The organism is Kribbella sp. NPDC023972, from assembly GCF_040639075.1.
Taxonomy (GTDB): Bacteria; Actinomycetota; Actinomycetes; order Propionibacteriales; family Kribbellaceae; genus Kribbella.
Genome location: NZ_JBEZZH010000001.1, coordinates 912520 through 968387 on the forward strand (window position 1 = coordinate 912520; position 55868 = coordinate 968387).

The 55868-nt window shown below is 68.2% G+C and carries 58 protein-coding genes (1 of these 58 running past the window's edge); 19 read left to right on the forward strand and 39 right to left on the reverse strand.

The features are described 5' to 3' along the window. Nucleotides 1-274: 274 nt before the first annotated feature. On the reverse strand, nucleotides 275-1552 hold the full coding sequence (locus tag AB0F43_RS04080) for a serine hydrolase domain-containing protein (RefSeq protein ID WP_360470314.1): 1278 nt from the start codon (nucleotides 1550-1552) through the stop codon (nucleotides 275-277). A gap of 114 nt (nucleotides 1553-1666) precedes the next feature. Between AB0F43_RS04080 and mug the strand changes: the two genes are divergently transcribed. Further along, nucleotides 1667-2167: a G/U mismatch-specific DNA glycosylase gene (mug, locus tag AB0F43_RS04085; protein WP_360470317.1), complete on the forward strand. Its 501-nt coding sequence runs from the start codon at nucleotides 1667-1669 to the stop codon at nucleotides 2165-2167. Here the strand turns inward: mug and AB0F43_RS04090 are convergent. Continuing rightward, nucleotides 2160-3089 carry an alpha/beta hydrolase gene (locus tag AB0F43_RS04090; protein ID WP_360470319.1) on the reverse strand — a complete coding sequence of 310 codons (930 nt, stop codon included), beginning with the start codon at nucleotides 3087-3089 and terminating at the stop codon, nucleotides 2160-2162. The two genes, mug and AB0F43_RS04090, sit on opposite strands and share 8 nt — an antisense overlap. A gap of 121 nt (nucleotides 3090-3210) precedes the next feature. On the opposite strand from AB0F43_RS04090, the gene AB0F43_RS04095 reads away from it, so the two are divergent. Further along, nucleotides 3211-3783, forward strand: a complete 573-nt coding sequence (locus AB0F43_RS04095; RefSeq protein WP_360470322.1) for a TetR/AcrR family transcriptional regulator — start codon at nucleotides 3211-3213, stop codon at nucleotides 3781-3783. A gap of 29 nt (nucleotides 3784-3812) precedes the next feature. Further along, nucleotides 3813-7124 (forward strand): hypothetical protein, encoded by a 3312-nt coding sequence (locus tag AB0F43_RS04100; RefSeq protein WP_360470325.1) that lies wholly within the window; start codon nucleotides 3813-3815, stop codon nucleotides 7122-7124. 29 nt (nucleotides 7125-7153) lie between these two features. Here AB0F43_RS04100 and ligD read toward each other — a convergent pair whose 3' ends face one another. The 7 genes from ligD to AB0F43_RS04135 form a co-directional block, all read right to left on the reverse strand. Beyond that, nucleotides 7154-8134, reverse strand: coding sequence for a non-homologous end-joining DNA ligase (gene ligD / locus AB0F43_RS04105; protein WP_360470328.1), 981 nt, complete (start codon nucleotides 8132-8134; stop codon nucleotides 7154-7156). A 148-nt stretch (nucleotides 8135-8282) separates the two neighbouring features. Beyond that, nucleotides 8283-9404 (reverse strand): tRNA dihydrouridine synthase DusB, encoded by a 1122-nt coding sequence (gene dusB, locus AB0F43_RS04110; RefSeq protein WP_360470330.1) that lies wholly within the window; start codon nucleotides 9402-9404, stop codon nucleotides 8283-8285. Nucleotides 9405-9408: 4 nt separating this feature from the next. After that, a complete protein-coding gene (locus AB0F43_RS04115; RefSeq protein WP_360470332.1) occupies nucleotides 9409-10095 on the reverse strand; it encodes a hypothetical protein in 687 nt (228 codons plus the stop codon). A gap of 2 nt (nucleotides 10096-10097) precedes the next feature. Then, a complete protein-coding gene (locus AB0F43_RS04120) occupies nucleotides 10098-11483 on the reverse strand; it encodes a glycine--tRNA ligase (RefSeq protein WP_360470334.1) in 1386 nt (461 codons plus the stop codon). Between the two features lie 112 nt (nucleotides 11484-11595). Then, entirely contained in the window at nucleotides 11596-11886 is a 291-nt protein-coding gene (locus AB0F43_RS04125; RefSeq protein ID WP_360470337.1) for an antibiotic biosynthesis monooxygenase, read from the reverse strand. A 92-nt stretch (nucleotides 11887-11978) separates the two neighbouring features. Further along, nucleotides 11979-12656 (reverse strand): hypothetical protein, encoded by a 678-nt coding sequence (locus tag AB0F43_RS04130; protein WP_360470340.1) that lies wholly within the window; start codon nucleotides 12654-12656, stop codon nucleotides 11979-11981. Further along, nucleotides 12653-13150, reverse strand: coding sequence for a hypothetical protein (locus AB0F43_RS04135; protein ID WP_360470343.1), 498 nt, complete (start codon nucleotides 13148-13150; stop codon nucleotides 12653-12655). The genes AB0F43_RS04130 and AB0F43_RS04135 overlap by 4 nt, the downstream gene beginning before the upstream one ends. A 76-nt stretch (nucleotides 13151-13226) precedes the next feature. Here AB0F43_RS04135 and AB0F43_RS04140 point away from each other — a divergent pair, with 76 nt between their 5' ends. Next, nucleotides 13227-13535 carry a DUF6703 family protein gene (locus tag AB0F43_RS04140; protein ID WP_360470346.1) on the forward strand — a complete coding sequence of 103 codons (309 nt, stop codon included), beginning with the start codon at nucleotides 13227-13229 and terminating at the stop codon, nucleotides 13533-13535. A 44-nt stretch (nucleotides 13536-13579) separates the two neighbouring features. Here AB0F43_RS04140 and eboE read toward each other — a convergent pair whose 3' ends face one another. After that, nucleotides 13580-14734, reverse strand: coding sequence for a metabolite traffic protein EboE (gene eboE, locus AB0F43_RS04145; RefSeq protein ID WP_360470349.1), 1155 nt, complete (start codon nucleotides 14732-14734; stop codon nucleotides 13580-13582). A gap of 126 nt (nucleotides 14735-14860) precedes the next feature. Further along, complete coding sequence (locus AB0F43_RS04150; protein WP_360470352.1) at nucleotides 14861-16153, reverse strand: YibE/F family protein; 1293 nt, start codon at nucleotides 16151-16153, stop codon at nucleotides 14861-14863. A gap of 52 nt (nucleotides 16154-16205) precedes the next feature. Between AB0F43_RS04150 and AB0F43_RS04155 the strand changes: the two genes are divergently transcribed. From AB0F43_RS04155 to AB0F43_RS04185, 7 genes are all read left to right on the forward strand, one after another. Continuing rightward, on the forward strand, nucleotides 16206-17204 hold the full coding sequence (locus AB0F43_RS04155; protein WP_360470355.1) for a metal ABC transporter substrate-binding protein: 999 nt from the start codon (nucleotides 16206-16208) through the stop codon (nucleotides 17202-17204). Beyond that, a complete protein-coding gene (locus AB0F43_RS04160; RefSeq protein ID WP_360470358.1) occupies nucleotides 17201-17956 on the forward strand; it encodes an ABC transporter ATP-binding protein in 756 nt (251 codons plus the stop codon). The genes AB0F43_RS04155 and AB0F43_RS04160 overlap by 4 nt, the downstream gene beginning before the upstream one ends. Continuing rightward, the gene (locus AB0F43_RS04165) at nucleotides 17953-18957 is read left to right on the forward strand and encodes a metal ABC transporter permease (protein ID WP_360470361.1); all 1005 of its coding nucleotides are present in this window, start codon (nucleotides 17953-17955) and stop codon (nucleotides 18955-18957) included. Before AB0F43_RS04160 ends, AB0F43_RS04165 begins: the two co-directional genes overlap by 4 nt. A 70-nt stretch (nucleotides 18958-19027) precedes the next feature. Next, the gene (locus tag AB0F43_RS04170; protein WP_360470364.1) at nucleotides 19028-19420 is read left to right on the forward strand and encodes a Fur family transcriptional regulator; all 393 of its coding nucleotides are present in this window, start codon (nucleotides 19028-19030) and stop codon (nucleotides 19418-19420) included. 56 nt (nucleotides 19421-19476) lie between these two features. Further along, nucleotides 19477-19965: a MerR family transcriptional regulator gene (locus AB0F43_RS04175; protein ID WP_360470367.1), complete on the forward strand. Its 489-nt coding sequence runs from the start codon at nucleotides 19477-19479 to the stop codon at nucleotides 19963-19965. Between the two features lie 77 nt (nucleotides 19966-20042). Then, nucleotides 20043-21014 (forward strand): aldo/keto reductase, encoded by a 972-nt coding sequence (locus AB0F43_RS04180; protein ID WP_360470370.1) that lies wholly within the window; start codon nucleotides 20043-20045, stop codon nucleotides 21012-21014. Nucleotides 21015-21092: 78 nt separating this feature from the next. Further along, entirely contained in the window at nucleotides 21093-21581 is a 489-nt protein-coding gene (locus tag AB0F43_RS04185; RefSeq protein WP_360470373.1) for a GNAT family N-acetyltransferase, read from the forward strand. Nucleotides 21582-21590: 9 nt separating this feature from the next. Here the strand turns inward: AB0F43_RS04185 and AB0F43_RS04190 are convergent, their stop codons facing one another. After that, the gene (locus AB0F43_RS04190) at nucleotides 21591-22685 is read right to left on the reverse strand and encodes an S-(hydroxymethyl)mycothiol dehydrogenase (RefSeq protein WP_360470376.1); all 1095 of its coding nucleotides are present in this window, start codon (nucleotides 22683-22685) and stop codon (nucleotides 21591-21593) included. Nucleotides 22686-22908: 223 nt separating this feature from the next. Here AB0F43_RS04190 and AB0F43_RS04195 point away from each other — a divergent pair, with 223 nt between their 5' ends. The 4 genes from AB0F43_RS04195 to AB0F43_RS04210 all read left to right on the forward strand — a co-directional run bounded on the left by AB0F43_RS04195 (nucleotide 22909) and on the right by AB0F43_RS04210 (nucleotide 26602). Further along, nucleotides 22909-23790 (forward strand): ABC transporter ATP-binding protein, encoded by an 882-nt coding sequence (locus AB0F43_RS04195; protein ID WP_360470379.1) that lies wholly within the window; start codon nucleotides 22909-22911, stop codon nucleotides 23788-23790. Continuing rightward, the gene (locus tag AB0F43_RS04200) at nucleotides 23787-24623 is read left to right on the forward strand and encodes an ABC transporter permease (RefSeq protein WP_360470382.1); all 837 of its coding nucleotides are present in this window, start codon (nucleotides 23787-23789) and stop codon (nucleotides 24621-24623) included. The genes AB0F43_RS04195 and AB0F43_RS04200 overlap by 4 nt, the downstream gene beginning before the upstream one ends. Nucleotides 24624-24752: 129 nt before the next feature. Next, nucleotides 24753-25964: a sensor histidine kinase gene (locus tag AB0F43_RS04205; protein WP_360470385.1), complete on the forward strand. Its 1212-nt coding sequence runs from the start codon at nucleotides 24753-24755 to the stop codon at nucleotides 25962-25964. Beyond that, nucleotides 25961-26602, forward strand: a complete 642-nt coding sequence (locus AB0F43_RS04210; protein WP_360470388.1) for a response regulator transcription factor — start codon at nucleotides 25961-25963, stop codon at nucleotides 26600-26602. The genes AB0F43_RS04205 and AB0F43_RS04210 overlap by 4 nt, the downstream gene beginning before the upstream one ends. A 67-nt stretch (nucleotides 26603-26669) precedes the next feature. Here AB0F43_RS04210 and AB0F43_RS04215 read toward each other — a convergent pair whose 3' ends face one another. The 18 genes from AB0F43_RS04215 to leuA form a co-directional block, all read right to left on the reverse strand. Beyond that, a complete protein-coding gene (locus tag AB0F43_RS04215; protein ID WP_360470391.1) occupies nucleotides 26670-27521 on the reverse strand; it encodes a hypothetical protein in 852 nt (283 codons plus the stop codon). Beyond that, on the reverse strand, nucleotides 27518-27673 hold the full coding sequence (locus tag AB0F43_RS04220) for a hypothetical protein (RefSeq protein WP_360470393.1): 156 nt from the start codon (nucleotides 27671-27673) through the stop codon (nucleotides 27518-27520). Before AB0F43_RS04220 ends, AB0F43_RS04215 begins: the two co-directional genes overlap by 4 nt. A 256-nt stretch (nucleotides 27674-27929) precedes the next feature. Further along, a complete protein-coding gene (locus tag AB0F43_RS04225) occupies nucleotides 27930-28853 on the reverse strand; it encodes a hypothetical protein (RefSeq protein WP_360470396.1) in 924 nt (307 codons plus the stop codon). Beyond that, complete coding sequence (locus AB0F43_RS04230; RefSeq protein WP_360470399.1) at nucleotides 28853-29008, reverse strand: hypothetical protein; 156 nt, start codon at nucleotides 29006-29008, stop codon at nucleotides 28853-28855. Before AB0F43_RS04230 ends, AB0F43_RS04225 begins: the two co-directional genes overlap by 1 nt. Before the next feature lie 151 nt (nucleotides 29009-29159). Next, complete coding sequence (locus AB0F43_RS04235) at nucleotides 29160-30002, reverse strand: isoprenyl transferase (protein WP_360470401.1); 843 nt, start codon at nucleotides 30000-30002, stop codon at nucleotides 29160-29162. 349 nt (nucleotides 30003-30351) lie between these two features. Beyond that, complete coding sequence (locus tag AB0F43_RS04240) at nucleotides 30352-31365, reverse strand: hypothetical protein (protein ID WP_360470403.1); 1014 nt, start codon at nucleotides 31363-31365, stop codon at nucleotides 30352-30354. Then, nucleotides 31359-31919: a hypothetical protein gene (locus AB0F43_RS04245; protein WP_360470406.1), complete on the reverse strand. Its 561-nt coding sequence runs from the start codon at nucleotides 31917-31919 to the stop codon at nucleotides 31359-31361. The genes AB0F43_RS04240 and AB0F43_RS04245 overlap by 7 nt, the downstream gene beginning before the upstream one ends. 85 nt (nucleotides 31920-32004) lie before the next feature. Further along, nucleotides 32005-32739 (reverse strand): DNA repair protein RecO, encoded by a 735-nt coding sequence (recO, locus tag AB0F43_RS04250; protein ID WP_360470408.1) that lies wholly within the window; start codon nucleotides 32737-32739, stop codon nucleotides 32005-32007. A gap of 12 nt (nucleotides 32740-32751) precedes the next feature. Then, on the reverse strand, nucleotides 32752-33576 hold the full coding sequence (locus tag AB0F43_RS04255) for an SDR family oxidoreductase (protein ID WP_360470411.1): 825 nt from the start codon (nucleotides 33574-33576) through the stop codon (nucleotides 32752-32754). Beyond that, nucleotides 33573-34562, reverse strand: a complete 990-nt coding sequence (locus AB0F43_RS04260) for an aldo/keto reductase (protein ID WP_360470412.1) — start codon at nucleotides 34560-34562, stop codon at nucleotides 33573-33575. The genes AB0F43_RS04255 and AB0F43_RS04260 overlap by 4 nt, the downstream gene beginning before the upstream one ends. 69 nt (nucleotides 34563-34631) lie before the next feature. Beyond that, entirely contained in the window at nucleotides 34632-36089 is a 1458-nt protein-coding gene (locus AB0F43_RS04265) for a GNAT family N-acetyltransferase (protein WP_360470415.1), read from the reverse strand. A 102-nt stretch (nucleotides 36090-36191) separates the two neighbouring features. Beyond that, the gene (locus AB0F43_RS04270; RefSeq protein WP_360470418.1) at nucleotides 36192-38054 is read right to left on the reverse strand and encodes an ABC transporter substrate-binding protein; all 1863 of its coding nucleotides are present in this window, start codon (nucleotides 38052-38054) and stop codon (nucleotides 36192-36194) included. Between the two features lie 64 nt (nucleotides 38055-38118). Then, complete coding sequence (locus tag AB0F43_RS04275) at nucleotides 38119-38322, reverse strand: hypothetical protein (protein WP_360470420.1); 204 nt, start codon at nucleotides 38320-38322, stop codon at nucleotides 38119-38121. Continuing rightward, nucleotides 38322-39377 carry an ABC transporter ATP-binding protein gene (locus tag AB0F43_RS04280; RefSeq protein WP_360470422.1) on the reverse strand — a complete coding sequence of 352 codons (1056 nt, stop codon included), beginning with the start codon at nucleotides 39375-39377 and terminating at the stop codon, nucleotides 38322-38324. The genes AB0F43_RS04275 and AB0F43_RS04280 overlap by 1 nt, the downstream gene beginning before the upstream one ends. Beyond that, nucleotides 39374-40462, reverse strand: coding sequence for an ABC transporter ATP-binding protein (locus AB0F43_RS04285; RefSeq protein WP_360470423.1), 1089 nt, complete (start codon nucleotides 40460-40462; stop codon nucleotides 39374-39376). Before AB0F43_RS04285 ends, AB0F43_RS04280 begins: the two co-directional genes overlap by 4 nt. A gap of 2 nt (nucleotides 40463-40464) precedes the next feature. Next, a complete protein-coding gene (locus AB0F43_RS04290) occupies nucleotides 40465-41370 on the reverse strand; it encodes an ABC transporter permease (RefSeq protein ID WP_360470425.1) in 906 nt (301 codons plus the stop codon). A 4-nt stretch (nucleotides 41371-41374) separates the two neighbouring features. Continuing rightward, nucleotides 41375-42475, reverse strand: a complete 1101-nt coding sequence (locus AB0F43_RS04295) for an ABC transporter permease (protein ID WP_360470427.1) — start codon at nucleotides 42473-42475, stop codon at nucleotides 41375-41377. A gap of 226 nt (nucleotides 42476-42701) precedes the next feature. Then, entirely contained in the window at nucleotides 42702-44375 is a 1674-nt protein-coding gene (leuA, locus tag AB0F43_RS04300; RefSeq protein WP_360473006.1) for a 2-isopropylmalate synthase, read from the reverse strand. Nucleotides 44376-44664: 289 nt separating this feature from the next. Between leuA and AB0F43_RS04305 the strand changes: the two genes are divergently transcribed. Next, complete coding sequence (locus AB0F43_RS04305; protein ID WP_360470430.1) at nucleotides 44665-45084, forward strand: PPOX class F420-dependent oxidoreductase; 420 nt, start codon at nucleotides 44665-44667, stop codon at nucleotides 45082-45084. A gap of 37 nt (nucleotides 45085-45121) precedes the next feature. Here AB0F43_RS04305 and katG read toward each other — a convergent pair whose 3' ends face one another. Further along, the gene (gene katG, locus AB0F43_RS04310) at nucleotides 45122-47323 is read right to left on the reverse strand and encodes a catalase/peroxidase HPI (RefSeq protein ID WP_360470433.1); all 2202 of its coding nucleotides are present in this window, start codon (nucleotides 47321-47323) and stop codon (nucleotides 45122-45124) included. A 2-nt stretch (nucleotides 47324-47325) separates the two neighbouring features. After that, nucleotides 47326-47751, reverse strand: coding sequence for a Fur family transcriptional regulator (locus tag AB0F43_RS04315; RefSeq protein WP_360473009.1), 426 nt, complete (start codon nucleotides 47749-47751; stop codon nucleotides 47326-47328). Nucleotides 47752-47876: 125 nt separating this feature from the next. Between AB0F43_RS04315 and AB0F43_RS04320 the strand changes: the two genes are divergently transcribed. Further along, entirely contained in the window at nucleotides 47877-48866 is a 990-nt protein-coding gene (locus AB0F43_RS04320) for a GNAT family N-acetyltransferase (protein ID WP_360470436.1), read from the forward strand. Here AB0F43_RS04320 and AB0F43_RS04325 read toward each other — a convergent pair. Genes AB0F43_RS04325 through AB0F43_RS04350 form a run of 6 tightly spaced genes read right to left on the reverse strand, consistent with a single transcriptional unit; the run spans nucleotide 48863 to nucleotide 53632 of the window. Next, entirely contained in the window at nucleotides 48863-49537 is a 675-nt protein-coding gene (locus tag AB0F43_RS04325) for a GNAT family N-acetyltransferase (protein WP_360470438.1), read from the reverse strand. The genes AB0F43_RS04320 and AB0F43_RS04325 overlap by 4 nt on opposite strands. Next, complete coding sequence (gene era, locus AB0F43_RS04330) at nucleotides 49538-50530, reverse strand: GTPase Era (protein ID WP_360470440.1); 993 nt, start codon at nucleotides 50528-50530, stop codon at nucleotides 49538-49540. Next, nucleotides 50514-50849 (reverse strand): cytidine deaminase, encoded by a 336-nt coding sequence (locus AB0F43_RS04335; RefSeq protein WP_360470443.1) that lies wholly within the window; start codon nucleotides 50847-50849, stop codon nucleotides 50514-50516. Before AB0F43_RS04335 ends, era begins: the two co-directional genes overlap by 17 nt. A 39-nt stretch (nucleotides 50850-50888) precedes the next feature. Then, nucleotides 50889-52193: a hemolysin family protein gene (locus tag AB0F43_RS04340; RefSeq protein WP_360470445.1), complete on the reverse strand. Its 1305-nt coding sequence runs from the start codon at nucleotides 52191-52193 to the stop codon at nucleotides 50889-50891. Nucleotides 52194-52226: 33 nt separating this feature from the next. Next, nucleotides 52227-52709 (reverse strand): rRNA maturation RNase YbeY, encoded by a 483-nt coding sequence (gene ybeY / locus AB0F43_RS04345; RefSeq protein ID WP_360470447.1) that lies wholly within the window; start codon nucleotides 52707-52709, stop codon nucleotides 52227-52229. Continuing rightward, entirely contained in the window at nucleotides 52706-53632 is a 927-nt protein-coding gene (locus AB0F43_RS04350; protein ID WP_360473011.1) for a PhoH family protein, read from the reverse strand. Before AB0F43_RS04350 ends, ybeY begins: the two co-directional genes overlap by 4 nt. 338 nt (nucleotides 53633-53970) lie before the next feature. Between AB0F43_RS04350 and AB0F43_RS04355 the strand changes: the two genes are divergently transcribed. Beyond that, a complete protein-coding gene (locus AB0F43_RS04355) occupies nucleotides 53971-54480 on the forward strand; it encodes a SigE family RNA polymerase sigma factor (RefSeq protein WP_360470449.1) in 510 nt (169 codons plus the stop codon). Nucleotides 54481-54553: 73 nt separating this feature from the next. After that, on the forward strand, nucleotides 54554-55699 hold the full coding sequence (locus tag AB0F43_RS04360) for a Gmad2 immunoglobulin-like domain-containing protein (protein ID WP_360470452.1): 1146 nt from the start codon (nucleotides 54554-54556) through the stop codon (nucleotides 55697-55699). Between the two features lie 53 nt (nucleotides 55700-55752). Here the strand turns inward: AB0F43_RS04360 and AB0F43_RS04365 are convergent, their stop codons facing one another. Further along, on the reverse strand, nucleotides 55753-55868 hold the 3' portion of the coding sequence (locus AB0F43_RS04365; protein WP_360473014.1) for a helix-turn-helix domain-containing protein. The gene runs 223 nt beyond the window's last position; only the last 116 of its 339 coding nucleotides appear in the window; its start codon lies beyond the right edge, outside the window; its stop codon occupies nucleotides 55753-55755.

Below are 55868 nucleotides of genomic sequence, written 5' to 3' on the forward strand. Positions count from 1 at the left end.
AACTTGTTCGATCCGCGCAGCGGACGCCGAAGGCCCCCTTGACGCACGCCACCACGACCAGCACCATCAAGCAGCCCGGAGCCGCGCCCCACAGTTGTCCAGAGACTCGGCCCCAATCCCCACCGGCTCCGGGTGCTGACGTCGCCGTTATGGCGGTTCGGGAGCGGGAGCGGGAGCGGTACGGCGGGTTCGGGAGTGGGGCGAGAGGTGTGGCGCGTGGGTCGTCGAGTTCGTGGTGCCGGCCGGGCCTGTGGGCGGTGGGCGGTGGGGCCGCTCAGACCCGAGGTGTGACGCGACCCGACGTGAACAAATACGTCGGCGTGAAGTGAACCGGCACCCAAGGATGCGTCTCGGACTCCCGCGTGACGAAGTGATCGCCGTCGGCCGGGAGGGTCGGCCGGAGCTCGTACTCGTGGACCGGCTCCTCCGCGAATGCCAGCCGCTCACCCGTGGCCTGGTAGTTCATCACCAACCGGTCGTCCCGCCGTACGACGTCCAGCCGTACGCTCGCCCGCTCGTATCGCCCGACGTGACGGTCATCGAGCGGAAGATCGACCGGTTGCGGTGGCGCCGGGTGGGCGACGCCGACGTACTGCGTGAAGACCTCGGAGGCTAGCGGTTCGAACAGCTTCGTGCCGTTGCCGGAGTTGGTGAGCAGGCACATGACGAGGCGCGCCTCCGGATCGACGCGCAGGAACGCGAGCTGCGAGATGGTCGTGCCGTCATGCCCGAAGAGCCGTCGGCCGCCCCAGCCGTAGATGCGCCACGCCAGCCCGAGCTCGGTGAAGCCGCCGATACCGCCGGCGTACGGGACTTGCGGCTCCTGCATCGCCGCGTATCGCTCGTCGGTCAGATGCATCCGGGCGAACTCCAGCAGGTCGCCCGCACTCTGCGTGATCAGCCCTGCCGGCCCGATACTGCGCGGGAGCTGCCAGGTCTTGACCGGCGAACCATCGGTCAGGAGATGCCCAAGCGCTGCCCGATGCAGGATCGCTTCCTCCGGCAGCGTCACCGTCTTCGTCAGCCCGAGCGGTTCGATCAGCCTGGCCTTGAGTGACGCGTCCCAGGTCCGACCGTCGAGTACTTCGATGATCCGCCCGAGCAGCACGAATCCGGCGTTGCAATAGGAGTACGCCGTACCAGGCTCGAACAAGCTGTCCACATCGCCCAGCAGCCCGACGTACTTCTCGACGCAGTCGTCCCCGCGGCCGGTGTCGGTGAAGACGTCGCCGTCGATACCGCTGGTGTGGGTGAGCAGGTGACGGACCGTGATCCGCGGACCGATCGGTGCCTCGGGCAACAGTTTGACCACCGGATCGTCCAGCCGCAGCCGGCTCTCGGCGGCCAGCTGCACGATCATCGTCGCGGTCCACGGCTTGCTGATCGACCCGATCTGGAAGAGCGAGTCGGCAGTCGTCTCCACCCCGGTTGCCGCGTTGAGGACGCCGTACGGCGCGATCGTCGTCTCGCCGTCGTACCAGATCCCGAGCACCGCCCCGGGCACCTTCGCCGCCGCCGCCAACTCACTCAACCGCGCAGACCACTCACCCATGCGCCAAACCTACTTCGCCGCCGCCTCACATCCCCGTGCCGACCGTTGACTCACGGATTGAGTACGGCGTGGCGCCCAAAACACTCGCTTGGTGCACAAAGTTAGGGTGGCGCCGTGCAGGCGTTGGCGGATGTGATCAGCTCGGGGTTGCGGGTGTTGTTCTGTGGGATCAACCCGGGGCTGATGTCCGCGGCGACCGGGCATCACTTCGCCCGGCCCGGCAACAGGTTCTGGCCGGCCTTGCACCTGAGTGGTTTCACGCCGCGGCAGCTGCGGCCGGACGAGCAGGCCGAGCTGCTCACCTACCGGCTCGGGATCACGAACGTCGTCGATCGTCCGTCCGCGCGGGCCGACGAGCTGACCCGCGCGGAGTACGTCGCCGGCGGGGCGAACCTGGTGCAGAAGGTTCTCCATTACCAGCCGGAATGGCTCGCCGTCGTCGGCGTCACGGCGTACCGGGATGCGTTCGGCGAACGTACGGCGCACATCGGCAAACAGGACCGGCTCATCGGCGACACCCGCGTCTGGGTCCTGCCGAACCCGAGCGGCCTCAACGCGCATTACACACTGCCCAAACTCGCTGACGCGTTCGCCGAGCTCGAGCGGGTCAGTTGAGCGCGGTCCGCAGCGTCGAGATCGCCAGGTTGATGGCGGCGTTGGCGGCGTACGTGTCGCGCAGCGCGTCCAGCATGACGAAGTCGTGGATGATCGCGGCGAACCGTACGGCGGTCGTCGGCACACCGGCCTCGAGGAGCTTGGCGGCGTACGCCTCACCCTCGTCGCGGAGGACGTCAGCCTCGCCGGTGATGACCAGGGCCGGCGGCAGCCCGGCCAACTGCTCGGTGGTGGCGCGCAGCGGTGACGCGGTGATCTGGTTCCGCTCGTTCTCGTCGGTCGTGTACTGGTCCCAGAACCACTTCATGCCCTCGCGCTGGAGGAAGTAGCCCTCCGCGAACTGCTGGTACGACGCGGTGTCGAACGATGCGTCCGTGACCGGGTAGAACAGCACCTGCCGGACGAACTTCACATCGCCGCGCTCCTTGGCCAGCAGCGTCACCGCGGCGGTCATGTTGCCGCCGACCGAGTCGCCGGCGATCGCGAGCCGAGCCGCATCCAGTCCATGGTCTTTGCCTGAAGCAACGATCCAGCGGGCTACCGCGTAGTTCTGCTCGAGTGCGTGCGGGTAGCGAACCTCGGGCGACAGGTCGTACTCCGGGAACACGACGGCCGCACCGGCGCCGACGGCCAGCTCGCGGACCAGCCGGTCGTGGGTGTGCGCGTTGCCGAAGACCCAGCCGGCGCCGTGAATGTAGAGGATGACCGGCAGCACGCCGGTGGCGCCGGCCGGCTTGACGATGCGGGCCTTCGTACCGTCGGCCGCGGTCACCCATTCCTCGTCGACGTCGAGCTTCGGATAGTCGGTGGTCTGCACCTCGTCGACGAGTTTGCGACCGTCGGCCGGTGGCAGCTGGAACAGGAAGGGCGGCTGCGCGGTCGCGTCGGCGAAGGCCTGGGCAGCGGGCTCGAGCACGGTCATGAGAATCTCCTCCTGGCACTGGGAGAACGTTCGTTCTCACCGATGTCAGGTACTCTAGGAGAACGATGGTTCTCCGCGCAAGTATGGTGGCGCGGATCACTCGGGCCTCGGAGGAGGAGTGATGGCGATCGACACGGCGACCGCGCAGCGACAGGTGCTGGACGCGGCGGACGAGTTGTTCTACGAGCGCGGCGTACAGGCGGTCGGGATGGACGCGATCCGCGCGGCGTCCGGGGTGTCGCTGAAGCGGCTGTACCAGCTGTTCCCGTCGAAGGACGCGCTGATCGAGGCGTACCTGGACCGCCGCGACGCCCTGTGGAAGTCGATGCTCGCCGAGCACGTCGACGCGGCCAAGAATCCGCGTGACCGCATCCTGGCTGTGTTCGACTTCCTGCACGACTGGTTCCAGCAGCGGGACTACCGCGGCTGCGCGTTCATCAACTCCTTCGGTGAGCTCGGCACCGTCTCACCCCGTGTCGCCGAGCTGGCCCTGCAGCACAAGGAGGGCTTCCGCCAGGCGCTGACCCAACTCGCGAAGTCCGCCGGCGCCCCCGACCCCGAGCGCCTCGCCGACCACCTCATCCTGCTCAGCGAAGGCGCCATCACCCGCTCCGCCATCTCCGGCTCCCCCGACCCCGCGATCCGCGCCCGCGAGGCCGCCGTACTCCTCCTCGACGCAACCCTGCCAAGCTGACTGACACCCGCGCTGGGCAGGATTGGCGCATGCGTGCGAGTGAGCTACTACGGTCGATCGACGGACTCTCGTACGGACAGCGGGTGCGGTTCCTGGCAGACCGGGCGCGGGAACTGACCGGACTTCTCGCTGAGCTCGGGCGGGGTGACGCGTTCGAGCGGACGCTCGGGATCCAGATCGCCGAGGTCGCACGCGAGACGTCGTACATCACCCGCGTTCTCCACGACCCAGAGCCAGCGGTGCGGACGCGCGCGCTGGCGGCGGTTGCCCGCGGTGTGCCTGTCTCGGACGACGACCTACGGATCCTGTACGACGACGCACCCGCGGCACTGCGGTCGAAGCTCGTCTCCCTGGTGCGACGGACGCGCCGCGAGCATCTCGCCACTCGACTGATCGACGAGCACCGGGCTCGCTGGGGTGACGTGGCCGCGACCGGTCTGCTCGAGGCCACCGATCGCGCGACGTTCGCACGACTTCTGCCTGATTTGGCGTACTGCGTGACACCCGGCGGCTGGCGTCGTCTCGCCAAACATCATCCCGCCGAGGTGGTCGACTTCGCGACGCGGACGCTTCCGACCGGCGAGGACCGGGACGAGTGGTGGCAAGGCGTCGGGCACGGAGTCACCGCGGCGCTCGGCCATGACCCGGATGCGGTTCTGGCGTTGATCAAGCAGGCGATCCCTGCGCACGATCTATCGGTCGCGGTGCTGGACATCATCGGGCCGCTCGCCGATCGCGACCCGGCCGGGGTCCTGGAACTCGTGCTGGCTCCCGACCGGCGAGCCGTCGTACCACAAGCACTCACTCCGGCGTTCCGCCGCCGGCTGCACAGGTACTCGGACGAGGAGCTGATCGCTCTCGGCCGGATCCTCTGGCCGGACCTGACCGGCCTTCTGCACGACCTCGCCCCGTCCCGCCGGGCAACGATCTTCGAAGCGGTCACCGGGTCGGTCGATCTGAGCCAGGCCGTCCTGTCGGAGGAGCTGCTCGACGTTCTCCCGCGCACGACCCGTCACGAGCAGGCCAGGCGGATGATCGCCCTCCCGGTGGTCACCGAGAACACGCTCTACCGGTGGCGGGTCCTGGCGCAGCTTCCGTACGAGGAGGCCTTCGCGGAACTCGAGTCGGAGGTACGACGCCCGGACGAGAACCACCGGGCCGGTGTCTACCGGGCGGTGCTGCGTGCGGCCGGGCGGTCGCGGCGACCGTCGGTGCTGGCCGACGCGCTGCGCTGGGCCGCCGAGCGGGTGCGCAACGATCGGGACCATGTCCGTTCCACGGTTCTCTTCGCGCTGACCGCCATACCTCCGTCGCTGCTCGGTGACGAGCACGTGGATCAGTTGGAGACGCTGCTCACCGACGCCCTCAACGCCCGCGACACTTCGTGGGCCACGCGCCGGGCGCTGACGAAGCTGGCCGAGCGGGGCGTCGTACAAGGGGCCCTAGGCAACAGACCTGGGCTGCTGGATTGGGGTTTGCAGGCGCATGCCCGATTGACGGAGAACGGTGGCTCGATCAACCTGTACGGCCTGATCGACGGCCTTCCACGTGGCCGCGAGGTCGACGTGTACGACGTACTCCGGCCGTCGATCGAGGCTGCCGCGAAGCGGAACGAGTTCGGGCTCGCGTTCGCCGTGGCGGCAGCTCTCGGTCGTCGGGCCTGGTCGCTCGATCAGCTGCAGGACGTGCTCGAGCAGGCGGTCTGGTCGAATCAGGAGAACACTGTCCAGCAGGCCTGCCGGTACTGGCTGGACGCGCCGTGGACGCGCCTGGACAGGTGCCAGCGGATCATCGACCGCGATGTGCGGATGGCTCGCTGGCACCCGGTGTGGTGGGTGGTGACCGAGTTCCGCACCGACCTGCTCGATCCGGTGTTCGCCGCGGCGGACCAGATCCGTCGCTTCGACCGCAACAGCCCGGCTTGGGAGGTGCCGGACTACGCGATACGACTGTGGCTGCCCCGCCAGCAGGCCAGGTACGCCGAACTCCTCGTCGGCGCTGCACGTGACGCGCGGATGCCTCAGTGGTACCGGGCGTCGGCGGTGAAAATGCTCGGGCACGTGCCGGGCGCTGCACTGGATCAGTTCCTCCGTAGCGACGACGTACTGCTGCAGGAGGCCGCGCTCAGTGGTTTGGCGTGGACGAATCGGCCTGACGTTGCCCTGCCGTTGCTGCTCGCACATGCCAGTGACGATCGGGCCCGGGTGGCCATGTACGCCGCGTCGCGTGCTGCGCGGTATGTCCGGCCGAGTCTGCTCCCGGGTTTGCTGCAGCCGGTGTTGGCTGGCTTGGGTGCCAAGATCACTTCTCGGAAGGAGGCGGTGCGGCTGCTCGGCGAACTACGTGCGCCTGGCGCGGGCGCCGTACTGACCGAGGCTTGGCCGAGTGCGCATCGGGATGTGCGGGCTGCCATCGCCAGCACGGTGTCGCAGTACCTGCTGTACGACCCGGCCGCGTGGGCGGTGCTGGAGCAGGCAGTGCACGACTCTGCGGCGACTGCTGTGGTGTTGACCGAGCGGCGGGCGTACGCCGTACCCGTCGTCTACCGGTCACGGTATGCGGATCTGCTGATCGCGGTGACAACCAGGACCGAGCCGGAGGTCGTGGGGCACGCACTGGCGGCGCTGCAGGGCTGGGCTCGCCACAACCGCGCTGCGGCTCGGGTCTGTGCGGACTTCATCATTGATCTGACTCGTCGCAACGGCCTCTGGGGTACGGCGGTCGCGTCGCTGGTCGGGATCGTGGCGACGAACCCGGACGACGGACTGGACGAACTGGTCGACGTCGTACGGCTCCTGGTCCGGTTGGAGAGCGATCCCGACCTGCCGAACGCGGCCGCGGACCGGGATCACCCGGCGCGGCAACGGCTGAGTTACCTGGTGAAGCAGTTGACGGAACAGCTGAGCGGGCGCTCGGCGAAAGTCCGGCAGCTACTCAAGCAGGTCGCGGCCGAGCTGACCGGGCCTGACTTCCTCCACCTTCACCTTCAACTACTGGTCACCTCGCTGCAAGGCTCGCAACTCGCCGAGGAGCTCGCCGCGGTGCGTCGTACTGTTGTCGACAATCCGATTGCAGCCCACTTCGCAGCCGACCTCCTGCGCCATCGCCTGACCGCCACCGAGTCGACCTGGACCCCTTCCTCACTGCTAGAGGTCACCACCAACCTGGTCCACTCCGACGACCTCACCTCGGGCCTGTTCGCCCACACCCTCCTAGCCACCGCCGCCCCCCGCGCCGGCTGGGCCTCCGAATGGCGCACCCTCCTCCAGACCCTCCGCACCCACCCTTCCCCACCCATCCGCCACCAAGCCCTGGACCTGACAACCTCCCCAGAGACCTAACCCCGCGGCTCCCCAATCCCCCGCCGCCCCTAGGCGTCTGGGGTGGGGTTCTCGGCGGCTTGCTGGGCTCGTTTGCGGCGTTTGCCTTCGTGCATGGCTGCTACTCGGGCGACGGGAATGCCGCGGCCCTCCTCCAGGAGGTCTTCGGGGAGGGTTTGCGGGGCGGGGAGTTGCTCGGCCCAGCGGTCGGCGTTGTTCAGCAGGTCTGGGGCGGTGCGGATGGTGAAGTCGCGTGGGGTGACCCGGTCGAGGTCGTCCCAGCCGACCGGAAAGGACACCGGCGTACCAGGGCGGACGCGCGGGCTGTAGGCCGCGACAACCGTCGCCCCACCTGAGCGGGTCGAGTCGACGAAGACCTTCCCCTGCCGGTCCTCCTTGATGTACGCCGTCGTCGCGACCTCCGGGTCGATGCGCTCGGCCCGCGCGGCGATCGCCCGGGTCGCGGCCGCCGCGTCCTCGATCGACACCGAATCGTCGATCGGCACGAAGACGTGCACACCTTTGGCACCGCTCGTCTTGACCGCTCCCGACAGCCCGGCATCGGTCAGCGCCTGCCGGACGAGGAGCGCAGCCTGGACCGCCATCGAGAACGTCTCGCCCTCCGGCGGGTCGAGGTCGAGCACGAGGTGGGTGACGCGGTCCCAGCGGTCGGCGCGCATCAGGGTCGGGTGGTACTCGACAGCGCGCTGGTTCGCGAACCACAGCAGGGTCGGGCGATCATCACACAGCGCGTACGACACCTCCCGCTTGGACGCCTCCGCCCACAGCGACACCGTCTTCACCCAGTCGGGCGTGTACTTCGGAACGTTCTTCTGCATGAACGCCGGCTGGCCCGGCCGGATCCGGATCACCGACAGCGGCCGGTTCCGCAGCTCCGGCAGGATCCGCTCGTGCACCGCGTCCAGATAGTCGACCAGATCCCGCTTGGTCGCATCGGCACCATCGAACAACGGCTGATCCAGGTTGGTCAGCGCTACCCCGTCACGCGTCTCATCCGGCTTACTCGCCATTCCCAGAGCTTAGAAGATCCCCAGCCCGCGAACCCGTCGCCGACCCGAAAGCCCCGCCCGCAGCAGACCCCCACCCCCGGCCGATCCCCGGGTCAGCCGACCCCACCCCGCCCATCCCCACCCTCGGCGGCCGCCGCAGTGGGCCTGGTCAGCCGCCGGAGATGCCTAGTTCGGCGGCGGTTAGGTCGGCGGTGAGGCCGTCGGTGTCGTTGAGCCAGCCTTCGGGGAGGACTACGTGGTCGCGGGGACTGCCTTGGCGGCCTCGGGGGGCGCCCAGTTCGGCGACGGGGAAGGGTACGTCGGGGTCCAGCTGCGCGAGGAGTTCGTCCAGTTGGGCTAGGGACTCGACCATGCCCAGGGCGGCTCGGAGTTCGCCGCCGGCCGGGAAACCCTTGAGGTACCAGGGGACGTGTTTGCGGAAGTCGCGGAGGCCGCGCTGCTCCCCCATCAGGTCGGCCAGGAGTTCGCCGTGGCGGCGCATCACTCGGGCGACCTCGCCCAGGGTCGGCAGGTTCAGAGCCTCGCCACCGGCGAAGGCGACGGCGAGATCGCGGAACAGCCACGGGCGGCCGAGGCAGCCGCGGCCGACGATCACGCCGGCGCAGCCGGTTTCGGCGACCATCCGCAGCGCGTCGCCGGCTTCCCAGATGTCACCGTTGCCGAGCACCGGGATGTTCACCCGCTCAACGAGCTCGGCGATCGTGGTCCAGTCCGCCTGGCCCGAGTACGCCTGCGCCGCCGTCCGTCCGTGCAGTCCGATGGCCGCGGCGCCCGACTCCTCGGCGATCCGGCCGGCGTCGAGATACGTCTGGTGCGCCTGGTCGATACCGATCCGCGTCTTCATCGTCACGGGTACGCCGTACGGCGCGGCGGCCCGGACGGCGGACTGCAGGATCGCGCCGAGCAGGTTGCGCTTCCACGGCAGCGCGGCACCACCGCCCTTGCGGGTCACCTTCGGCACCGGGCAGCCGAAGTTCAGATCGATGTGCGCGACGCCGTACCGGTCACACAGGATCTGGACCGCGCGGCCGATGTACACCGGGTCGACGCCGTACAGCTGGACCGAGCGGACCGTCTCGCGCTCGTCGAACGTGAGCATGTCCAGCGACTTCTGGTCACCCTCGACGATGCCGCGCGAGGTGATCATCTCGCACACGTACAGCCCGGCGCCCTGCTCCGCGCACAGCCGCCGGTACGCCGCGTTCGTGATGCCGGCCATCGGCGCCAGCACCACCGGCGTCTCGATCGTGAGGTTGCCCAGCTTCAGCATGCGTTCAGGCCTTCGCCACCAGCACTTGACCGTTGCCGGACACCTGCGCCCGGTAGGGCTCGACCGCGTTCGCCGTGGTGGTGACGTCGCAGGTGATCGGCTCCCCGGAATGCTTGACCACGGCAACATCATCCATCGTGCAGGTCACCTTGGCCGCGTCGGGGGCCTGCCGGAGTACGGCGTCGACCACCTTCGGCTTCACGATCGGGACCGAGTCGGAGGTGAACTTGTACGACGCCGAGTACGTCTTCGCGTCGACGATCAACGTGCCGCTGTACGGCTTCCCGGCGTACGTGACCGTGCAGGTCAGCTCGTGGTTGCCGGGCTTCTCGGCGTCCTCGATCCCCGGGCACTTCACCGTCGTGGCGGCCGCCTTGCCGGCCGCGATCTGCGCCTGCTTGGCGATCGCGAACTGGATCCGCTCGGCCAGCGGAGCGTCGTTCTCAGGCGCTCCGGTGACCTTCGGCGCCGGCCACGGCTTCGACGGTGTCGGCAGTGGCGTGAGCGACGGAGTGGAGGCGGTCGGGATCGGCGCGGCGGAGCTGGCCGGCGTGGTCGGAGCAGGCGTGTTCCCCGCTTCCGGCTCCGAGTCCGAGCAGGCGGTGAGGACGAACACCGCGATCGCGGACAGGCCGAAGACGGTCAGTCCGAACCGCACCTGCTGAGCCGACAGCAACCCCCGTACGCCCATCGTCAGCAACCGACCAGGCGCTGGGCGAGATAGCCGGTGACCTCGGTCAGGGCAACCCGCTCCTGCTTCATCGAGTCGCGTTCCCGGATCGTCACCGCCTGGTCGTCGAGGGTGTCGAAGTCGACGGTGATGCAGTACGGCGTACCGATCTCGTCCTGGCGGCGGTAGCGGCGACCGATCGCACCGGCGTCGTCGAAGTCGACGTTCCAGTTCTTCCGCAGCTCGCCGGCCAGGTCCTTCGCCTTCGGGGACAACTCCGCGTTGCGCGACAACGGCAGCACGGCCGCCTTGACCGGGGCCAGTCGCGGGTCGAACCGCAGCACCGTCCGCTTGTCGACGCCGCCCTTGGCATTCGGCGCCTCGTCCTCGGTGTAGGCGTCGAGCAGGAACGCGAGCACGTTACGGGTCAGGCCGGCGGCCGGCTCGATCACGTACGGCGTCCAGCGCTCACCCTTCTCCTGGTCGAAGTACGACAGGTCGGCGCCGGAGTGCTTGGAGTGGGTGGACAGGTCGAAGTCGGTCCGGTTCGCGATGCCTTCCAGCTCGTCGAACTCCTTGCCGCCGAAGTTGAACCGGTACTCGATGTCGACGGTGCGCTTCGAGTAGTGGCTGAGCTTCTCCTGCGGGTGCTCGTAGTAGCGCATGTTGTCCGGGTTCAGGCCGAGGTCGACGTACCAGTCCCACCGGGCCTTCAGCCAGTACTCGTGCCACTCCTCGTCGGAGCCGGGCGCGACGAAGAACTCCATCTCCATCTGCTCGAACTCGCGGGTCCGGAAGATGAAGTTGCCCGGGGTGATCTCGTTGCGGAAGCTCTTGCCGACCTGAGCGATACCGAACGGCGGCTTCTTCCGGGCCGTGCCCATCACGTTGGCGAAGTTCACGAAGATGCCCTGCGCGGTCTCCGGACGCAGGTAGTGCAGCCCTTCCTCGGACTCGACCGGGCCGAGGTAGGTCTTCAGCAGGCCGTTGAACATCCGCGGCTCGGTGAACGTGCCCTTGTTACCGCAGTTCGGGCAGGGGATGTCGGACAACTGGACGCTGTCGTCGTCCTTGTTCTTCCGCCGGGCGTAGTCCTCGCGCAGGTGGTCGTCGCGGAACCGCTTGTGACAGGACTGGCACTCGGTCAGCGGGTCGACGAACTCGGACAGGTGCCCGGACGCCTCCCACACCTTCGTCGGCAGGATCACCGACGAGTCCAGCCCGACGACGTCGTCACGGCTGGTCACCATCGTCCGCCACCACTGGGTCCGGACGTTGTTCTTCAGCTCGACGCCCAGCGGCCCGTAGTCCCAGGCCGACTTGGTACCGCCATAGATCTCGCCGCACGGGTACACGAAGCCTCTCCGCTTGCTGAGGCTGACGACGGCATCGACGGTTTCCACGGGCACTTTTCGACTCCAGTAACGGCACTTTGCAACACGGAAGGGTCCAGGCTATCGGTCCCACCGGCCCCTGGTGGAATCCACTCGGAGATCGGCGGAATCCGGTCGGCGATCGGTGCTACGGCAGCAACTCTGGCAGGTCGTCGTACGCGGTCGGCTCGTCGATCGCCAGCGAGAGCAGCGGCACCGCGGTCAGCTTGACCTCGTACGGCGACAACGCCCGCCGGTAACTGCCGACGTTCTCCCACTCCATCGTCAACGCGAGCAACTCCGGGTCATCCACGTTCCGCCCGCACCGCGCCGCCACGAACCCCTTCTGCTTCCCGAGGACGTCGACAGCAGCCTGCAACCGTACGGCGAACTCCGCCAGCTCCGCCTCCGCCACCCGAAACCTGATTACGACGAACACCCACCCACCCTAGTCTTACGTCCCCCACCCGCCTGACAAGAACCGCGGGTGCAGCCGGTGCGGTTGGGCCGGAGTGCACGGGGTGAGATGAGTTAGGCGGGGGTGCGGGTGGGCCAGCCGGTGGGGCTTGGGCGGGCGTGGCGGGGGCCGGGGCCTGGTGGGGTGTGGATGGTGGGGCGTTGTGGTTGGAGGGATGGGGCGGCGGCGTTTGAGTGGGGCGGGCCGTCGGGGAGGGCGAGGGGGCGGGACGAGGCTAGGGGTTGTTGGCCGGCCCAGGCGTGGGCGATGGCGCGCTTGGTGTCCAGCTCGGCTTGGCGGGTTGCTTGGCTGCCGCCGGAGTCGGCCGGTCGGTCGCCGAAGCGGTCGAGGCCGGGCTGGCGGTCGGCCGGGTGGCGGTTCAGGCGGGCGCAGACGTGGGCGTAGATGTTGTTCGAACCATGGCGGGTTTTGATCGCCAGTAGTTCCCGACGCGGCAACTCCCCCGCCGTACTCGGCCCGATCTCGCGGAACACCAGGCGGTAGTCAGCTTTCCGCTCCGGATCCGACTGCACGTACCCCACCACACAGTCCCGCAGATCCCCCTTCCCAGCTTCATATCCCAACGCGTGATGTCCGTCGGTCTTTCCTTTGGAGAGGTCGAGCAGCTGACGCAGGATCTGTCGTCGCAGCCAGGCTTCGGGTCCGGTGGGATTTCTGCTTGCCGCAGCGTCGATCCGTCGGTAGTCGAGGTCGAAGCCGGGATCACCCAGGAGAAAGTAAGGCCCGCTCATGGGTTGTCGCTGTCTTCGCGGCGGAGCTCCTCGAGGATCTGCTGCGTGTCAGGCCCCATGCTGGCTGCCCACTCGTCCAGGTCGAGGGGGCGGCTGGTGGGTAGTGGTTCTGTGGCGTAGGTGCGGGCTGTGGGGTCGTCGGTTACGCCGGCTGGGGGCTGGTCGTCGCCCCGTAATGTCCTGTACTGGGTTGTCGAGAGGATGACGGCTTCTGGTTCGCCGGCCTCGCCCCAGACGAGGGGGTTGGCGGAGCCGGCCCGTACGGCGTTCATGACCGCGGGCAGTTGCTCCGCCAGTTGCGCGGGCTCGAGTACGGCGGTGGGCACGGTGAACTTGGTGTCGCCGCCGAGGTCTTCGAACTCGTCGTACGTCAGCAGCACGGCTTCGGGCACACCGGCGCCGAAGCTGAAGGCACGTGTGCGGCCCGCGCGGAAGCGCGCCAGGACGGCGGGCAGGTCGGCGCGGAGGTCATCTACGGAAGGCAAACCACTCATGTCTGGAAAGATATTGGTTTTCGCGCACCCGGGTCCGAAGTTATCCACAGCCCTGGGCGCCTGGAACAATAGGACGATGAGTTCCCCGAGCAGTCAGCCGGTGAGCCCGCTGCGGCAGCGGATCACCAAGATCAGTTACCCGTACGTGGCGAAGCTGCACGGGATGCCCAAGCTCACCCTGCCCGGCATCACCTTGGTGCTGGCGCTGGCCGGAGTCTTTGCTCCGGTCCCGGTCGCCGTTCCGGCGCTGATCCTGCTGGCCCTGTTGCTGACCTGGCTCGGCTTCCTGTCCTGGCCGGTCGTCGGCACCGGCGCCCGCTTCCTCCGGATCTTCTCGATCCTGATCATCCTGTTCTACGCCGTCAAACGCATCGCGGACGCCTGACCGGGACGACGCGGTCATCCTGCTGACCGCGTGTCGTCCGCGAGTCAACCCGCGACCTGCTCAAGGCCCAGTGCCGTCAGGCGATCGCGCAGCCAGCACAGCTCCTTGGCGATCTTCTTCGCCAACGTTTCCGGCGTCCTGGGCTTCCGCGTCCACGCGTACGTCTCCGACTCGAGATGGTGTGTGAGCGGCTGACCCCCACCGACCAATCGGGTCAAGCAGTCCTCCAGTAGTCCGGTGGTCCCGATGAGCGGAGCCGACAGCGCGGTATGAGCCGGCACATGCGCGTGCATGCGCCAGGCCGCATGTCCCGACAACTGATACGCCTGCTCCACATCATCGACTCCAGGCCCGCACCACTCCCGCACCTGGCGCAGGTACTTCGGATCCCCCAGCCCGGCCAAGCGTCGTCGGGCCGACATGTCGGACGGATCCACGAGTTGTGGAGCGGCGGACAGTTGCGCCTTCACCACATCGACACCGGCTCGCCAGAGCGTCTCGAACGCGTCAGCGGGTTCCTCGAACTGGACGGCGAGGTGGCAGGTGTCGAATCCCAGTCCGATCCGCGACGCACCGGCGGAAGGGCTCGAATAACTGTTCAGCCACGCGGCGGCCTGCCCGGTCATCTCGAGGACGCAGCCCGGTTCGGGCTCCACCGCGACCCGGATCCTCCGCCCGGTGCGCTGCTCGGTCCGCTCCAGGTGCCAGCCGAGCCGTTCGAACGCCTTCTGCGCGGCGGCGTCGCGCTCCTTCGACCACGGAACGCGCCACGCGAGCGGGAGGGTCGAGATCGATCCGTACGACGCGTCGCGCGGGAGCAACGCGGCCAGTACGTCGACCAGGTCGAGGGTGTACCGGAGTCGCTCGGGCTCGGTCCAGTCCGGGCAGTACAGCTTGGTACCGACGACCTTGTCCCTGAACGCCGAGTACGCGATGCCGTTGAGCGTGACGACTTCCAGATTGTTCCGGCGGAGAGCGCGCCGCAGTTTGCTGATCGCCGCGGGTGAGTTCGCCAACTGGTCGGCCAGCGGGCTCGCGAACCACAGACCGATGCCGAGCCGCGGTACGTCGAGTTCCTGCCGGACCAGCGACGCACAGCCGTCCAGCCCGGCGATCACCCCGTCGAGGTCCTCGGCCGGATGCACGGTGGCGCTGTAGCCCAAGTGGACAGTCGACCCGTCCTGATGCCGGAATCTCACTCCGACCTCCTCACCCACGGTTAGCCACGGAAGGTGATTGAAGGCGGACTTCTCGTGACTTGATACGCACTCTAGGAGTCGGAATGACGCAGTGTGAAGATTTGATTCCTTATTGTGACAAGGGTTTCAGGCGGGGAGATGTTCCGGTTCGGTGACGACCAGGTCGCGGGAACGGTCGGCCACGGCCATCGCCGCGAGCGCGGTGGTCAGCGGCACGGCGGCGATGATGCCCAGGCTGCCGACGAGACCACGGACCACTTCCATGGCCACCATTTCGGTGGAGACGACGTACTGACCGGGCAAGCCCTGAATGGCGAAGGTGATCAGGACCGGCATCGCGGCGCCGGCGTACGCGAGGACGAGGGTGTTGACCACCGAGGCGACGTGGGTACGGCCGATCCGGAGTCCCGCGCTGACCAGCTCGCGGCGGCTCGCCGCGGGGTTCGCGGCGGACAGCTCCCAGACGGCGGCCGCCTGGGTGACCGTGACATCGTCGAGCACGCCCAAGGCGCCGATCACCATACCCGCCACCAGCAGCCCGGTCAGGTCGAGGTCGGGCGCGAACTGCTTGGCCGCCGACGCACCTTCGGAGGCGAGGCCGCTCAGCTGGCAGAACTTGGTGAAGAACCAGCCCAGTCCCACCGTCAGCCCCAGCGCCGCGATCGTTCCGGACAGTGCTATCGAACTCTCCGCGTTGATCCCGTGAGTGAGGAACAACGCGATCGCCATGATCACAGCGCCGCCGACCACCGCGACCAGCAACGGATTCGAGCCCTTGAGGATCGCGGGCAGGATGAACTGAGTCAGCATCACCGCGGTGACGGCCAGCGCGATCAGCGCCGCGAATCCGCGCCAGCGCGACAGCGCCACCACCGCGATCGCGAAGATCAACGCCAGCACGAGCAGTGGCTTGGTCCGGTCGTGATCGACGTACTGGTACCGCTCGGCGATCGTCGGCGCATCGGTCTGGACGCCCAGCATGACGGACTGACCCACCTCGACCGGGATCGCGACCTGACCGGTCTTCGGCACCTCGATCGGCGCCAGCTGTCCCTTGTCCGCACCGGTGGTCAGCTTGACGGTCGCGACATCGCACTGGTCCTTCTGCTCGGGGCACGCCTTGATGGCGGTGACCTCGCCGCGGGCGGTGTCGGTCTGGTACGACGCGACTTTGATGCCACCGCCGGGCCACATCACGATCATCGCGATCAGGGCGGCCGCGATGAGTGGAAAAAGGACCGCGGCGACCACTATCCGGACGCGGCGGGCGACGATCGCGTCGGAGTCGACCACCGAGGTGTCGACCACGTGGTCGACGTGCCCGTGGCCGTGACCATGCCCGTGACCTGCGGGAATGTCGAGCTTGCGCCGACCTTTGGCCCGGTCGGCTCGTCTGCGTCCAACGTTGCGGCTGGCCATGGGTGAACTCCCTGTTTTGACAACCAGTTCCGTTTAAATGAAAATGATTGTCATGAGATCTAGTCTTCGTGCTGCTGTCGCCGGCGCCACCGCTCTGGCCGCCGCCCTCACCCTGGCCGGATGTGGCGACTCGTCCGCCAGCGGCTCCGGTGGCGGCAAGCTCGATGTCGTCGCTTCGTTCTACCCGCTCGAGTTCATCGCCCGCACAGTGGGGGGCGACGCGGTGAACGTGACCACCCTCACCGCACCCGGTGTCGAGCCGCACGACCTCGAGCTCACGCCCAAGCAGGTCGGGGAGATCGCGGGCGCGAAGCTGGTCGTCTACGAGAAGGGCCTGCAGCCGGCGGTCGACGAGGCGGTCGAGCAGAACGCCAAGGAGGCCGGGTTCGACATCGCCCCCGCGGCCAAGCTGGAGGCGACCGGCGCCGACTTCGAGGAGCACGAGGAAGGCGAGGAGCACGAAGGGGAAGGCAGCACCACCCCGACCGGCACGGCCAAGCCGGCCGCGTACACCCAGGCCGGCAACGAGGCGCTTGACCCGCACTTCTGGCTGGACCCGGTCCGGTACGCCGCCGTCGTCCAGGCGGTGACCGACAAGCTGGTCGCGGCCGACAGCGCCAACGCCGACGGTTACAAGACCCGCGCCAAGACTCTGCTCGACGAGGTCGGGAAGCTCGACTCCGAGTACAAGACCGGCCTGGCGAACTGCAAGCTCAAGACGTTCGTGACGAGTCACGAGGCGTTCGCCTACCTCGCGAAGCGGTACGGTCTGACGATGGTCGGCATCGCCGGGTTCACCCCGGACGCCGAGCCGACCCCGGCCCGGATCAAGGAGGTCCAGGACATCGTGAAGGCCCAGCACGTGACCACGATCTTCTACGAGGAGCTGGTCAGCCCGAAGGTGGCCCAGACGATCGCCCGTGACGTCGGCGTCAAGACCGCCGTACTGAGCCCGATCGAGGGCCTGTCGGACGCCAACTCCAAGGAGACCTACCTCACCTTGATGCGGGAGAATCTGCAGGAGCTCCGGAAGGCGAACAGCTGCGCGTGACGTCTCCACAGGACACTGCCAAGGCCGTTCAGGTCGCCGATCTCTCGGTCGACCTGGGCGGTCGTCTGGTGCTGCGGGGGGTCGATCTCCAGATCCGCCAGGGCGAGGTGGTCGCCGTTCTCGGGACCAACGGCTCCGGCAAGTCCACCCTGATCCGGACCGTCGTCGGCCTGCTGCCCGCCGCGCGCGGCGAGGTCCGGCTCTTCGGTACGCCGGTGTCACGCTTCCGGCAGTGGCGACGGGTCGGGTACGTACCGCAGCGCATCACCGCGGCCGGAGGCGTACCGGCAACTGTGCAGGAGGTGGTGTCGTCCGGGCTGCTGTCCAAGCGGCGGCTGTTCACGCCGCTGCGGGCCGCGCAGAAGGAAGCGATCGACGACGCACTGCGGGTCGTGGACATGGCCGACCGGCGCAGGGAGGCGGTCGCCGAGCTGTCCGGAGGGCAGCAGCAGCGGGTGCTGATCGCGCGGGCGCTGGTGTCCGATCCGGAGCTGCTGATCCTCGACGAGCCGACCGCCGGTGTGGATCTGGCCAGCCAGCAGATCTTCGCCGACGCGATCCGGCAGCGGGTCGCGCGCGGCACCACGGTCGTGATGGTCAGCCACGACCTCGGCCCGATGGACGCGCTCATCGACCGTTCCGTCGTCCTGCGCCGCGGCCGGATCGTGTACGACGGTCCGCCGCACGCCTCGCAGACCCACGCACACGTCCACCACTCGCACGGTGGCGAAGAACCCGGGTGGCTGTCGTGAGTATGTTCCAGCTGGAGTTCATGCAGCGGGCGCTGATCGCCGGGCTGCTCACCGGGCTGTCCGCTCCCGCGATCGGGACGTACCTGGTCCAGCGCCGGCTGTCGCTGATGGGCGACGGCATCGGCCACATCGCGATCACCGGAGTCGCCCTCGGCCTGCTCACGGGCAGTGCACCAGTCCTCACCGCGATCATCGTGGCCATCGCCGGCGCCACCGCCATCGAACTCGTCCGTGCCCGCGGCAAGGCCAGTGGCGACGTCGCGCTCGCACTGCTCTTCTACGGCGGTATCGCGGGCGGCGTACTGCTCATCGGCCTCGCCGGGCAAGGCGCAGCCACGCTGAACACCTACCTGTTCGGCTCACTGACCACGGTCTCCCCCAGTGACCTGTACGTCGTTGTCGGCCTGGCTGTCGCCGTACTCGTGGTGGCCATCGGTCTCGGGCCGCAGTTGTTCGCGGTGTGCCAGGACGAGGAGTTCGCTCGGGTCACCGGGCTCCGGGTGCAACTGCTCAACCTGGTGATCGCCGTGATGGCCGCTGTCACTGTCACGGTGGCGATGCGGACGGTGGGCCTGCTGCTGGTGAGTGCGCTCATGGTCGTGCCGGTGGCAACGGCACAGCAGGTGACGCGGTCGTTCCGCAGTACGTTCGTGACCGCCTGTGGGATCGGTGTGGTCGCGTGCCTGGCCGGCATCGTGACGTCGTACAACGCGAACGTGGCTCCCGGCGCGACGATCGTCGTACTGGCGCTGGCCGGGTTCGTGGTGGCGGCCGCGGTGGGGACACTGATCCGACGGCGGCAGGGGCGGGTCGCACCGCTGGCCGACGAAGAGCCGGAGGTCGGCGTACCCGCGCCTGAGCCGCACGTGGTCAGTGCGGGGCACCCGCACACCCACAGCGAGCAGTGCGGCCACACCAAGGTCGAGCACGGCGACCACGTCGACTACGTGCACGACGGGCACCTGCACGCGGCGCACGGGGACCACTGGGATGAGCACTAGCTTTGTTGAGTTCTGAGAGAATTGGCGTGGTTACCGGGGAAATCACGGTGACGGAGTGACAGGAGGAACGGTGGCCATCGGAACACGCTCGACCCGTCAGCGCGCTGCGGTCGCGTCCGCGCTCGACAATCTCGACGACTTCCGGACCGCCCAGGAGATCCACCAGGAGCTCCGGTCCGCGGGTGAGGCCGTCGGCCTGACCACTGTCTACCGCACCCTGCAGGCCCTGGCCGACTCGCGCGAGGTCGACGTACTGCGCACAGCCGATGGCGAGACGGCGTACCGGCGCTGCTCGAAGGGGCACCACCACCACCTGGTCTGCCGCAACTGCGGCCGTACGGTCGAGGTCGAGGGTCCGGCGGTGGAGCGCTGGGCGGACAAGGTCGCGGCCGAGCACGGATACGCCGACATCAGCCACACCCTGGAGATCTTCGGCACCTGCAAGGACTGCCAGCACGCCTGACTGTGGCCTAGCTCACCTTTGCCTTTGAGCGCACTCCAAGGCGTACGGTCGAAGACATGAACACGAACGCCGTCCTCACCACTCCCGAACGGCGGCAGGCCTTCGTCGATCGCTACGAGGTGCCGTCGCTGACACCGCTCGACCCCGAGCTGCTCAGGCTTCTGGACCTTCCCGACGACCTGCCGGAGCAGCTGAGCATCGCCGAGGCGGCCGAGGTCACCGGGCTCACCGCCCACACTCTGCGGTACTACGAACGGATCGGGCTGATCCGCGTCGGTCGGGACAAGGCCGGCTACCGGTGCTACGACCGGCAGGCGCTGGCCAGGATCGTGTTCATCACCAGGCTGCGGCTGTCGGACATGCCGATCAGCACGATCAGCCAGTACCTGGAGCTGGTCGAGCAGGGCGAGGAGACCGCACCGCAGCGGCTCGCCCTGATGGAGGAGCACCGGGCGATGATCCAGCGGCGGCTGCGCGAGTTGCAGGCGGCGCTGGCGGTGACCGACTACAAGATCACCACGTACGGCGGCAACGCCACTCCGTAATCCGGTTGTGCTCGGCCGACCGTCGCTTCGTCGTCCGTCGGCGGGCGGAGCCATGCCAACTTTCCTGTGGAGAAATCATGAAACTGGGTAGCACTGGAGCCGAGGTCAGCCGGCTGGGGCTGGGCTGTATGGGGATGAGCTACACGTACGGCGCGACCGACGACACCGAGTCGATCGCGACCCTGCACCGGGCGCTCGACCTCGGCATCACGTTCCTCGACACCGCCGACATCTACGGTCTCGGCGCGAACGAGGAACTGATCGGCCGGACCATCAAGGACCGCCGGGACGAGGTGTTCCTGGCGACCAAGTTCGGCATCGTCGGCGATCCGCGCACAGGGCAGCGGGGTGCTCAAGGATCACCGGCCTATGTGAGGTCCGCGATCGACGCGTCGCTCGGCCGGCTCGGCGTCGACCACGTCGAGCTGTACTACCAGCACCGCGCGGATCCCGCCGTACCGATCGAGGAGACTGTCGGCGCGATGGCTTCCTTGGTCGAGGCGGGGAAGGTGCGGTATCTCGGTCTGTCGGAGGCGTCGGCTGACACCATCCGGCGGGCGCACGCCGTCCACCCGATCACGGCGGTGCAGACCGAGTGGTCGCTGTTCAGCCGCGACATCGAGGAGTCGGTGCTGCCGACGTGCCGCGAGCTGGGCATCGGGATCGTGCCGTACTCGCCGCTCGGGCGCGGGATGCTGACCGGCGCGCTGCCGCGGGATCTCGCTGCCGACGACTTCCGGCGGACGCTGCCGCGCTTCACCGGCGAGAACTTCGAGGCCAATCTGGCGCTGGTGGAGGAGATCAAGGCGGTTGCCGGGCGATACGACGCGACTCCCGGTCAGGTCGCGCTGGCCTGGGTGCTTGCCCAGGGCAACGACGTGGCACCGATCCCGGGGACGAAGCGGCGTCGCTATCTCGAGGAGAACGTCCGCGCGCTCGAGCTGGAACTGTCGCCGGATGATCTTGCGGCGCTGTCGAAGCTGACGCCGGTGGGTACGCGGTACCCGGACATGACCTGGGTCGACCGGAGTACCGCCCAGCTCGGCTGATAAACTGCTGTGCAGCAAGCCTCCCGCTTCCCGCGGGAGGCTTTTCTGCGTTCTCATCCAGGTTCTGTGAGGAGTCCTATGTCTGATCTCGTCGTACGGCGTGCCGGCGCGTCCGACCGGTTGCCGCTGGAGCGGCTGTGGCTGATGTTCCGGCACGATCTGTCGGAGTTCCAGGGGCAGCTGCCGCGACCGGACGGGAGCTATCGGAGTGAGTGGCTGGAGTCGGTGCTGACGGGCGATCCGGACTGGGCGGGCTACCTGTTCCACACCGGGGAGAATCCCGTTGGGTTCGCGTTCGTCCGTGCGTTGACGCAGCCGGTGCGGGTACTCAACAGCTTCTTCCTCGTGCGGCCGGTACGACGTCATGGTCTTGGATTGCGCGCCGTACAGGAGGTGGTCGGTCAGCATCCGGGACGCTGGGAGGTGGCGTTCCAGGAGAACAACGCGGCCGCTGTCCGGTTCTGGCGCCGGGTGGCCACCTCGGTCTCCGGGGACGCGTGGTCGGAGGAGAAGCGGCCGATCCCGGGTGATCCGGACGCGACGCCGGACGTGTGGATCTCGTTCTAGGTTGTTGTTCTAGAACAGGACGACCGAGCGCAGGACGTCGCCGTGGTGCATCTTGGTGAACGCGGCCTCGACCTGATCCAGCGCGATCGTCTCCGAGACGAAGCGGTCCAGCGGCAGCCGGCCCTGGAGGTGGAGGTCGATCAGCATCGGGAAGTCGCGGGTCGGCAGGCAGTCGCCGTACCAGCTGGACTTGAGCGAACCGCCGCGCCCGAAGAAGTCGAGCAGCGGCATCTCCAGGGTCATGTCCGGGGTCGGTACGCCGACCAGGACGACGGTGCCGGCCAGGTCGCGAGCGTAGAACGCCTGCTTCCACGTCTCCGGCCGGCCGACCGCGTCGATCACCACGTCCGCGCCGAACCCACCGGTCAGCTCCTGCACCCCAGAGACGACGCCGTCGTGGTCGAGGCTCCTGGAGTTGATCGTGTGGGTCGCGCCGAGCTCCCGCGCGACGTCGAGCTTGCGTTCGTCGATGTCGATCGCGATCACCTTCGCGGCACCGGCGAGGCGGGCTCCGACGACGGCCGCCGTACCGACGCCGCCGCAGCCGATGACGGCGACGGAGTCACCGCGTCCGACGTTCCCGGTGTTGAGTGCGGCACCGAGGCCGGCCATCACGCCACAGCCGAGCAGGCCGGCGACCTCCGGTTCGGCGGCCGGGTCGACCTTGGTGCACTGGCCGGCCGCGACCAGGGTCTTCTCCGCGAAGGCGCCGATACCGAGGGCGGGTGAGAGCTCGGTGCCGTCGGCAAGGGTCATCTTCTGCTCGGCGTTGTACGTGCTGAAGCAGTACCACGGGCGTCCGCGCAGGCAGGCCCGGCAGTTGCCGCAGACGGCCCGCCAGTTCAGTACGACGAAGTCGCCGGGCTGCAGGTCGGGGACACCTGGGCCGACCGACTCGACGATACCGGCCGCCTCGTGGCCGAGCAGGAACGGGAAATCGTCGTTGATGCCACCCTCGCGGTAGTGCAGGTCGGTATGGCAGACCCCGCACGCCTGGACCTTCACCACCGCTTCCCCCGGCCCAGGATCCGGGATCGTGATCTCCTCGATCGAGACCGGCTGACCCTTCCCCGCCGCCACCACACCACGCACCGTCTGAGCCATGACCCGACGCTAACCGCAACCGCCCGCCGCCGTCAGCCCTCCGGGCGTGGCGGGCCGGTGGTCGTTCATCGAGTCGTCGATTCCGGCTCGGAATCCGCGGAAAACCGGGCCGAAATCGACGACTCGGCGGATGAGGCCCGGGGGCGTGTCCACCGGATGGGGGACACGGGGTCCGTCGGATGGGGCTCCCGGGGATGGGGGTGTGGGCGGGAGGGTTGGGGGTATGGAGATCGATGAGGCTGTGAGGGTGCGGGGGCTGGTGAAGCGGTACCCGGACAAGGTGGCGGTCGATGGGGTGGACCTCGACATCCATCGGGGTGAGGTGTTCGCGCTGCTCGGGCCGAACGGGGCCGGCAAGACCACGACCGTGGAGATCCTGGAGGGCTATCGCCGCGCCGACGCGGGGGAGATCAGCGTGCTGGGCGTCAACCCCGCGCGGGCCGACCGGCACTGGCGGGCGCGGCTGGGGATCGTCGCCCAGAACTCCCGCGACGAGGCCGAGCTGTCCGTCGCCGAGTTGGTGCACCACTACGCCGGGTACTACCCGGCTCCGCGCGACCCCGACGAGGTCATCGCCGCGGTCGGTCTGACGGAGAAGCGCCGTACCCGGACCCGCAAGCTGTCCGGCGGTCAGCGTCGCCGCCTCGATGTCGCGCTCGGCGTGATCGGCAACCCGGAGCTGCTGTTCCTGGACGAGCCGACCACCGGCTTCGACCCCGAGGCGCGCCGGCAGTTCTGGACCCTGATCGAGAACCTGCGCACCGCGGGCACCACCATCCTGCTCACCACCCACTACCTGGACGAGGCCGAGCACCTGGCCGACCGGGTCGGGGTGATCGCCGACGGCCGCATGGTCGAGGTCGCGACGCCCGAGACGCTCGGCGGGCGCGGCGCAAGGACCGCGCGGGTCTCGTGGCTGTCGCCGGACGGGATGCGCGAGATCCGCACCGACCAGCCGACCGCGGAGGTCGCCCGGCTGATGGCGGAGTACGGCGGCGCGGAAGTGCCCGAGCTGGAGGTACGGCGGCCGAGCCTGGAAGACATCTACCTGGAACTGATCGGAGCGGCCGCGGCCGCTCCGGTGCTGGAAGGAGCAGTGCAGTGAGCGTCGCCGAAAGGAGCACCACGGCCGGGACCGCGTTGCCGTCGCCGATGAAGGTCGGGCTGTCCCGCACCGGGCTCGAGGTGAAGCAGTTCTTCCGGGAACGCGAGCAGCTGGTCTTCACGTTCTTCTTCCCGATCATCTTCCTGGGCATCTTCTCGGCCGTCTTCAGCGGCACCGATTTCGCCGCCGGGGTCGACGCCGCCACCTACTTCACCCCGGGAATGATTGCCTCCGGCATCTTCCTCACCAGCTTCCAGTCACTCGCCATCACGATCGCGATGGAACGCGACGAGGATCTGCTGAAACGGCTGCGCGGTACGCCGATGTCCGCCCAGTCGTACTTCATCGGCAAGATCGGGCTGGTCCTGGTCACGTCGATCCTGCAGTTCGGCCTGCTGCTCGTGATCGCCGGTCTCCTGCTGGGTGTCGACATTCCTACCGAGCCGACGAAGTGGCTGCACTTCCTGTGGATCTTCGTCCTCGGTACGGCGTCCGGGTCGGTGCTCGGCATCGCGTTCTCCGTCGTACCGAAGTCGGGGAAGGCCGCGTCGGCGGTGGTGACGCCGGTCGTCCTGCTGCTGCAGTTCATCTCCGGGGTGTACTTCGTCTACAGCAGCCTGCCGGAGTGGATGCGCACGGTCGCGGAGTTCTTCCCGCTGAAGTGGCTGGCGCAAGGGATGCGATCGGTGTTCCTGCCGGATGGGTTCGAGGTGAACGAGCCGGACGGGTCGTGGCAGCTGGGCCTGGGGGCCGTGGTGCTGTCGGTGTGGCTGGTGGCCGGGTTGATCGTCGCGCAGCGCGTCTTCCGCTGGACCCGCCGCGACGCCGGCTGATCGTCGACAGTCAGCCCTGCGGATCGCCGACAGTCCGCCCCGGGGATTGCCGACGGTCAGTGCGGCGGACTGTTGAAAATCGACAGTCGCGTGGCAGGACCCGGTGCGGCGATCTGATCGTGGAGGAAGATGGTGAGCGTGGAACCGAAGCGGGTGGACGAGCCGATCTGGATGCGCACGCTGATCGGCTGGCACATCGTGTTCTGGGTGCTGCTGGTGATGACGCTGGTCGTCTCGCTCTCGGCCGACTTCAGCCCGGATCGCCGGATTGTCTACCTCAGTGCGTTCGTCGTGCTCGCAGCGATGTACCAGTTCGTCGGGTCGCCCGCGATCAGCTCGCGTCGGCTGCTCCCGTCGTACGCGTATCGGATCGTGCTGATCGGGTGCCTGATGGTGCTGGTCGCGCTGTATCCGCAGTCGGTGTTCCTGATGTTCATCGCGTCGGCGCAGATGTGGTTGCTCTCCGAGCAGGTACGGGAAGGCGCGGCCTTCAGCCTGCTGCTGGTGATCGGTGTGGGTGCCGCGCAGTTGTGGAACGCCGGGTGGGGCTGGGACGCGTTCTGGGCGATCCTGCCGTGGATGGCGGTCAGCCTGGTTGTCACCCTGCTGTTCGGGATCTGGATCGAGCGCGTGATCACCCAGAGCCAGCAACGGGCCGAGCTGATCGAGGAGTTGCAGTCCGCCCGGGACGAGCTCGCCGAGGCGCACCACACCGCCGGCGTGATGGCCGAGCGGGAACGGATGGCGCGGGAGATCCACGACACGCTCGCGCAAGGCATGACCAGCATCGTGATGCTCGCGCAGACGGCCGCGGTCGAGCTGCGACGCGGCGGCACCGACAGCGCCGCGGCGCGGTTGGCGGCGATCGAGGACACCGCCCGGGAGAACCTGGCCGAAGCACGGGCATTGGTTGCCGCGTTCACCCCAGTCGCGTTGTCCGAGGCAACGTTGACCGAGGTGTTGCGGCGGCAGGCCGAGCGGTTCGCGGCCGAGACCGGTGTCGACGTACAGGTGTCGCTCGACCTGCCGGACGAGGAGGTCGCCGCGCTGCCGCAGGGGCAACAGGTGGTGTTGTTGCGCTCGGCCCAAGAGGCGTTGGCGAACGTGCGCAAGCACGCGGCCGCGACGCAGGTGCTGATCACGCTGGGCCTGTCCGACGACGGCGTGTGGATCGAGATCCGCGACGACGGGACCGGGTTCACGCCCTCGACCGCCGATGCCGGTTACGGGTTGGCTGCCATGCGAGGGCGGGTCGAGGAGTCGGGTGGTTCGGTGCAGGTGGAAAGCGCGCCCGGTCGGGGTACCCGGGTGCAGGTGTTGATCCCAGCGGAGGACTTGTGATTCGGGTACTGGTGGTGGACGACCATCCGGCGGTGCGGTCGGGACTCATCGGGATGCTCGCGGTGACCGACGACATCTCGGTGGTCGGCGAGGCCGGCGACGGCGCGGAGGCCCTCGCGCTCGTGGAATCGACCAAGCCGGACGTCGTACTGATGGACTTGCGGATGCCACGGATGGACGGAGTGGCCGCGACCGGTGCGATCGTGTCCGGGTATCCCTCGACGCGGGTCCTGGTGCTGACCACGTACGACACGGACACGGACATCCTGCACGCGGTCGAGGCCGGTGCCGCCGGCTACCTGCTGAAGGACACCCCGCACGTGGAACTGCTCGACGGGATCCGGGCCGCGGCCCGTGGCGAGACCGTGCTCGCACCGCCCGTCGCCGCCCGGCTGATGTCCCGCCTCCGTACGCCGTCCGCACCGGCGGCCGCGCAGCCGTCGCCCCGCGAGCTCGAGGTGCTGGCGGCGGTCGCGCGCGGGCTGAGCAACGCGGAGATCGGCCGCGAACTGTTCATCGGCGAAGCCACCGTCAAGACCCATCTCCAACGCCTCTTCACCAAACTCGACGTCGACGACCGCACCCGAGCCGTCACCGTGGCGATGGAACGAGGCCTTCTACCGTCACCCGGCCGCTGATGGGAGTGGTCTATCCGCCCTCACCCGGCCCTGAGCGGAGTGGTCCTGCCGCCGGGCGCTGACCCGGCTACCGGTGGAATCCTCTGGTGTCAGACGGCCCGCCCGTCCCGTAACGACGGTCCTGCTCCCCCATGCCGTACTTGCCGCGCGGGCCCTGCCCAGTCGGCGGGGTCAGGCCGGCCCGGGCCGCCTTCGCCAGGTCGCTGGTCTCGATGATCGCCTCGCGCGTGGCGGGCCCCGTGATATCGGTCTGACCCCGCAGACCTCTCAGGGCTTCCCCAGCCACGCTCAAGTCGGTCTCCAGCGTCGAGCTCGTTTGCTCGACCGCAGCGGAGTGCTGCCAGCTCTCGTCGGCGTCCAGTTCGGCTGTCTCGAACTGCTTCGCCAGGTAGCGGGCCGATTCCTGCCGGCTCATCGACCTACCGAGAGTGTCGCCGGCCGTGGCGAGGGCGCCCTTGAGGTTGTCCAGGCGTAGCCGGAACCGCCGAGTCTCCGGCGTTTGGCGATCGAGTAAGTGCTCGAGGCTGTCGAGGTGCTCGATCCCCTTCTCTATCGCTTTCGAACTCCGTCTCACGAGGCCGACGAGTCCGTCGATGCCTTGTTCTGTCTCTGCGATCCGCTCCACCAGCGCACCCGCAGTCGCCTGAGCAGCCCCGAAGGTTCGACCAACGTCCGCCCAGGCGTCGAGGCGCTCGTTGTCGTTGCCGGAGGACGCATACTTGCGCTCCGCTTCGCGCACTGGGTCAACGAGACCCCGCAGGTTCCGGACATCCTGCAAACGGTCTGCGATCAACGAACCGTATCGATTGTCCTGCGCGAGGACGGCTACGGCTTCTATCCACCCGCGAGCATCATTGAGCTCGCGCTTGATCTCCGCGGTCAAGCGATCAGCGGCGTCCTGCTTCTCGCGGGGCATCATTCTGCTGGCTCCGTCGTCTGCCGCGCGAGCCGGTCGTCCTCGGCCAGGGCCGCGCGCAGCATCTCGCCGACCCGCTGGACCTCCTCCTGGGCGGCTCGCAGTTCACGTTCGACCGCCTGCTGCGGCGTCTCCTCCGTCGGCTGGTCCGGCACGTCGTACTCCTTGTCCTGAGGTCACTCGTCCGACGAGCGTAGACGCGGGCCAGTCCATCGCCGCCCGGCTTGCCCGCGGCTCCGGGGACCTCGGCGCGATCCAGGCCGGTTTCAGCGCGTACGTCGTACTCGGCGCGTACAGGTGGCGGGCGACCGTCTGCTCGGTGATCCGGTCCGGCTTGAGCTTGCCGTCGGCAACGTCTCGCGCGATCGACCGCATCGCGTCGGCGAATCGCCCGGGCCTGGCACTGACCGGCTACCGGGTGATGCCTTTGCCTTGCGATGGGCCACCCGTCCCATGACGACGGTCCTGCTCCCCCATGCTGGAGCCCCCGCGCGGATCCGCCGGCGGCGGATTCAGGCCGGCCCGGGCAGCGTCCGCCAACTCGGCGCTCTGGCGCGCCAGCTTCTCGCCCTGAATGGTTGCCTCATGTGCGGGGTACGCGGTGATCTGGGCCTGACCGCCCAGACCTGCCAGTCCTTCACGAGCCACACTCAGGTGGGTCTCGAGCTGAGAGATCGCCGTGTTGACCGCGGCAGAGTGCTCGCCGCGGCCATCGACTGAAAGCTGGGGTGCGTCCTGCAGTTTCGCCGCCGCGACCCGAGCCGATTCGACTCGGGTGGTTGCCCTCGTCACTCCGGCGCCTGCCGTGGCAACCGCGACTTGGAGGTGCTTCAGCCGGACCCGCAACTGTTCGGTCTCCGACGTTCGTTGTTCAGGCAGTTGCTCGATGGCGTCGAGCTGCTCGAGCCCGCTGTTGATCCGCTCCGAGCTCAGCTTCAGGTTCTCGGCGAGAGAGCCGAGGTCCTTCTTCGCCTCGTCGATCCGAGCGACCAAGATGGTCGCGGCCTTCTGGGCCTGGCCGAAAGCCTGACGAACCTCGTCGTCGGCACGCCGGCTCCGACTACTCAAGTCGTCTGCACGTTCATACCCCGTCTGGGGGCGCAGCAGAGCTTCACTCGCGGCCCGGTCGAGCGTCCGAGCTTTGCCTTCGGCCTTGCGGACCAGGTCGGCGCCTTCGCGCAATACGTCGACATCGCGCAGACGGTCGGCCAGGACTCTGTCGAGTTCACCGTCCGCACGCGCGGCGTAGGCCACACCCTCCACACTCGCGCGAACCGTGCTCAGCGACTGCGCGATCTGCCGGGTCCGGTCCGCGACATCTGCCTCGACGTCCATCAGTTCCCGGTCTCCTTCGCCTCGCGCGCCAGTCGGTCGTCCTCGGCCAGGGCTGCGCGCAGGATGTCGCTGACTCGACGGACCTCCTCCTGAGCGGCCCGCAGTTCCCGTTCCACCGCGTGCTGCGGCGTCTCGTCCGTCGGCTGGTCCGGCACGTCGTACTCCTTGTCCTGAGGTCGGTCGTCTTGTCCTATGTCGGTCGTCTTGTCCTAGGTCGGTCGTCTTGTCCTAGGTCGGTCGTCCGACGAGCCTAGACGCATGCCAGTCCATGGCCGTTCTGGCGGACCGAGGGCCGTCGTACCGGACTCAGCCGTCGGCGACGACCGGGTTGGGGATCGCGCCGCCGTACCGGCGATCCCGTTGGGCGTAGATCTCGATCGCGCGCCACAGGTCGCGGCGGTCGAAGTCGGGCCAGAGCGTGTCCAGGAAGACCATCTCGGCGTACGCGAGCTGCCAGACCAGGAAGTTCGACGTACGCTGCTCACCCGACGAGCGGACGAACAGGTCCACCTCGGGGATGTCCGGCGCGTACAGGTGCCGGGCGACCGTCTGCTCGGTGATCCGGTCCGGCTTGAGCTTGCCGTCGGCAACGTCTCGCGCGATCGACCGCATCGCGTCGGCGATCTCCGCGCGACCGCCGTAGTTCACGCAGAACTGCAGCGTGATCGTGTCGTTGTGCTTGGTCCGCTCCTGCGCGTACTCCAGCTCGTCGATCACGCTCTTCCACAACCGCGGGCGCCGCCCGGACCACACCACCCGCACGCCCATCGCGTCCAGCTCGTCGCGGCGCCGGTGGATCACCTCTCGGTTGAACCCCATCAGGAACCGCACCTCGTCGGGCGAGCGCGACCAGTTCTCGGTCGAGAACGCGTACGCCGAGATGTATTTCACGCCGATCTCGATGCCGCCCTTGATCACGTCCAGCAGCGACGCCTCGCCGGCCTTGTGCCCCTCGGTCCGTGGCAGCCCCCGCTGCTTCGCCCAGCGCCCGTTCCCGTCCATCACGATCGCCACATGCCGAGGCACCAACTCCGCCGGAATCACCGGCGGCCGAGCCCCCGACGGATGCGGATCCGGCGCCGCAACCACCTTCTCCCCCACCCGCTCCAGCCCCACACCCCGACCCCGACGACGACCAATAGGCGACATACGCAGCAGTCTCCCCCACCCCCACCCCTGTGGATAACCCACCCCGCCGAGTGCCTGGCCGAGACTGTTTCGAGTTGAATTGGGTGCCGCCGCCGCGCGGTACGACGACGACCGAAGCCGCGAGTGCTGGACCACGCCAGCGGCGTTTGATCAACCCTCCGCGGGCTTGGTCCGACCGCGTAAGCCGCCTCCGCCGCGGCTGCTCAAGGGTGTTCGACGGTGAACTCGTAGTAGCCGGGGCGGTGAGGAGGTGATGGGGCGGGATCTAGGCGCGTCGAGGGTGCGGGCGACGAGGGTCGCGGCGGCGACTGCTACGGCCCGCCCGCTGAGGCTGTGCGCATGGGAGGGCCTAGGAACACGGACGCGTTGAGTGCGGTGGGGCGGTGGCTGGCCCCTCTGAGGCGACCAGGACTGGGCGGAGGTCGGTGATGCGGAGGGGTATGGAGCGGCTGAAGCTGAGGGGAATGTCACCTTGCATGCCGCCGCCGGTCCAGTGGACGTTCCAGTGGGCGGTCGCGGTGACTTGGAACTTTCCGTCCTTCTCGCAGCGGGAGGTCTTCAGGTACTTGTGACCGCAGGTCGGCGAGGGTGGGATCTCCTTCAGTGACTTGCCCTCGGCGTTTGCGCGGGTGAACGGCGTACCTGCGCCTTTGCAGGTCACCACGGCGCCGGGACCCATCGACCACTCGATCCGGTCCACCGTGCCGGTCGCGACGATCGTCACGCCGCCGAGGGTCGCTTGTTTGGTGAGCGGACCTGTGGTGTTCGCACCGGGATCGGTCACCCACATCCAGACCGGCACATTCACGATCCCGTCCCCCGAAGCGCTCTGCACATGCGGCGACAAGCCAAGCTGCGGCGCCCGGAACGTCATAGTCTCCACCACCCGCTGAGCCGCCACCCGCGGGTCAATCGTCGCGGGCTCGCCCGGCTCACGGATTACGGGTTCAAACCGCTCGATCCCCTCCGGCCTGCCATCCACTACACCCAGCACCACCCAGCATCGGTAGAACTTGGTGCCGGGCGGATAGTCACTTGCCGAATGAACCAACGAAACCAGGCTGTCCGTGGGCGTGAGGTAACACCCCGAGGCCGCATCCCAGAACCCGTTCTCAGTCCGGCACGGGATCGCCTGCCCCTCAAACACACACCCCGACTGACCGCCCCCTGCCGCTCCCGGCGTCCGGCCGGTCTTCTCGGTTGAGGACGTCGATTCGCCCGTCACAGCAATGCGGCACTGACCGGTCAACCGGTTCCTCTCGCAGTCCGGGCCTGCGGGACTTGGCGTCGGCACGCCGGGAGTCACTACAGCTGTTGGTAGACCGACCAGCAGGCCAGTCGTCGCGATCAACGCGGTCAGCATTGTGCCCCCTGATTCTTGCCCTTGATGACCCTCCAACTGCCGTCGATGAGCTGCAGATCTCGGTTGTCCAGCCAACGAGTCGGCGTACCAGGCAGCCGCACACTCTTCCCAGCGGCATCGACAACCTGAGTCTTTGACGTGTCGTAGCAGGCCTGAACGGTTGCTGTGGTGAACTTTCCGGCCGGCGTCTCGTCCAACTTCACCGGCTTGACCCAGATGATCTCGGTGGTCCCGATGGACCTGATCTTCTGGCCGCGATAGTTCTCGGCCTCGATCTGAGAGGCGCGGAGCTCGACGCCAGCCGCCACCGACGGGAGACCCTTCACCTCGGTCCCGCCGCTGGCCATCATCGCGTCGGTCACCTGGATGTACCGGCGGTAGGCGGCGACGGCTGCGGCGCCGGCTTGCTCTGAGGGGGTGGCTGGGGTTGGCGTGGCGCTCGTCGGGGCGGTGGAGGGGGTGAAGGGTGGAGGTTGGGGGTTGTCGGGGCTGCAGGCGGGGAGGGTGGTGGCGACTGTGGTGATGATGGTGGCTGTGGCTAGTCGCCTGCGCATTGGGGCCCTCCGGAACCGAGTTGGACTACTGAGAGTGCAACTGTTTCATACGTTCGGTTCCTGGAGTGGGGGTTATCCACAGGGTTTAGGGGGTTAGGTCCAGGTGGGGGAGGGAGCGGAGTTGGTGGTCTTGGTGGTAGGTGAAGAAAGCGGCTATGAGGCCGGTGGCTTCGCGGCGGGTTCGGGGGTCGGCTTGGAGGGCAGTGGGCCAGTCGCCGGTGAGGAGGGCGGCCAGGTGGGTGACGGTGGCGGGGGCCGGCATGGCTGAGGCCGGCGGGCGGCAGGTCGAGCAGACGACGCCGCCGGCGGCGGGGTTGAAGGCTCGGTGCGGGCCCGGTTCGCCGCAGCGGGCGCAGTCGCCGAAGGAGGGGGCGTAGCCGGAGATGGCCAGGGAGCGGAGGAGGAAGGAGTCGAGGACGAGGCCTGGTTCGCGTTCGCCGGTGGACAGGACGCGGAGGGCGCCGGCCAGCAGGAGGTGCTGCTGGGTCGCGGGTTCCTTCTCCTCGACGACGAGGCGGTCGGCGGTCTCCAGCAGGACGGTGCCGGTGGTGTACCGGGCGTAGTCGCCGACGATCCCTTCGCCGTACGCCGCGATCGAGACGGCTTGGGTGACCACGTCGAGGGTGCGGCCGGTGGCGAGTTGCAGGTCGACGTGGCTGAACGGCTCGAGCCGCGCGCCGAAGCGGGACGACGTACGGCGGACGCCCTTCGCGACGGCGCGGATCTTGCCGCGGCCGCGGGTCAGCAGCGTGGCGATCCGGTCCGCTTCACCCAGTTTCTGGGTGCGCAGCACGATCGCCTCATCCCGGTAGAGCGGCACCCCACCAGTCTCTCACCCGCGGGCGACATACTCCTCGAGGCTGGTCGGCCGGCGGCCGGTGATGTCCTCGACGGCTGAGCTGACCTCGCTCAACTCTCCGCTCGCGATGGCGGCGTACGACGTGACCCAGCCGGCCACCTCCCACGAGGGAGCGCCGTACACCTCGCGGGAGCGATAGGCCTCGTCCAACGTCTCCGCCTCGTACCGGACCTGGCGGCCCCAAGCGGACGAGAGTACGGCGGCTGCCTCCGCCAGCGTGAATGCGTCCGGACCGGTCAGGTCGTACGTCGCACCGGAGTGGCCCGGGTCCACCAGAACCCGGGCCGCCACCGCCGCCACGTCGTCACGACTGACCGCCGCCACTCGCCCGTCCCCCGCCGGTCCGCGAATCACGCCGTCCTCGCCGACGAACCCGGTCACGAAGTCGAGATACAGGTTGTCCCGAAGGAAGGTGAAGTCGACGCCCAGCGACCGGATGTGCTCCTCGGTGTGCCAGTGATCCCGGGCGAAGGTGAACGTCGCTCCCGGTGACGCACCCAGGAACGACGTGTACACCATCCGCCGCACACCGGCCGCCACCGCGGTGTCGACCGTTGCCTTGTGCAACGCAACCCGGTCCGCGGATTCCGTTGCACTCAGCAACATCAGGGTGTCGACCCCGTCGAGCGCAGCGGCGAAGGCCTCTTCGCCGTACGCCGCCTGCACCACCTCGGCACCCGGCAGATCCAAGGCCCGGGTGGGATCGCGCACGATCAGCCGCTGCGGTACGCCGGCATCCGCCAGCCCGCGCGCGATCCGGGAACCGAGCCGGCCGGTGGAACCGGTGACACCGATCACTTGCCCACCAGGTCCATCCCGCCTTGGGTGTAGCGCTGGCCGGACACCGCGTCCGGCGGGAACGCCTCGTCCAGCGCGGCCAGGTCGTCCGCGGTCAGCTCGACGTCGGCCGCGCCGAGGTTCTCGGCCAGGTACTTCCGCCGCTTCGTGCCCGGGATCGGCGCCACGTCGTTGCCCTGAGCAAGCAGCCAGGCGAGGGCGAGCTGCCCCGGGGTGACACCCTTGGCCGCCGCGAGCTCGCGCACCTTCTCGACCAGGTCGAGGTTGCGCTGGAAGTTCTCACCGGTGAACCGCGGCAGGCCCCGCCGCATGTCGTCGGGCTCGAAGTCGTCCGGCGACTTCAGTTGCCCGGTCAGGAAGCCGCGGCCGAGCGGGCTGAACGGGACGAACCCGATCCCGAGCTCACGCAGCGTGGGCAGTACGACGGTCTCCGGGTCGCGGGTCCACAGCGACCACTCGCTCTGGACGGCACTGATCGGATGGACGGCGTGTGCGGCCCGGACCGTCTCGCCGCTCACCTCGGACAGGCCGAGGTAGCGCACCTTGCCGGCCTGGACCTGCTCCCCCATCGCGCCGACGGTCTCCTCGATCGGCACGTTCGGGTCTCGCCGGTGCAGGTACCACAGGTCGATGTGGTCGACGCCGAGCCGGCGCAGCGAGGCATCCAAAGCAGAGCGGGCGTAGGCCGGACTGCCGTCGACCACATTCGGCAGGGCGTTGCTCTGGGCCGGCTTCTTGAAGCCGAACTTGGTCGCCAGGACCACCTGGTCGCGGCGGCCGGCGAGTGCGCGGCCGACCAGTTCCTCGTTGGCGCCGTCGCCGTACACGTCGGCGGTGTCGATGAAGGTGCAGCCGGCGTCGATGGCGGCGTGCAGGGTGGCGATGGATTCGGCCTCATCCGTCGTCACACCGTAGGACTGGGACATCCCCATGCAGCCGAGGCCGAGGCAGGAGACGTGCAGGTCACCAAGCTTCGATTCACGCATACCCCGAACCTACCGTCGTTGCCGATTGCCGTGGGCAAGACCCCTCTCGTGGTCACGGTCAGTGACAGTTCACAGGCCCAGCTGGGTCGGAACGGTGGGCGGGCCGTTTCGCAGGAGCTCTTCGATCAACGTGGGCAGGGCTCGGGGTGAGAAGCGGGCTTCGGAGGCCAGCAGTTCCTCGAGGGTCCACCAGCGGTGGCCGTGCACATTCTCCGCCTGCAGCTCAGCCTCAGTGAGGGTGCCGCCGACGGTGAACGGTTCGGTGCGGACGAGGAAGTAGTCGTTGATGACACCGTCGTACCCGGAAGCGTGGCCCTCGGCAACTACTTCCTGGTGCCAGAGGTGAGGCGGGTCGTCAGGAGCGTCGAGGCCGATCTCCTCCTGCAGTTCGCGGTGGAGGCCGTCCCGCAGCGACTCCCCCGCCTCGAGCCCGCCGCCCGGGGTTGCCCAGAGCGGACCGTCGGCGAACTCGAAGCGGACCAGCAGAATCCGATCAGCGGGATCCAGTACGACGGCGCGCGCCGCGGGACGCAGCCGGGAACAGCTCAACTCCAGCTCACGATGCTCCTCGATCGAGCGAAACCCGAAGCGGGCGTTGACCTTCTGCATCGGGCCGTTCGACAACGCCGTCCACGTGTGCAGGAACCGTTGGTTCGTCCGGTGCTTCGCCAGCTGATCCAGATTGGCCAGTTTCAGGTGGGTGCCCAGGCTGTGTCCGCGGTGCTCCCGCAGTACCAGGGTGTCGTCCTGCTGCGCGTGTGAGTCGTCGGCCCGCGGCAAGTACATCAGCGTGTACCCAGCCGGCTCACCGGAGAGCGTGTGCGCCATCGTGACGAGGGCGAGGTAATTCCGGTCGAGCCGCTGCTCACTCGCCTGCAGCTTCTCCACCGTCCACGGCACCACTTCGCGCGTCATCCCACCGGTGGGTACGTCGTGATCCATCGCGGTGTGCAGATCGGCGTACGCCTGCTGATGTTCCGGTGGGCACACGCCCGCCCACGAGGTCAGCCGATACCCGTCCAGCACTCCCGCCGTACGTCGCAAGTCGTCCAGCAGCACCTCGTCGTACGGCAGCGGTACGACGAGATGGTCCTCGACATGCTCGACGGTGAACCCGAGCTTGGACGCGAAGGCAGCACCCGGCCACGGCTCCGACGGCACGCCGAGCTCGCTCTGGAAGATGGTGCGCCCGAGCTGCGCCGCCCGCGTCACCGCCCACTGCCACAGTGCCGTACCGATGCCGCGCCGCCGATGCTGCGGCGGTACGTCGATCTCGACCTCGACCGTGTCCAGGTTGTCGGTCAGCCGGTACTCGAACAGCATCGCGCCGAGCACCCGGCCGTCCTCGAACGCGCCCACCGCGAGCCGACGCTTCAGCGGCCCCGGGTTGCGCAGCGAGTAGCCGAGGGCGTCCCGGCTGACCACGAGCGCGGCCTCGCGTCCCGCGACCACACCGGCCCGCAGTGCGTCGTACCACTCGTCGAAGAGTGCCAGGTCGGCCGGGTCGATCTCACGAACGCTGATCACCCGGCCGAGCCAACCAGGTCAGCGGTTCACGCACCACCGATTTCCGGCCGGACAGGAACTGTCGGAGGCCCGTCCGGATACGGGCCTCCGACAGCGATCAGGTCAGGCCGGGGTGATCTTGCCCGCGTAGAGGCCCATGATCACGAAGTTGTCCGCGTACGGCGCGTTCTTCAGGATCGGGTCGTCGTCCGCCGGGAACTTGGCGACCCGGCTGCCCTCCAGCGCCGGGTTGTTCCCGTACCGCTCCCACAGCGGGATGATCGGCAGCAACTCGTTGAACGCCAGCGCCGCGGCGGTGATGTTCTTCTTCTGCTCGTCCAGGTTCAGGCCCTGGGCCGACTTGTCCACCACGGACTTCAGGTCGATCGGACCGGCCGAGGTGGTCTGCTCGAGCGGGAAGTTCATCCCCTTGCCACCCTGGTTCGCAGCCAGCACGTAGTTGAACCGGTAGAGGTCCTGCACGTACGAGAAGTACGGATGCGGATGGCTCGACGCGCCCCACGCCTGGATGGCGATGTCGAACTTACCGGCGAGAACGTCCGGCTCCTGCTGCGTGAAGGTGACGCCCCGCTTGGTGATGTTGAACCCGAACTTGTTCAACTGGTCGGCCGCGTTCGTCGCCGCCGGGTTCCAGTCCGCGAACTCGGTCGGGAACTTGATGTCATACGCCGCGGGCTTCCCGTTCGGCAGTGTCCACTTGTCGCCGGACTTCTTCCACCCCGCCGCCTGCAGCAGCTGAGTGGCCTTGTCCAGGTCCTTTTCGTAGGCGTTCAGCTTCTTCTGGTCGGCGTCGGACACCCAGTCCGGGACGGTGATGTCGGAGAAACCAGCCATGAACTTGCAGGGCTTCCCCGAGTCGCCCAGCGCGACGGTGCCGTTCTCGTTGCGGTCGAGGACATAGGCGATCGCCTGCCGAACCCGAACGTCGCTGAACTCTGGGTGGGTGGTGTAGTTCAGGTACAGTGCGGGCCCCGAGTACACCGGCGGACGGAGGATCCGGAAGCCGTTGGACTGGAAGGTCTTCTCGCTGGCCACCGCGAACCCGTGGGTGGCGTAGTCGACGTCCTTGTTCATCACGACCGGCGTGATGTCGGAGGTCTCACCGTTGTACAGGACGACCTTGCTGAAGCCGATCTTGTCGGCGAACAGGCCCTTGTCGTTCTTGACCAGCGACATCTGCGAGTTGGTCATGGTCTTCGGGTCGTAGTTGAACGGCCCGGAGACGACCGGGTTCTCCGGGCGGAACTTCTGGAAGTCGCCGTTCAGCTTCTTGCCCTCGCCACTGTCCAGGCTGGCCTTGGCCTTGCGCAGGGCCTCCGCCTTGCTGGACCACTCCTTGTAGACGGACTCGGGCAGGATCGGCGCGCGGAGGATGTAGCGCTCCAGCACCGTGGACGGCGTACCGATGGTGAACACCACGGTCGTGTCGTCCTGCGCCTTGACGTCGGACAGGAACGTCCACGACTGCTGGCGCATCAGCCAGTGCAGGTTGAACGTCGACACGACATCCTTGGCGGTCACCGGCGAGCCGTCACTCCAGGTCAGGCCGGACCGGAGCTTCATGGTGTAGGTCTTGTTGGCCTCGTCCAGCGAGCTGGACTCGGCCATCATGTACTCGTACTTCTTGTCGGCCCAGTAGTACATGGCGCCGCTCGGGTAGATCAGGTCGAGGTACGGACTCAACTGCTGGACGCCGTCGAGAACGCCGGCGGCCAGGTTGAAGTGACCCTTCGGCGGCAACTGGTACGGATACGCGCCGTGGAACTCCTTGTTGCCGGAGCTTCCGCCGCCCTCGTTGTCGCTGTTCGGGGTACTGGGGGAACACGCCGTCAGCGACCCGATGCCGGCGGCGCCGACACCGGCGATACCGAACAGCTGGAGCACGTGCCGGCGGGAAATCGCACTGGACCGGGCGCTTATGCCCGAGCCGTTGCTGCCGGAGTCGTTGGTGCCGGTGGGACTCATCCTTCGTCCTTTCCTGAACTGGCCGCACGCCCGCGTGGCCAGGCACTGCCGGTACGACGTACTGCTAACCGCCCTCGCGTTTGTCGCGGTGCCGGGTCCAGAGGAGCCCGGCAACCACGAGCAGGCCCAGGAACAGGCCCAAACACAAGGTGAACAAGGTGATCACGAACTCCGGCGTCCCCGGCGTCAGCGTGATCAGCAGGATCACGCTGGCCAGCACCAGGAACGCCGCCCAGCCGAGCGCCGCCCGGCCGACCGCGGGCGGCATCAGCCCGCCGACCCATCCGCCCGGAGCGCGTCGGCGCCGTCGCGGGCCACCACGTGGCACGCGGCCGACTGCCCGCCGCGAATCTCGACCAGCTGAGGCACCGCACCGTCACACAGGCCTGCCTCGAACAGTGGGCAGCGTGGATGGAACGAACAGCCGGGTGGCAGGTTCGCCAGGCTCGGGATGTCCAGACTGCGCAGCGATCCGGAGCCCTTGGTCTTGGTCAGATCGGGGTCGGGCTCGGGGATCGCGTCGATCAGCGCCCGGGTGTAGGGATGCGTGGGCGAGTTGATGATCTTCGGCGTCGGCCCGAACTCGACGATCCGGCCCAGGTACATCACCGCGGTCTTGCCGTGCCAGCCGAAGTACTTCGCGATCGCGAGGTCGTGGGTGATGAACAGGAAACCCACGCCGAGCTCGTCGCGCAGCCGTCCGAGCATGGCCAGCACGCTGATCCTGATCGACACGTCGAGCATCGAGGTCGACTCGTCCGCGATGATGATCTTCGGGTCCAGCGTCAGCGCCCGGGCCACCGACACCCGCTGCCGCTGACCGCCGGACAGCTGGTGCGGGTACTTCGACAGGTAGCTCTCCGGCGGCGTCAGGTCGACCTTCGTCAGCAGCTCGGCGGCGCGCTCGGCGGCGGCCTTCGCCCCCTTGACCACACCGTGCTTGATCAGCGGAGCGGTGAGCGTCTGCTGGACCGTCCGGGTCGGATTGAGCGACGCGTACGGGTCCTGGTGCACGTACTGGACGCTGCGCCGGAACATGCCGAAGTCCCGCCGGTGCATCGACCAGATGTCGGTGCCGTCGAAGGCCACCCGGCCGCCGCGCGGCCGGGCCAGTCCGGCCGCCATCCGCGCCGCGGTCGTCTTCCCGGAGCCGCTCTCCCCGACCAGGCAGAGCACCTCACCAGGGTTGATCGACAGGTCGACGTGGTCGACCGCGCGGATCGGGCCGGCCTTGGTGTCGAACACCTGGCTGACACCGTCCAACGTCATCAAAGGTGTGCGTCCCGCGGACGCCGCCGGCGGGGTCGTCTCCATCACGGTCATGATGCTGTCCCCATGTCTTGGCTGCGCACCTGCCGGTCCAGGTGCACCTCCTTCCAGTGGATGCAGGCGACCTCGTGCCCGCTGCCCGGCTGGTCGGTCACCGGGAGCAGCGGCGGGTCGGCCTCGGTGCACTCCTCGGTGGCGTACTTGCACCGCGGGTTGAACTTGCAGCCCGGAGGCAACGCGGCAAGGCTCGGCGGGCCGCCCGGAATCGACTCGAGATCCGGAAGGTCGCCGACGATCGGAGGCACGGCCTTGATCAGGCCGAGCGTGTACGGGTGCCGGGGGCGGTAGAAGAGATCACGGACCCCGCCGGTCTCGATGATGCGGCCGGCGTACATGGTGGCGACCCGGTCGGCGAGCTCGGCGGCCAGCGACAGGTCGTGGGAGATGAAGACCATCGAGAATCCCAGTCGCTCACGGACCTCGTGCAGTACGTCGACGATCGACCGCTGGGTCAGGATGTCCAGCGCGGTCGTCGGCTCGTCCAGAATCAGCACCTCGGGCTCGAGCAGCAGACTCATCGCGATCAGCACGCGCTGGCGCATACCGCCGGACAGCTCGTGCGGGTAGCAGCCGAGCACCCGCGCCGGCTCCAGCCGCACCAGCCGGAGCAGCTCTGAGGCCCGGTCCTCGATCTCCTGCTTGGTGGCCCTGGTGTGGGCGCGCATCGTGTCGTGCATGTGCGCGCGGATCTTCAGCACCGGGTTGAACGCGTTCATCGCGCCCTGGAAGACCATCGCCGCGTCCCGCCAGCGGAACTGGCGCAGATCGCGCCCGTTCAGGCCGAGGACGTCGATCTCCGTACCGTCGGCGCGGTTGAAGATCACCTTGCCGGTGGCGTGCCCCAGCCGCGGCAGCAACCGCAGCAGGCCCAGGCCCAGCGTGGTCTTGCCGCAGCCGCTCTCCCCCACCAGAGCAAGGCTCTCGCCGGGAAAGAGGTCGAGGTCGACACCACGGACGGCCCGCACCGTGCCGCCGGACCCGGTCCGGTACTCGACGTTGAAATCGCGGATGGACAGCAGCGGCTTGCCCTGACCGCCGCGCACCGCGCGGGCCGCACCTGGAGTCGTAGCAGTCACCATGCTCACCGGTCCCGGAGCCGCGGGTTGAGGATTTCCTCGAGCGATCTCGTCATCATCACCAATCCGAGCAGCAGCAGGATGATCGCGACGACGGGGCTGAGGATCCACGCCAGGCTCGCGTCGTTGAAGATGGCGCCCGCGATCCAGGCGCGGTTGAGCATGATCCCCCAGTTGGATCCGGTCAGCGGTGCCAGACCGAGCAGGTAGAGGCCGACCAGCTGGTAGATCGCGTTCGTCACGCCGATCATGAAGTTCATCAGGATGAAGCTGGCCATGTTCGGCAGGATCTCGACGAACACCACCCGGATCGTGCCGAGGTCGAGCAACCTGGCAGCTTCGACGAATTCGCGCTCCTTCAGCGAGAACACCTGCGCGCGCACCGCCCGGGTCAGCACCGGCCAGGACAGGCCGCCGACCAGCAGCGCGAGCAGGAGCGGCGAGTCGAGCCTGAAGAAGGCACCCAGGACGGCCAGCAGGACGATCTGCGGGATCGTGAGGAAGACGTCGGCCGCGGCGACAACCACCGAGTCGACCCAGCCCCCGAGGTAGGCGGCCAGCGAGCCGAGCACGATGGCGAGGGCGGTCGAGATCGCCGCGGCGAGGAACCCGACGAAGATGACCGTCCGGCCGCCGCCGATCATCTGGATCAGCACGTCTTTGCCCTCGTTGTCGGTCCCGAGCAGGTGCCCGGGCGACCCCGCCGGCAGCAGGATCTCCTTCACGTTGGGCTCCACATCGGGCGTGAGGAACGGCCCGATCGCGGAGACCAGCACAAGCAGCAGCACGATCAGGAATCCGGCGAAGCCCACCGGGCTGCGCCGAAGCGCGGTCAGGATGCCGGCGAAGCGGGAGACGCTCGTGGTCCCGATCGCGGAGACGTCGGGACCTGCGGTCAGGGTGTCGGCCATCGTGTCAGCCCTTCGCCTTCGCACCGACCCGGATCCGCGGATCCAGCCGGCTGTAGAGCACGTCGGCGATCAGGTTGGCCGCCACCACCGAGATCGTCAGGACCAGGAAGATCCCCTGCAGCACCGGGTAGTCCCGGCCGTTGACCGCGTTGAAGAGGATGAACCCGATGCCCTGGTAACCGAAGATCCGCTCCACGAAGATCGAACCACCGACCACGAAGCCGAGGGAGACCGCGAGCGCGCTGAACAACGGCAGTACGGCGTTGCGCCCGACGTACCCGGTCCGGATCCGGGAGTCTTTCAGCCCGCGTGCCCGGGCGACGGTCACGTAGTCCTCGCCGAGCGTCTCCACGGTCGAGGACTTCATCACCAGCGCCCAGGAGCCGACCGTGGTCAGCGTGTAGGCGAGGATCGGCAACGTCGCGTGGTAGAAGATGTCGTTCAGGAAGCTCAGGCTGAACGATGGTTCCACCCCCGGTGTGTAGGAGCCGCGGGCCTCGGTCAGGTTGAAGACCTGCAGCTTCACCCCGAGGAAGACCACGATCAGGATCGCGAGGATGTAGTTCGGAATCGCGTGGAGCAGCGAGCCCAGCGCGCTGAGCGTGTGGTCGATCCAGCTCTCCCGGCGGTAGGCCATGATCATGCCGGCCACGATGCCGATGGCGAAGGCGATGATCGTGGCGACGCCGACGGAGAACAGCGTCCAGGGCAGGTAGGTCTTGATCACCTGGGCCACGGTCGTGCCCGGCGACAGCACCGAGTTGCCGAAGTCGCCGCGCAGCAGGTTGAGCATGTACGTGAAGTACTGCTGGATCAGCGGTTCGTCCGGGTCGAGCGAGAACAGGTTCTTGGCCTGCGCGGCAGCGTCCTGATACGACATGCCGGTCTGCGCGATCTGCGTCTGGATGAAGGTGTCGACCGGGTTGCCCGGCAGCAGCCTGACCAGGAAGAACGTCCCGGTCGTGACGATGAAGACGGTGAGGACCGCTTTCGCGATGCGCCGGACCAGCCATGCCTGGACGAACCGCTTTACGGGCGAGGGTCTCGGTTCCTCGACCAGCCCCTCGATCAGCTTTCCGGACGGTGTGTCGACCGCACCGCTCACAGCCTCACCTCCACGCGACTACCGACGAACAGGGCCCCGGTCACACCTTTAATAAGAAAAGCTGCCTTGCAAGGATCTGCGCACAGTGGCGATAGTCTGCGCATCCACAGACACGTAGTCAATGAATTGAGACAACGTTGCCCTCAGTAAGCAATGACAGTGCCATCGAACGCGCAAGTCGCCCGCCACCCTTGCGGAGGGTAGCGGGCGACGGGGTGATCAGTGGTTAACGCGTCGCGCGGTTGATGGCGGAGACGACCGCCTTCAGGGACGCGGTGAGGATGTTGGCGTCGCGGCCGACACCCCAGTAGACCTCGTCGCCGACCTCACACTCGACGTACGCCGCGGCGAGGGCGTCACCGCCGGCCGAGAGCGCGTGCTCGTGGTAGTCCAGCACGCGGACGTCGTACTTGAGCGGCTTGAGCGCGTCGACGAACGCCGACACCGGACCGTTGCCCTCGCCGGTCAGCTCGTGCGGTACGCCGTTGGAGTACACCTGGACGCGCAGCTGGTCGCCCTGCCCCTCGCCGGACGACGAGTTGACCGTGAGCAGCGACAGCTTGCCCGGCGCCAGGTACTCGGCCGCGAAGATGTCCCACATGTGCTGCGGGCCGACCTCGCCGCCCTCGGCGTCGGTGTGCTGCTGGATCACCCGGCTGAACTCGATCTGCAGCCGGCGCGGCAGGTCGAGCCGGTGCTCCGACTTCATGATGTAGGCGACGCCGCCCTTGCCGGACTGCGAGTTCACCCGGATGACCGCCTCGTACGACCGGCCGACGTCCTTCGGGTCGATCGGCAGGTACGGCGCCTCCCAGGCGATCTCCGAGACGTGCTTGCCCTCGGCCGCGGCCTGCTTGTCCAGCGCCTCCAGACCCTTCTTGATCGCGTCCTGGTGCGAGCCGGAGAAGGCGGTGTAGACCAGGTCGCCGGCGTACGGCTGCCGCTCGGGGACCCGCATCTGGGTGCAGTACTCGACCGTACGGCGGATCTCGTCGATGTCGGAGAAGTCGATCTGCGGGTCGATGCCCTGGCTGAACAGGTTCATCCCCAGCGTGACCAGGTCGACGTTGCCGGTCCGCTCGCCGTGGCCGAACAGGCAGCCCTCGACCCGGTCCGCACCGGCCATCAGGGCCAGCTCGGTCGCGGCCACCGCGGTGCCGCGGTCGTTGTGCGGGTGCAGGCTGATCGTGCTGTGCTCGCGCCGGGTCAGGTTCCGGCTGAACCACTCGATCTGGTCGGCGTAGACGTTCGGGGTGGACATCTCGACGGTGGCCGGCAGGTTCAGGATGATTTCGCGGCCCTCAGCCGGCTGCCACTGGTCGCTGACCGCCTCGCACACCTCGAGGGCGAACTCCAGCTCGGTGCCGGTGAAGATCTCCGGGCTGTACTGGTACCCGAACTCGCAGTCGCCGAGCATGTCGTCGGCGTACTTCATCACCGTCTCGGTGCCGCGGACGGCGATCGCCAGGCACTCGGCCTTGTCCACGTTGAAGACCACCCGGCGGAACAGCGGCGCGGTCGCGTTGTAGAGGTGGATGGTCGCCTTCGGCGAGCCCTGCAGCGACTGCACGGTCCGCTCGATCAGTTCGTCGCGGGCCTGGGTCAGCACCGAGATGGTGACGTCGTCGGGGATGACGTCCTCTTCGATCAGGCTGCGGACGAAGTCGAAGTCGTACTGGCTCGCGCTCGGGAAACCGACCTCGATCTCCTTGTAGCCCATCTTCACCAGCAGGTCGAACATCCGCCGCTTGCGGGCCGGCGACATCGGCTCGACCAGGGCCTGGTTGCCGTCGCGGAGGTCGGTGGACAGCCAGCGCGGGGTCCGGTCGACCGACTTGGTGGGCCAGGTGCGGTCCGGCAGGTCGATCGGCGGAAACGCGCGGTAGCGCTGGATCGGCATCCCGGACGGCTGCTGGACGGGCTTGGGCTGGTTCTTCGGTGCCACTGAGGTTCTCCTCGGGAGGTGTACTGCGGGGGTCGTGAGGACGACCGGCGTACGACGAAACTCCGCGGCGAGGGAACCGGCCTTGTCAGGCCTCGCCGCGGCAGCGAAGGAGGAGAAGCTGGTGCCGCATGATGCGAGTGAGTCTAAGCACAACCCACCCCGCCCGTCGAACCGGGGGTCTCGCCCGCCGAGACCGTGCGTGACGACTTGTGCTCAAGCGCGCTTGAATTTTTAACCTGGTCGTATGACTGCATCCCTCACCGACCGGATCGGCACCCACGGCCTCGGCGTCCTGGTCACGCTCAAGCGCGACGGCAGGCCGCAGCTGTCGAACGTCACCTACGTGTACGACGGCGAGCGGATCCGGGTGTCGCTCACCGACGGCCGGGCCAAGACGAAGAACCTGCGCCGCGATCCCCGCGCCAGCTTGTACGTCGACGGTCCCGGCGGCCGGTCGTACGTCGTACTCGAAGGAAAGGCCGAGCTCAGCCCGGTCGCCGCGGACCCGTACGACGAGGTCGTCGAGGAGCTGGTGGACTACTACCGGACCGCGTCCGGCGAGCACCCGGACTGGGACGAGTACCGCCGGGTGATGGTGGCCGACAAGCGCCTGGTGTTCTCGATGACGGTCGACCACGCCTACGGCATGCCGTCACCGTCCTGATGGCGTCCGGGGCCGGCCGGCCCCGGACGCCAGCTGGTCAGCGGAGGTCGAAGCGGTCGAGGTCCATCACCTTGACCCAGGCCGCGACGAAGTCGGTGAGGAACTTCTGCTGCGCGTCCAGGCTCGCGTAGACCTCGGACAGGCTGCGCAGTTGCGAGTTCGCTCCGAAGACCAGGTCGACCGCGGTCGCCGTCCACTTGACCTCATCGGTGGCGAGGTCGCGGATCTCGAAGACGTTCTCCTCCGACTTCGAGGCTCGCCACTCCGACCCGGCGGCGAGCAGGTTGATGAAGAAGTCGTTGGTCAGCGTGCCCGGCCGGTCGGTGAAGACCCCGTGCTGGGCACGGCTGATTCCTAGCGCCCGCAGGCCGCCGACCAGGACCGTCAGCTCCGGAGCGGTCAGGGTCAGCATGTACGCGCGGTCCAGCAACAGCGTCTCCGGTGAGAGCTTCTCGCCGGGCCGGAGGTAGTTGCGGAAGCCGTCGGCCCGCGGTTCGAGGACGGCGAAGGTGTCGACGTCGGTCTCCTCCTGCGAGGCGTCCGTCCGGCCAGGGTGGAACGGCACGGTGATGTCCTGGCCGGCGTTCCGGGCCGCCTGTTCGACGGCCGCGGAGCCGCCGAGCACGATCAGGTCGGCCAGCGACACCCGCTTCGCACCGGTTTGCGCGCTGTTGAAGTCCTGCTGGATCTGTTCGAGCGTCGGCAGCACCTTCGCCAGTTCGGCCGGTTCGTTGACCTCCCAGCTGCGCTGCGGCTCGAGCCGGATCCGCGCGCCGTTCGCGCCACCGCGCTTGTCGGTGCCGCGGAAGCTGGCCGCGGACGCCCACGCGGTGGAGACCAGTCGCGTGACGGACAGACCGGAGGCAAGGATCTTCTCCTTGAGCGCCGCGATGTCCTCGTCACCGATCAGCTCGTGGTCGACCGCCGGAACGGGGTCCTGCCAGAGCTGCGGCTCCGGAACCCACGGGCCGAGATAGCGCGAGATCGGGCCCATGTCGCGGTGCAGCAGCTTGTACCAGGCCTTGGCGAAGGCCAGCGCGAACTCGTCCGGGTTCTCGTGGAAGCGCCGCGAGATCGGCCCGTAGATCGGGTCGAGACGCAGTGCCAGGTCGGTCGTGAGCATCGTCGGGCGGTGCTTCTTGCCCGGGACGTGCGCGTCGGGCACGTTCTCCTCGGCGTCCTTGGCGACCCACTGGTGAGCGCCGGCCGGGCTCTTGGTGAGCTCCCACTCATGACCGAAGAGATTGTCGAAGAACCCGTTGCCGAAGCGGGTCGGCGTACTCGTCCACGTCACCTCGAGGCCGCTGGTGATGGTGTCCTTGCCCTTGCCGGTGCCGAAGGTGCTGTGCCAGCCGAGCCCTTGTGCCTCGAGCGGTGCGGCCTCGGGCTCGGGCCCGACGTGCTCGGCCGGTCCGGCGCCGTGGGTCTTGCCGAACGAGTGGCCGCCCGCGATCAGCGCGACCGTCTCCTCGTCATTCATCGCCATCCGGCCGAATGTCTCCCGGATGTCGCGCGCCGCGGCGAGCGGGTCCGGATTGCCGTTCGGCCCCTCCGGATTGACGTAGATCAGGCCCATCTGTACGGCGCCGAACGGTCCGGACAGCTCGCGGTCACCGCTGTAGCGCTCGTCGCCGAGCCAGGTGTCCTCCGGCCCCCAGTAGATCTCCTCCGGCTCCCAGACGTCCTGGCGCCCGAAGCCGAAACCGAAGGTCTTGAAACCCATGTCCTCCAGGGCGACGTTGCCGGCCAGCACCAGCAGGTCCGCCCAGGAGATCTTCCGCCCGTACTTCTGCTTGACCGGCCACAACAGGCGCCGGGCCTTGTCCAGGTTCGCGTTGTCGGGCCAGCTGTTCAGCGGCGCGAACCGCTGGGTGCCGTCACCTGCACCGCCACGACCGTCCTCGATCCGGTACGTACCGGCCGCGTGCCAGCTCATCCGGATGAAGAGCGGACCGTAGTGGCCGAAGTCGGCCGGCCACCAGTCCTGCGACGTACGCATCACCTCGACGAGGTCCGCCTTGAGCGCGTCGACGTCGAGTTTCGCGAACTCCTCGGCGTAGTCGAAATCGTCCTCCATCGGGTTCGACTTGGTCGCGTGCGGGTGCAGGATCGTGAGGTCCAGCTGGTTCGGCCACCAGTCCTTGTTCGTCCTCGGCCGGCTGGTCTTGGGTGTCGGCGAGTCGATGGCGGGGTTCTCGCTCTCGCTGCCGTGAGGGGTAACACCGGACGTGTCGGACATGCTCAACCTTTCCGTACGGTTGCTGGGTCAGGAGTGGCGGCGGAACAGGTGGGGCACACGCCCCAATAGACGACTTCGGCCTCGTCGACGGAGAAGCCGTGGCGTTCCGACGGGTGCAGGCAGGGCGCCTCGCCGACGGCGCAGTCCACGTCTTCGATCGCACCGCACGATCGGCACACCACATGATGGTGGTTGTCCCCCACCCGCGCCTCGTACCGCGCGACCGATCCGGCCGGCTGGATCCGCCGCAGCAGCCGGGCGTCGGTGAGCGCGCGCAGTACGTCGTACACGGCCTGATGGGACACGTCGGGCAGTGCCCGGCGGGTGGCGCGGATGATCGTGTCGGTGTCCGCGTGCGGATGCGAGTGGACAGCGTGGAGTACGGCCACCCGTGGCCGGGTGACCCGGAGCGCGACCTCGCGCAACATCTGGTGGAGGTCGGATTCGACGGCCACCTCACGCAGTCTTCTCCCCGTTCTGGAATCAGTCAAGTTTTCCGTTCGCGGCTGGAAAATCACTCGCGGTAAAGGACGGCGGGGAGGAACCTGAGGGCGTGGAGATCACAAGACTGTCACCCGACGACGAGGTCGGATGTGCGGATGCCGTTGCGGTGATGAACGCCTCCGCCAAGGTGGACTGCCCGGAGTCGCTGCTGCCGACGCCACGGGGCTATGCGAACAGCTTGCGGTACGGCTGGGACCTCGACCCGCCGCGGGCCTATCTCGCCCGGGACACCGACGGGACGGCCGTGGGCTTGCTCTCCGCGGACGCTCCGACGTACGACAACACCAACCTGGTGTGGCTGGGTGTCGACGTCCATCCGGACTACCGCAACCGCGGGATCGGGGCGGAGCTGGTCGCCTACGGCGAGGCGCTGGCCGCGGAGCTCGGCCGGACCTCGCTCGGTGCCAGCTCGTGGGACCTGCCGAAGTCGGAGGCGTTCGCTCAGCGGCACGGCTTCGAGCGGAAGGCCACAGCGGTGAACCGCCGCCAGGACATCGCGAATCTCGACTGGGCAGTCGTGCAGAAGCTGTACGACGACGCGGTCGCGGCCTCCACGGCGTACGAGCTGCTGAAGGTCACCGGCCCGCTGCCGGAGGAGCTGCTCGAGGGCATGGTCACGGTGACGGAGTCGATCAACGACGCACCGAAGGACGACCTCGACATCGAGGACGACGCGTACAGCCCGGAGCGGTTGCGCGCGTACGAGCAGGCGCAGCTGAAGAGCGATCGCAGCCTCTACCGGGTGATCGCCCGGGAGAAGTCCACCGGCGCCCTGGCCGGCCACTCCACCATCACCGTCGAGCACGAACGCCCGCACATCGGCGAGCAGAACGACACCGCCGTCTCCCGCGACCACCGCGGCCACCGGCTGGGTGCCCTGCTCAAGTCGGCCATGCTGCTGTGGATGCGTGACCAGGAACCCGCCCTCACCCAGCTCGACACCTGGAACGCCGAGTCCAACAACCACATGATCGCGATCAACGAACAACTCAACTACCGGGTCATCGCCAGAGCCCTGGAATTCCAGAAGAAGCTCTAACGCTGGACCGGTTCGACGATGGTCACCTTCATCTGGTGGGAGAGGGTGAAGCCGAGCGATTCGTAGAGCTGGATGGCGCGGATGTTGGTGCCGCCTGTGTGCAGGAACGGCGTACGGCCGGTTGAGGCGATGTGGGCGGCCACCGCGCGGATGAGGCGGCTGGCCAGACCTTGGCCGCGGTACGACGGGTGGGTGCAGACGGCGCTGATCTCGATGTGGTCCGGTAGCGCGAAGCGTGTGCCGGCCATGGCGATGAGCTCGCCGTCACGGCGGATGCCCAGGTAGGTGCCCAGCTCGATCGTGCGGGAGCGGAACGGGCCGGGGTCGGTGAGTGCCACCAAGGCGAGCATGTCCGGTACGTCGTCCGGCGTGAGTACGACGGCTTCGTCGTCGACCGCGGCCAGCGTCGGCGGGGCGACGTACTGGACGATGTCGAACTGGCGGTCGAGTTTGAACGTGTCCGGGATCGGGAGGTCCGGGCGCATCAGGGCGGCGACGGTGCCGGTCCCGAGGAGATCGGCGGCGTCGGACCAGTCCTGAGCCGTGGGGTTGTCCGGGAGCGCCAGGAACGGGGCAATCGACGAGGGATAGCAGCGCGTGTTGCCTCGGGATTCCGCGAACGTGGCGTGCGGGCCGGTCAGGGCGGCGTACACGGGATTCCGCAGGGTCATTCAGAAGCCCAGTTTGCGCAGGTGCTTGGCGTCGGTCTGCCAGTTCTTGGCGATCTTGACATGCAGGTCGAGGTAGACCGGCGTACCCAGCAACGCCTCGATCTGGCGGCGGGCGGCGGCGCCGACCTCACGCAGGCGGGCGCCCTTGTGGCCGATCACGATGCCCTTCTGGCTGTCCCGCTCGAGGAAGATGTTGGCGTACACGTCGAGCAGCGGCTTGTCCTCCGGGCGCCCCTCGCGCAGGCCCATCTCGTCGATGGTGACCGCGATCGAGTGCGGCAGTTCGTCGCGCACACCCTCCAGCGCCGCCTCGCGGATCAACTCCGCGACCAGGGTCTCCTCGGGCTCGTCGGTGATGTCGCCGTCCGGGTAGAGCGGGTGGCCCTCGGGCAGCAGCTTCACGAGTTCGTCGGCGACCACGTCGACCTGGTAGCCGGACGTCGCCGAGACCGGCACGATCGAGGCCCACTCGATCCCGGCCGACTCCCCCAGCGCGGCGATCTCGGCCAGGTGCTCGACCATCCGGTCCGGTTCGACCAGGTCGGCCTTGGTGGCCAGCGCGACCTTCGGGGTCCTCGCGACCTTGGCCGCCTCGGTCACCAGGAACCGGTCTCCCGGGCCGATCTTGTCACTGGCCGGCAGGCAGACCGCGATCACGTCGACCTCGGCCCAGGTGGTCTTCACCAGGTCGTTCAGGCGTTCGCCGAGCAGGGTCCGCGGCTTGTGCAGACCGGGGGTGTCGACCAGCACGAGCTGCGCGTCGGGCCGGTGCACGATGCCGCGGACGGCGTGCCTGGTCGTCTGCGGCTTCGACGACGTGATGACGATCTTCTTCCCCACCAGCGCGTTGGTGAGGGTCGACTTGCCGGCGTTGGGACGGCCGACGAAGCAGGCGAAACCCGACCGGAAGCCGGCGGCTTCGGCACCGGGAGAAGACGAGGGCGCCGGAGGCGGGGTGGATCCAGGGCGCTTGTTCTCAGGTGTGGACGACATCGCGGACCTCTCCGGTGCCATTGGCAACCACTACGGGGATGGCGGCGCCGGCGAAGTGGCGGACGACGCTCACGTCGATGCCGTCGGGTACGTCGGTGACCACCGCGGCGGCCTCCAGGCCCTTCACCCCCGAGGACAACGCCATCGCGACCGCCAGCTGCAGCGCGGTGAGGTCGACGGTGTCGAGCGCCACCGTGCAGGCGGCATACGTCCGGCCGTCGGAGTCTCGTACGGCGGCACCTTCGGCCGCGCGAGTCCGGGCCCGGGCGGCGCGGGCCAGGGTGACGAGTTTGGCGTCCTCGGCCGAGAGGTCTGACAAGAAAGCTCCAAAGAACTCGAAACAGCTGGTCGAAGTGGGTCAGGCGTGCTGGTGGCTCTGGTCGTGCGAAGGGTCGGCGGTCTCCTCCCGCCGTACCAGCACAGTACCGACCTGGTTCCGGCGGCCGGACGGGCGCTCCGCGGTCAGCGACAGTCCGGCGATCTCCACCTCGGCGCCGGGGATCGGCACCTTGCCGAGCAGTTTGGCCATCAGGCCGCCGACCGTGTCGACATCGTCGTCGTCCAGCGGTACGCCGAACAACTCGCCCAGCTCGTCGATCGGCAGCCGGCTCGACACCCGGTAGGCACCGTCCGACAGCTCCTGCACCGAGTCGAGCACCTCGTCGTACTCGTCGGTGATCTCCCCGACGATCTCCTCCAGGATGTCCTCGATGGTGACCAGGCCGGCCGTGCCGCCGTATTCGTCGACGACGATCGCGACGTGCATCCGGGCCGCCTGCATCTCGCGCAGCAGCTCGTCGATCGGCTTGGAGTCCGGGATGTACATCGACGGCCGCATCACCGACTCGACCCGCTCGGTCGACTCGGCCTGCGCGTTGTCGTACACCCGGCGCATCACGTCCTTGAGGTAGACGATGCCGAGGATGTCGTCCAGCGACTCCCCGATCACCGGGATGCGTGAGTACCCCGAGCGCAGCGCCAGCGAGGTGAGCTGGCGCAGCTTCTTGTGCTTCTCGATGTAGACCATGTCGGTCCGCGGCACCATCACCTCGCGGACGATGGTGTCACCGAGCTCGAACACGGAGTGGATCATCTGCCGCTCGCCGGACTCGATCACCGCCGACTTCTCGGCGTAGTCGACGAGCGCGCGCAGCTCGGCCTCGGTCGCGAACGGGCCCTCGGCGAATCCCTTGCCGGGTGTGAGCGCGTTACCCAGCATGATCAGCACCTTCGGCAGCGGGCCGAGGACGCGGGTCAGCGCCATCACCGGGCCGGCCGACAGGATCGCGAACCGGTCCGAGTGCTGCCGGCCGAGGGTACGCGGCGCGACACCGATGATCACGTACGAGACCAGCACCATCACCACGGCGGTGATCAGGATGTGCTCCCACGTGATCGGGAGGATCTCAGACAGCGCCTGGGTGACCAGCACGATCGCGGTGATCTCGCAGATCAGCCGGACCAGCAGCAGCGAGTTCAGGTAGCGCGGCGCGTCCGACAGCAGGTCCCGGAGCCGGATCGCGCGCAGGTTGCCCAGCTCGACCTGCTCGTTCGCCCGCACCTTCGAGTACGACGACAGTGCCGCCTCGGCGCCGGCGAACAGACCGGCGAGCAGGACGAGCACCGCAGCCACAACCAGCAGAACCAGGTCGTGGGAGGTCACCGCAACGTCACTCCTGTCCTAGCGGGTGAACCATCAGACACCCTCTAGCTGGTTTCCGGGGGCTCGCCAGGCTTCCAGGAGCCGGCCCTGGACGTCCCACATCTCCGCCTTCTCGGCGGGCTCGGCGTGGTCGTACCCGAGCAGGTGCAGTATGCCGTGCACCGTCAGCAGCTCCAGCTCGGCCCAGGTGCCGTGCCCGGCCTTGGCGCCCTGGGCGGCCGCCACCGTCGGGCACAGCGCGATGTCACCGAGATGACCGAGCGGAAGATCGGCGTCGTCCCCGTTGTCTCCGGAGCCCGGCCGCAGCTCGTCCATCGGCCACGACATCACGTCGGTCGGACCCGGCAGGTCCAGGAACTCGACGTGATACCGCGCCATGGTGTCCTCGTCGACCAGCTTGATCGACAGCTCGCACTCCGGGTGCAGCCGCAGCGACGACATCACGAACCGGCTGAGCCGCATCAGTCCGTTCGCGTCGATCTCGACCCCGGACTCGTTGTTGACCTCGACGTTCATCTCTTGGTGTCAGAGCTGCCTTCGTAGTTCTCGTACGCCGACACGATCCGGCCGACCAGCTTGTGCCGGACCACGTCGTGCGAGGTCAGCCGGCAGAAGGCCAGGTCCTGGACGCCCTCGAGGATCGCCTGGACCACCCGCAGGCCGGAGTTCGTGCCGGTTGGCAGGTCAACCTGGGTGACGTCGCCGGTGACGACCATCTTGGAGCCGAAACCGAGCCGGGTGAGGAACATCTTCATCTGCTCCGGCGAGGTGTTCTGCGCCTCGTCCAGGATGATGTAGGCGTCGTTCAGGGTCCGGCCGCGCATGTACGCCAGCGGCGCGATCTCGATCGTGCCGGCCGTCATCAGCCGCGGGATCGACTCCGGGTCCAGCATGTCGTGCAGGGCGTCGTACAGCGGTCGCAGGTACGGGTCGATCTTCTCCGACAGGGTGCCGGGGAGGAAACCGAGCCGCTCGCCGGCCTCGACGGCCGGCCGGGTCAGGATGATCCGGTTGACCTCCTTGGCCTGCAGCGCCTGGACCGCCTTGGCCACCGCCAGGTAGGTCTTGCCGGTACCGGCCGGGCCGATGCCGAACACGATCGTGTTCTTGTCGATCGCGTCGACGTACCGCTTCTGGTTCAGCGTCTTCGGCCGGATGGTGCGGCCGCGGCTGGACAGGATGTTCTGGGTGAGGACGTCGCGCGGGCTCTCGACCGTGGCCGCCTTGATCATCGCGATACTGCGCTCGACCGAGTCCGCGGTCAGCCCGTGGCCGGTCCGCACCACCGCGATCAGCTCGTCGATCAGCCGCTCGGCCAGCGCCAGTTCGGCGGGCTCACCGGTCAGCGTGATCTCGTTGCCGCGGACCATGATGTCGGCGGCGAACTCCTTCTCGACGATGCGGAGGAACTCGTCCCGGGCTCCGAGCAGGGCCACCATGTCGATGCTGTTCGGCACGACGATCTTGTGCGACGCCTGCGTGGTGGTACCGGCGCCGTTCGCGCGCGCGTCCGGTTCGATACTGCGTGGCCTGGACAGGCTCTTCCTCCTGATGCCGGTGATAAGACTCCCCCCATGCTAGCCCGCTCCCCCTACACCCTCACTTGTAATTCCCCCCAACACGCGCACACGCCGCTCCGCGGAGGCACGAACAGCGCCAGCCCGCTCTGCTGACGGCGCGCCTGGGCGGTGATCTTTTTGCGGTCTGTTGTCAACCTGGGACCGGGGGTCTGCGTCGTCTTTTCGTGGCGCAACCGGCAGTGGTGTACGAAGAGTGCGTGACACATGAGTCCTCGTGGGATGCCGACGAGGCGCTGACGGCTGTCTACACCGCGCACTACACGTCGCTGGTCCGCCTCGGCGCCTTGTTGCTGCGTGACACCGGTACGGCGGAGGAGATCGTGCAGGACGCATTCGTCGCGATGCACGGCCGCTGGCACCGGCTGCGCGACCCGCACAAGGCTCTTGCCTACCTGCGGACAGCCGTGGTGAACCGCTGCCGCTCCCGCCAGCGCCACCTGGTGGTGGTGGACAAGCACACGCCGCGCTCGCTCCCGGACGAGCCGAGCGCCGAGCACGCCGTCCTGCGGACGATGGAGACCGACCGGGTGATCGAGGCGATGCGCACCCTGCCGGAGAAGCAGCGCACCGTGATGGTGCTGCGGTACTACGGCGACCTGTCCGAGGCCGAGATCGCCGAGACGATGGGTATCAGCCGGGGATCCGTGAAGAGCCACGCCGCGCGGGCGAGCAAGTCGCTCCGCCAGCTCCTGGAGCAGAACGCATGAACGAGCGCAGCGAGATCATCGACCACTGGACGACGTGTGCCTCAGCCGCGCCCGGAGCGAAGCGAGGACGTGGATGAGCGACCATCACCCGAACGACCCGTTCGACGACCTGGTGCGGCGGGCTCTGGCCGAGGAGGCCGACCGGGTCGAACCGGCCGATGCCCTGCCCGAGATCCAGGCCCGGATCCGCGCCCAGCGCCGTCCGGCCGCCCGCCGGCCGTGGGTGCTGACCGCCGGTGCGGCCGCGCTCGGCACCGCCGCGGCGATCGGCGCCTTCACCGTTCTCGACGACAACGCCAAGACGGCGGGCGACGACCAGATCGCCGGCCCTGGTACGACGACCAGCGCGACCGGAGCGCCGTTGTCGCCGACCCCGACGACTGGCTCGGCCGGCCCGGTCCCGGCGCCGACCACCCCGCACAGCGCGACCACTCAACCGCCCACCACCGCGCCCAAGCTCACCACCGCACCGAGTGTCCGGGGTACGCCGGAACCGATCCGGACCACCGCCGTACCGGTGTATTGGCTCGGCGAGAAGGTCGGCTCCACGACGGCGGAGCCGACCGTCCGGCTGTACCGCACGTGGATGAAGGTCGTCGACGCCCGGCCCGCGCTCGAGGCAGTCCGGATCATGACGTCCAAGGAAGCCGGCGACCCTGACTACTACTCCGCCTGGCGCGGCGCCAAGGTGAGCTCGGTGACCCGGGCCGACGGCGTGATCACCGTCGACTTCAAGCAGTTGCCGCAAACGAAACTGGATGCGGCCGCCGCGGACGTCGCGACCCAGCAGCTCGTCTACACGGTGCAGGGCGCGATGAACAATCCGCGCGAACAGGTCCGGATCACCCAGCAGGGCCGGCCCGGCAGCGTCCTGTTCGGCCATGTCGACACCAGTCGCCTCTTCACCCGCGCCGAGGCGAGCACGGTCCAGGCGCTGGTGTGGATCGACAACCTCACCGAGGGACAGGTCACCAAGAACCCGGTGACCGTGACCGGGATCGCCGCCGCCTTCGAGGCGACGGTGAACTGGCGGGCCACCAACCTCAAGACCCGCGCGACTCAGGCCGGCTACGTCAACGCCAAGGAGGGCACGACGTTCTCGCCGTTCGCCATCCCGCTCAAGCTGGCTCCCGGCGAGTGGCGGATCGAGGCCTACCTGATCTCGGCCGAGAACGGCTCCGTCACCGACACCGACTCCAAGACCGTCTTCGTCAAGTAGCCTGCCCCAGCCGCAGTGCACGGCTCCCGGCAAGCGCACGGATCCGGCCGGGTTCAGTCGGCGCGGTCGATGGTGGCCGCGAGAAGGCCCGGGAAGGCCGCGTCGAACTCGGGGCGGCGCAGGCGGTTGAGCCGGCGGGCGCCCTCGTCGCGCTGCTCGATCAGTCCAG

Coding starts and splice junctions, on each gene's coding strand:
- AB0F43_RS04080 (WP_360470314.1), bottom strand. CDS start 1,552: ATGGGTGAGTGGTCTGCGCGGTTGAGTGAGTTGGCGGCGGCGGCGAAG.
- AB0F43_RS04090 (WP_360470319.1), bottom strand. CDS start 3,089: ATGACCGTGCTCGAGCCCGCTGCCCAGGCCTTCGCCGACGCGACCGCG.
- AB0F43_RS04095 (WP_360470322.1), top strand. CDS start 3,211: ATGGCGATCGACACGGCGACCGCGCAGCGACAGGTGCTGGACGCGGCG.
- AB0F43_RS04100 (WP_360470325.1), top strand. CDS start 3,813: ATGCGTGCGAGTGAGCTACTACGGTCGATCGACGGACTCTCGTACGGA.
- ligD (WP_360470328.1), bottom strand. CDS start 8,134: ATGGCGAGTAAGCCGGATGAGACGCGTGACGGGGTAGCGCTGACCAAC.
- dusB (WP_360470330.1), bottom strand. CDS start 9,404: ATGCTGAAGCTGGGCAACCTCACGATCGAGACGCCGGTGGTGCTGGCG.
- AB0F43_RS04115 (WP_360470332.1), bottom strand. CDS start 10,095: ATGGGCGTACGGGGGTTGCTGTCGGCTCAGCAGGTGCGGTTCGGACTG.
- AB0F43_RS04130 (WP_360470340.1), bottom strand. CDS start 12,656: ATGAGCGGGCCTTACTTTCTCCTGGGTGATCCCGGCTTCGACCTCGAC.
- AB0F43_RS04135 (WP_360470343.1), bottom strand. CDS start 13,150: ATGAGTGGTTTGCCTTCCGTAGATGACCTCCGCGCCGACCTGCCCGCC.
- AB0F43_RS04140 (WP_360470346.1), top strand. CDS start 13,227: ATGAGTTCCCCGAGCAGTCAGCCGGTGAGCCCGCTGCGGCAGCGGATC.
- AB0F43_RS04150 (WP_360470352.1), bottom strand. CDS start 16,153: ATGGCCAGCCGCAACGTTGGACGCAGACGAGCCGACCGGGCCAAAGGT.
- AB0F43_RS04155 (WP_360470355.1), top strand. CDS start 16,206: ATGAGATCTAGTCTTCGTGCTGCTGTCGCCGGCGCCACCGCTCTGGCC.
- AB0F43_RS04175 (WP_360470367.1), top strand. CDS start 19,477: ATGAACACGAACGCCGTCCTCACCACTCCCGAACGGCGGCAGGCCTTC.
- AB0F43_RS04180 (WP_360470370.1), top strand. CDS start 20,043: ATGAAACTGGGTAGCACTGGAGCCGAGGTCAGCCGGCTGGGGCTGGGC.
- AB0F43_RS04185 (WP_360470373.1), top strand. CDS start 21,093: ATGTCTGATCTCGTCGTACGGCGTGCCGGCGCGTCCGACCGGTTGCCG.
- AB0F43_RS04190 (WP_360470376.1), bottom strand. CDS start 22,685: ATGGCTCAGACGGTGCGTGGTGTGGTGGCGGCGGGGAAGGGTCAGCCG.
- AB0F43_RS04195 (WP_360470379.1), top strand. CDS start 22,909: ATGGAGATCGATGAGGCTGTGAGGGTGCGGGGGCTGGTGAAGCGGTAC.
- AB0F43_RS04205 (WP_360470385.1), top strand. CDS start 24,753: ATGGTGAGCGTGGAACCGAAGCGGGTGGACGAGCCGATCTGGATGCGC.
- AB0F43_RS04215 (WP_360470391.1), bottom strand. CDS start 27,521: ATGATGCCCCGCGAGAAGCAGGACGCCGCTGATCGCTTGACCGCGGAG.
- AB0F43_RS04225 (WP_360470396.1), bottom strand. CDS start 28,853: ATGGACGTCGAGGCAGATGTCGCGGACCGGACCCGGCAGATCGCGCAG.
- AB0F43_RS04235 (WP_360470401.1), bottom strand. CDS start 30,002: ATGTCGCCTATTGGTCGTCGTCGGGGTCGGGGTGTGGGGCTGGAGCGG.
- AB0F43_RS04240 (WP_360470403.1), bottom strand. CDS start 31,365: ATGCTGACCGCGTTGATCGCGACGACTGGCCTGCTGGTCGGTCTACCA.
- AB0F43_RS04245 (WP_360470406.1), bottom strand. CDS start 31,919: ATGCGCAGGCGACTAGCCACAGCCACCATCATCACCACAGTCGCCACC.
- AB0F43_RS04260 (WP_360470412.1), bottom strand. CDS start 34,562: ATGCGTGAATCGAAGCTTGGTGACCTGCACGTCTCCTGCCTCGGCCTC.
- AB0F43_RS04270 (WP_360470418.1), bottom strand. CDS start 38,054: ATGAGTCCCACCGGCACCAACGACTCCGGCAGCAACGGCTCGGGCATA.
- AB0F43_RS04275 (WP_360470420.1), bottom strand. CDS start 38,322: ATGCCGCCCGCGGTCGGCCGGGCGGCGCTCGGCTGGGCGGCGTTCCTG.
- AB0F43_RS04280 (WP_360470422.1), bottom strand. CDS start 39,377: ATGACCGTGATGGAGACGACCCCGCCGGCGGCGTCCGCGGGACGCACA.
- AB0F43_RS04285 (WP_360470423.1), bottom strand. CDS start 40,462: ATGGTGACTGCTACGACTCCAGGTGCGGCCCGCGCGGTGCGCGGCGGT.
- AB0F43_RS04290 (WP_360470425.1), bottom strand. CDS start 41,370: ATGGCCGACACCCTGACCGCAGGTCCCGACGTCTCCGCGATCGGGACC.
- leuA (WP_360473006.1), bottom strand. CDS start 44,375: ATGCCGATCCAGCGCTACCGCGCGTTTCCGCCGATCGACCTGCCGGAC.
- AB0F43_RS04305 (WP_360470430.1), top strand. CDS start 44,665: ATGACTGCATCCCTCACCGACCGGATCGGCACCCACGGCCTCGGCGTC.
- katG (WP_360470433.1), bottom strand. CDS start 47,323: ATGTCCGACACGTCCGGTGTTACCCCTCACGGCAGCGAGAGCGAGAAC.
- AB0F43_RS04315 (WP_360473009.1), bottom strand. CDS start 47,751: ATGTTGCGCGAGGTCGCGCTCCGGGTCACCCGGCCACGGGTGGCCGTA.
- AB0F43_RS04325 (WP_360470438.1), bottom strand. CDS start 49,537: ATGACCCTGCGGAATCCCGTGTACGCCGCCCTGACCGGCCCGCACGCC.
- era (WP_360470440.1), bottom strand. CDS start 50,530: ATGTCGTCCACACCTGAGAACAAGCGCCCTGGATCCACCCCGCCTCCG.
- ybeY (WP_360470447.1), bottom strand. CDS start 52,709: ATGAACGTCGAGGTCAACAACGAGTCCGGGGTCGAGATCGACGCGAAC.
- AB0F43_RS04350 (WP_360473011.1), bottom strand. CDS start 53,632: ATGGTGGCCCTGCTCGGAGCCCGGGACGAGTTCCTCCGCATCGTCGAG.
- AB0F43_RS04360 (WP_360470452.1), top strand. CDS start 54,554: ATGAGCGACCATCACCCGAACGACCCGTTCGACGACCTGGTGCGGCGG.